Source organism: Luteolibacter flavescens (assembly GCF_025950085.1).
In the GTDB taxonomy this organism is placed as follows: Bacteria; Verrucomicrobiota; Verrucomicrobiia; order Verrucomicrobiales; family Akkermansiaceae; genus Haloferula; species Haloferula flavescens.
On the sequence record NZ_JAPDDS010000016.1, the window covers coordinates 1 to 57,671 of the forward strand.

41 protein-coding genes and 1 tRNA gene (1 of these 42 running past the window's edge) are annotated in these 57,671 nt (G+C 64.4%); 31 read left to right on the plus strand and 11 right to left on the minus strand.

Annotated elements, in window-relative coordinates; genetic code table 11:
* Positions 1-341 precede the first annotated feature (341 nt).
* From ygfZ to OKA04_RS21140, 3 genes are read right to left on the minus strand one after another with little or no spacing between them, the layout of a single operon-like run.
* Positions 342-1,208: a CAF17-like 4Fe-4S cluster assembly/insertion protein YgfZ gene (ygfZ, locus tag OKA04_RS21130; protein WP_264503208.1), complete on the minus strand. Its 867-nt coding sequence runs from the start codon at positions 1,206-1,208 to the stop codon at positions 342-344.
* The gene (locus OKA04_RS21135; protein ID WP_264503209.1) at positions 1,205-2,059 is read right to left on the minus strand and encodes an NAD(P)-dependent oxidoreductase; all 855 of its coding nucleotides are present in this window, start codon (positions 2,057-2,059) and stop codon (positions 1,205-1,207) included. Before OKA04_RS21135 ends, ygfZ begins: the two co-directional genes overlap by 4 nt.
* A 2-nt stretch (positions 2,060-2,061) precedes the next feature.
* Positions 2,062-2,892 carry a hypothetical protein gene (locus tag OKA04_RS21140; protein WP_264503210.1) on the minus strand — a complete coding sequence of 277 codons (831 nt, stop codon included), beginning with the start codon at positions 2,890-2,892 and terminating at the stop codon, positions 2,062-2,064.
* 181 nt (positions 2,893-3,073) lie between these two features.
* Here OKA04_RS21140 and OKA04_RS21145 point away from each other — a divergent pair, with 181 nt between their 5' ends.
* The 6 genes from OKA04_RS21145 to OKA04_RS21170 all read left to right on the plus strand — a co-directional run bounded on the left by OKA04_RS21145 (position 3,074) and on the right by OKA04_RS21170 (position 8,101).
* Positions 3,074-4,582, plus strand: a complete 1,509-nt coding sequence (locus tag OKA04_RS21145) for a cellulose synthase family protein (protein ID WP_264503211.1) — start codon at positions 3,074-3,076, stop codon at positions 4,580-4,582.
* A gap of 127 nt (positions 4,583-4,709) precedes the next feature.
* On the plus strand, positions 4,710-5,222 hold the full coding sequence (locus OKA04_RS21150; RefSeq protein WP_264503212.1) for a L,D-transpeptidase: 513 nt from the start codon (positions 4,710-4,712) through the stop codon (positions 5,220-5,222).
* Between the two features lie 101 nt (positions 5,223-5,323).
* On the plus strand, positions 5,324-5,587 hold the full coding sequence (gene rpsT, locus OKA04_RS21155; RefSeq protein ID WP_264503213.1) for a 30S ribosomal protein S20: 264 nt from the start codon (positions 5,324-5,326) through the stop codon (positions 5,585-5,587).
* 75 nt (positions 5,588-5,662) lie between these two features.
* Positions 5,663-5,899: a hypothetical protein gene (locus OKA04_RS21160; RefSeq protein ID WP_264503214.1), complete on the plus strand. Its 237-nt coding sequence runs from the start codon at positions 5,663-5,665 to the stop codon at positions 5,897-5,899.
* Between the two features lie 115 nt (positions 5,900-6,014).
* The gene (locus OKA04_RS21165; RefSeq protein WP_264503215.1) at positions 6,015-6,491 is read left to right on the plus strand and encodes a hypothetical protein; all 477 of its coding nucleotides are present in this window, start codon (positions 6,015-6,017) and stop codon (positions 6,489-6,491) included.
* Positions 6,492-6,616: 125 nt separating this feature from the next.
* Complete coding sequence (locus tag OKA04_RS21170; protein WP_264503216.1) at positions 6,617-8,101, plus strand: cryptochrome/photolyase family protein; 1,485 nt, start codon at positions 6,617-6,619, stop codon at positions 8,099-8,101.
* On the opposite strand, the gene OKA04_RS21175 is transcribed toward OKA04_RS21170, so the two are convergent.
* A complete protein-coding gene (locus OKA04_RS21175; RefSeq protein WP_264503217.1) occupies positions 8,098-8,982 on the minus strand; it encodes a tyrosine recombinase in 885 nt (294 codons plus the stop codon). The genes OKA04_RS21170 and OKA04_RS21175 overlap by 4 nt on opposite strands.
* 114 nt (positions 8,983-9,096) lie before the next feature.
* On the opposite strand from OKA04_RS21175, the gene OKA04_RS21180 reads away from it, so the two are divergent.
* From OKA04_RS21180 to OKA04_RS21190, 3 genes are all read left to right on the plus strand, one after another.
* Entirely contained in the window at positions 9,097-10,086 is a 990-nt protein-coding gene (locus OKA04_RS21180) for a TerC family protein (protein WP_264503218.1), read from the plus strand.
* 65 nt (positions 10,087-10,151) lie between these two features.
* A complete protein-coding gene (locus OKA04_RS21185; protein WP_264503219.1) occupies positions 10,152-11,480 on the plus strand; it encodes a hemolysin family protein in 1,329 nt (442 codons plus the stop codon).
* Between the two features lie 240 nt (positions 11,481-11,720).
* Positions 11,721-12,962 carry a Fic family protein gene (locus OKA04_RS21190; protein WP_264503220.1) on the plus strand — a complete coding sequence of 414 codons (1,242 nt, stop codon included), beginning with the start codon at positions 11,721-11,723 and terminating at the stop codon, positions 12,960-12,962.
* An 8-nt stretch (positions 12,963-12,970) separates the two neighbouring features.
* Here the strand turns inward: OKA04_RS21190 and OKA04_RS21195 are convergent, their stop codons facing one another.
* The gene (locus OKA04_RS21195; protein ID WP_264503221.1) at positions 12,971-13,777 is read right to left on the minus strand and encodes a TatD family hydrolase; all 807 of its coding nucleotides are present in this window, start codon (positions 13,775-13,777) and stop codon (positions 12,971-12,973) included.
* A gap of 28 nt (positions 13,778-13,805) precedes the next feature.
* The gene (locus tag OKA04_RS21200) at positions 13,806-14,078 is read right to left on the minus strand and encodes a hypothetical protein (RefSeq protein WP_264503222.1); all 273 of its coding nucleotides are present in this window, start codon (positions 14,076-14,078) and stop codon (positions 13,806-13,808) included.
* A gap of 159 nt (positions 14,079-14,237) precedes the next feature.
* On the opposite strand from OKA04_RS21200, the gene OKA04_RS21205 reads away from it, so the two are divergent.
* The 5 genes from OKA04_RS21205 (at position 14,238) to OKA04_RS21225 (ending at position 20,583) form a co-directional block, all read left to right on the plus strand.
* Positions 14,238-16,991, plus strand: a complete 2,754-nt coding sequence (locus OKA04_RS21205; RefSeq protein WP_264503223.1) for a DUF1549 and DUF1553 domain-containing protein — start codon at positions 14,238-14,240, stop codon at positions 16,989-16,991.
* Positions 16,992-17,141: 150 nt separating this feature from the next.
* A complete protein-coding gene (locus OKA04_RS21210; protein WP_264503224.1) occupies positions 17,142-18,545 on the plus strand; it encodes a DUF1501 domain-containing protein in 1,404 nt (467 codons plus the stop codon).
* A 50-nt stretch (positions 18,546-18,595) separates the two neighbouring features.
* A complete protein-coding gene (locus OKA04_RS21215; protein WP_264503225.1) occupies positions 18,596-19,081 on the plus strand; it encodes a rhodanese-like domain-containing protein in 486 nt (161 codons plus the stop codon).
* A 44-nt stretch (positions 19,082-19,125) separates the two neighbouring features.
* Positions 19,126-20,052 carry a ThuA domain-containing protein gene (locus OKA04_RS21220; protein WP_264503226.1) on the plus strand — a complete coding sequence of 309 codons (927 nt, stop codon included), beginning with the start codon at positions 19,126-19,128 and terminating at the stop codon, positions 20,050-20,052.
* A gap of 81 nt (positions 20,053-20,133) precedes the next feature.
* The gene (locus OKA04_RS21225; RefSeq protein WP_264503227.1) at positions 20,134-20,583 is read left to right on the plus strand and encodes a hypothetical protein; all 450 of its coding nucleotides are present in this window, start codon (positions 20,134-20,136) and stop codon (positions 20,581-20,583) included.
* Positions 20,584-20,784: 201 nt separating this feature from the next.
* On the opposite strand, the gene carB is transcribed toward OKA04_RS21225, so the two are convergent.
* The 3 genes from carB to OKA04_RS21240 all read right to left on the minus strand — a co-directional run bounded on the left by carB (position 20,785) and on the right by OKA04_RS21240 (position 25,733).
* Complete coding sequence (gene carB, locus OKA04_RS21230; protein ID WP_264503228.1) at positions 20,785-24,075, minus strand: carbamoyl-phosphate synthase large subunit; 3,291 nt, start codon at positions 24,073-24,075, stop codon at positions 20,785-20,787.
* A gap of 156 nt (positions 24,076-24,231) precedes the next feature.
* Positions 24,232-25,125 carry a helix-turn-helix transcriptional regulator gene (locus tag OKA04_RS21235; RefSeq protein ID WP_264503229.1) on the minus strand — a complete coding sequence of 298 codons (894 nt, stop codon included), beginning with the start codon at positions 25,123-25,125 and terminating at the stop codon, positions 24,232-24,234.
* A gap of 128 nt (positions 25,126-25,253) precedes the next feature.
* Entirely contained in the window at positions 25,254-25,733 is a 480-nt protein-coding gene (locus tag OKA04_RS21240) for a polysaccharide biosynthesis/export family protein (RefSeq protein ID WP_264503230.1), read from the minus strand.
* A gap of 113 nt (positions 25,734-25,846) precedes the next feature.
* Here OKA04_RS21240 and OKA04_RS21245 point away from each other — a divergent pair, with 113 nt between their 5' ends.
* Positions 25,847-27,229, plus strand: a complete 1,383-nt coding sequence (locus OKA04_RS21245) for a DUF58 domain-containing protein (RefSeq protein ID WP_264503231.1) — start codon at positions 25,847-25,849, stop codon at positions 27,227-27,229.
* 119 nt (positions 27,230-27,348) lie between these two features.
* Positions 27,349-29,547 (plus strand): transglutaminase-like domain-containing protein, encoded by a 2,199-nt coding sequence (locus tag OKA04_RS21250; RefSeq protein ID WP_264503232.1) that lies wholly within the window; start codon positions 27,349-27,351, stop codon positions 29,545-29,547.
* Here the strand turns inward: OKA04_RS21250 and OKA04_RS21255 are convergent.
* Complete coding sequence (locus OKA04_RS21255) at positions 29,537-30,202, minus strand: hypothetical protein (RefSeq protein WP_264503233.1); 666 nt, start codon at positions 30,200-30,202, stop codon at positions 29,537-29,539. The genes OKA04_RS21250 and OKA04_RS21255 overlap by 11 nt on opposite strands.
* A gap of 286 nt (positions 30,203-30,488) precedes the next feature.
* On the opposite strand from OKA04_RS21255, the gene OKA04_RS21260 reads away from it, so the two are divergent.
* The gene (locus OKA04_RS21260) at positions 30,489-34,847 is read left to right on the plus strand and encodes a DUF7133 domain-containing protein (protein WP_264503234.1); all 4,359 of its coding nucleotides are present in this window, start codon (positions 30,489-30,491) and stop codon (positions 34,845-34,847) included.
* A gap of 7 nt (positions 34,848-34,854) precedes the next feature.
* Here the strand turns inward: OKA04_RS21260 and OKA04_RS21265 are convergent, their stop codons facing one another.
* Complete coding sequence (locus tag OKA04_RS21265; protein WP_264503235.1) at positions 34,855-37,068, minus strand: hypothetical protein; 2,214 nt, start codon at positions 37,066-37,068, stop codon at positions 34,855-34,857.
* Between the two features lie 131 nt (positions 37,069-37,199).
* On the opposite strand from OKA04_RS21265, the gene OKA04_RS21270 reads away from it, so the two are divergent.
* The 14 genes from OKA04_RS21270 to OKA04_RS21335 form a co-directional block, all read left to right on the plus strand.
* Positions 37,200-37,274 (plus strand) — tRNA-Cys (locus OKA04_RS21270).
* 175 nt (positions 37,275-37,449) lie between these two features.
* Positions 37,450-37,644 (plus strand): hypothetical protein, encoded by a 195-nt coding sequence (locus tag OKA04_RS21275; protein WP_264503236.1) that lies wholly within the window; start codon positions 37,450-37,452, stop codon positions 37,642-37,644.
* Positions 37,645-37,762: 118 nt separating this feature from the next.
* Positions 37,763-39,010 (plus strand): PrsW family glutamic-type intramembrane protease, encoded by a 1,248-nt coding sequence (locus OKA04_RS21280; protein WP_264503237.1) that lies wholly within the window; start codon positions 37,763-37,765, stop codon positions 39,008-39,010.
* Positions 39,011-39,562: 552 nt separating this feature from the next.
* Positions 39,563-40,672, plus strand: a complete 1,110-nt coding sequence (locus tag OKA04_RS21285) for a thrombospondin type 3 repeat-containing protein (protein ID WP_264503238.1) — start codon at positions 39,563-39,565, stop codon at positions 40,670-40,672.
* A gap of 56 nt (positions 40,673-40,728) precedes the next feature.
* Positions 40,729-42,219, plus strand: a complete 1,491-nt coding sequence (locus tag OKA04_RS21290) for a type 2 periplasmic-binding domain-containing protein (protein WP_264503239.1) — start codon at positions 40,729-40,731, stop codon at positions 42,217-42,219.
* 251 nt (positions 42,220-42,470) lie between these two features.
* Positions 42,471-44,006, plus strand: a complete 1,536-nt coding sequence (locus OKA04_RS21295; RefSeq protein WP_264503240.1) for a ShlB/FhaC/HecB family hemolysin secretion/activation protein — start codon at positions 42,471-42,473, stop codon at positions 44,004-44,006.
* Positions 44,007-44,023: 17 nt separating this feature from the next.
* Positions 44,024-45,850, plus strand: a complete 1,827-nt coding sequence (locus OKA04_RS21300; protein ID WP_264503241.1) for a DUF2341 domain-containing protein — start codon at positions 44,024-44,026, stop codon at positions 45,848-45,850.
* A 4-nt stretch (positions 45,851-45,854) separates the two neighbouring features.
* Complete coding sequence (locus tag OKA04_RS21305) at positions 45,855-46,253, plus strand: ExbD/TolR family protein (protein WP_264503242.1); 399 nt, start codon at positions 45,855-45,857, stop codon at positions 46,251-46,253.
* A 7-nt stretch (positions 46,254-46,260) separates the two neighbouring features.
* Positions 46,261-46,671: an ExbD/TolR family protein gene (locus tag OKA04_RS21310; protein WP_264503243.1), complete on the plus strand. Its 411-nt coding sequence runs from the start codon at positions 46,261-46,263 to the stop codon at positions 46,669-46,671.
* Positions 46,668-47,357 carry a hypothetical protein gene (locus OKA04_RS21315; RefSeq protein ID WP_264503244.1) on the plus strand — a complete coding sequence of 230 codons (690 nt, stop codon included), beginning with the start codon at positions 46,668-46,670 and terminating at the stop codon, positions 47,355-47,357. Before OKA04_RS21310 ends, OKA04_RS21315 begins: the two co-directional genes overlap by 4 nt.
* Positions 47,358-47,389: 32 nt before the next feature.
* Positions 47,390-49,210: a putative porin gene (locus tag OKA04_RS21320; RefSeq protein WP_264503245.1), complete on the plus strand. Its 1,821-nt coding sequence runs from the start codon at positions 47,390-47,392 to the stop codon at positions 49,208-49,210.
* A 2-nt stretch (positions 49,211-49,212) separates the two neighbouring features.
* Entirely contained in the window at positions 49,213-49,848 is a 636-nt protein-coding gene (locus OKA04_RS21325) for a hypothetical protein (RefSeq protein ID WP_264503246.1), read from the plus strand.
* Between the two features lie 18 nt (positions 49,849-49,866).
* Positions 49,867-50,745 carry a peptidylprolyl isomerase gene (locus OKA04_RS21330; RefSeq protein ID WP_264503247.1) on the plus strand — a complete coding sequence of 293 codons (879 nt, stop codon included), beginning with the start codon at positions 49,867-49,869 and terminating at the stop codon, positions 50,743-50,745.
* Positions 50,746-50,790: 45 nt separating this feature from the next.
* Positions 50,791-57,671, plus strand: partial view of a filamentous hemagglutinin family protein gene (locus tag OKA04_RS21335; RefSeq protein ID WP_264503248.1) — the 5' portion only. It continues 4,276 nt past the right edge of the window; only the first 6,881 of its 11,157 coding nucleotides appear in the window; the start codon lies at positions 50,791-50,793; its stop codon lies beyond the right edge, outside the window.

The following is a 57,671-nucleotide window of genomic DNA, read 5'->3' on the forward strand; positions in this document are numbered from 1 at the left end:
CCCTCATCCACCTGTCGATGTCGAGGCGCATGCTGGCGAGAATTACAGCATGAGTTATTTTTCAGACGGCTTCTAAGGAAGGATCGATGCTTTTTCAGCATGAGGATCCGAGGATCGACCCACCGGGGCCAGCGGGAACCGCGGCCCTTTTCGTTGGTGGATGGCGAATGATGCCGGGGGAAATTGAGGATTTTGCTTCGTAGCGGATGCGCTGCGCGCTTCCGGGTGGGCGGGCTTTGTCTGGAGATCGCCACGTTGATTGTACGTGCGGTCCGCACCCCGCCGGAACGACGCAGTAGTCCCGCTACATTTGTGTCGACGGAATGTCGACACGCCGCAGGTCACACGAAGCCGAGGACGCGGGCGGTGCCGTGGCCGGGGATGGTGAGTTCCCCGGCTTCGTAGGCGGACTTGTGGAGGTAGCCGAGGGCGGTGTGGAGGCCGCTTTCATTCGGCCATGGGGCGATGCTGGTCAGCGTGCCGGCGGGCTTGCCGTCGAGTTCCATCTCGGTGCCGGGGGCGATCCCGGGCTCGACGAGGAGAGCGGCGAGGCGGCGGTTCACCTTTCCGACGGTCTTGAGCCGGGAAAGCACTTCCTGGCCGATGTAGCAGCCCTTGTGGTAGCAGACGGTCGTGCGGTCGAGACCGGCTTCCGGCGGGAGGATGCCGGGCATCAGGTCCGCGCCCCACTTCGGCAGGCGGGCCAGGATGCGACGGGTCTCGGACTCGGCTTCGGTGAGGATTTCCAGTTCCGGAAGCTCCGGATGATCCGGAAGGGGCTGGCTGCTGGAAGCCGCTGCCACGGGGAGCCAGAGATCGAAGCCATCCTCGCCGATACGCTTGGCACGCCGGACGAAGCCACCTTCAACGGCGGGCGGTTCGGTCGCATCGACGACGTGGACGAGTTGCCACTCGTCCGAGACATCGTGGATCTCCGCGTCATCGGCGATGAGGTAGCGGCCGAGACGGGCTTCGAGTTCCTCGCGCTGGTCGGCAGGGCCCTCGACCCATGGCGAGCCATCGGGCCCGCGGAGGACGTGGACATAGGCCTGCAGCTTGCCCTTAGCATCCGTGACGCAGGCGGGCAGGGCGGTCTCGCCCAGTTCGCGAACGTCCTGGGTGATCTGGCCATTCAGGTAGCGCACGGCATCCGGCCCGCGGAAGGCGAGCAGGCAGCGCGATTCCGGGGCGAGGGCGCGGAGCTTCACGGCTGGGGCTGGGTCTGGACGTAGGGGGCTGCGAGGGCCGAGTAGTCGCGGTCGGCCAGGCCTTGGTCGCAGAGTTCCTGCATGCGCTGGGAGACGGTGCGGATCGCCGGGGTCTCCAGCCCGGCCTCGGCGGCCAGGTCGAGCACGTAGCGGCTGTCCTTCAGCATGTTGGAGAGCGAGAAATGCGTGTCGAATTCCCCCTTCGCCATCGTCGGCAGCTTCATCGCCGCGAGCACGGACCCGCAGGCATTCAGCGAGACGGCATTCACCAGTTGCGCCGGGGCGATGCCGTGGCTCGTGGCGGTGGCCAGCGATTCGGCGAGCGCCTGCACGGTGCAGGCGGAGATCAGGTTCGTGACCAGCTTCATCACGGTGGCGGTGCCGGTCGCGCCGCAGCGCAGCACGGACTTCCCGCTCTGCAGCAGCACGGGCTCCACGCGGTCGATCAGCGCGTCATCGCCACCTGCGTAATAAACCAGCGCGCCACCCGCGGCGGCCTCGCGGCTGCCGGTGAAGGGGCAATCAAGGAAGCCGATCCCGCGCGCGGCGCATTCCTCCGCCAGCCAGCGGGTGGTCGGCAGGTCGATGGTCGCGTGATTCACCAGCACCCGCTCACGGGCAGGCGCGGCGAAAATCCGGGCGGCGATCTCGCGCACGGCCGGGGCGTCCTTCAGGTAAAGGAGCACCAGATCCGCGTCGGCGATGGCATCCTCCACGCTGGCAGCCTCGGTCGGCAGGCCTTTAGGGGTGCGATTCCAGGTTCTCACCCGGCGTCCGGCTTTCTCCAGATTCGAGGCCGCGCGGGAGCCGATGATGCCGAGCCCCAGGACGGCGATGGTGTCGAAACTCATGGTCATTCCTCGCGCTTCAGGGCGAGCTCGGCAAGCTTCGCAGCCTGCTTGGTGATCTCGGCGACCTTCTCCTTCGAGATTTTCTCGCCGTCTTCCAGCGTCATCTCCGTGCGCAGGCCGGCGAAAAGATCGCGCATTTCCAGATACGTCGGGCGCTCGGAAATCCGGGGATTCAGGCCGCCGACGATCGCCGAATAGTAGTCGGCGATGTCCTCGCGCATCACGTGCTTGGCGCGCTCCGGGCTGAATTGCGTCTCCACCGCGGACGAGGAGACCTGCAGCGCGCGGATCCAGCCGCCCATCGAGATCAGGTGGGCGAGGTCGGCGTCGCGCAGGGCCACCAGCTCCAGCTCCACGTCTTTCTGGGTGGCGGAGAGTTCCTTCTTGAGCTGCGCCACGTCCTGCTTGCGGGCGCTTTCCAGCAGGCTGGCGGCATGGCGGTTCACGCGCTCGCCGGCACCGAGGGCCTTGCCGTAGCGGGTCAGGTCGGCGGCGAGCTTCTCCACCTTGCCGAGTTCACCCGCCTGCACGACGAGAAAGCCGTCGGCGATCAGGAAACCCAGCTCCACGGCCAGATCCGCACGATCGAGCGGGGTGGTCGCCGGAGTTTCGCGCTGGAATTTCAGGATGGGCAGGGGAGCGAGGCTCTCCAGGGATTCGAAGATCTTGGCGATGGCCGGGGCGGTGAACTCGTTGATGGCGAGCTCCTCACGCACGTGGGCATCTTCGAGGAGGTCGGCCGGGATTTCCGGCTTTCCATCCTGGGCGGTCGCCGGGAGACAGGCCATGATGGCTCCGAGAGCGGCGGCAAACGTCGGGCGGGAAAGAATCACGGAAAGAATGCTGCCACCGGAGCGTATTTCCCGCAACTGACAATGCGGGGACCGAAGCCAAACACGGTTGGAGATATCCCGGCTTGACTTGGGTTTTGAAGAATGTTGGCCTCCGGCCCGCCCGGATTGCCTCTCTTCCAAGCGCTTGGCGGTGCCACGCTCCAATCTTTACCCGAGCCTCATGGACTTCTCATCACCCCTCTGGTACGCTTCGTACATCCTCGTGCTGACCGGTCTCGCCGGTTATGGCTTCCACCGCCTGTGCATCGTGTATCTCTACGCGAAGCACGCCCGGAAGAAGCCGGAGCCGAAGGAGATCTTCACGGACCTGCCGCTGGTGACCATCCAGCTCCCGGTTTTCAATGAGATGCACGTGGTGGACCGCCTGCTGGACTCCGTCGCCAAGCTCGACTACCCGCAGGACAAGCTCCAGATCCAGGTGCTGGACGACTCGACTGACGAGACGACGGAAATCTGCCGCCTCGGTGTGGAGCGCCTTCAGGCCCAAGGCTTTGACGCGGAGATGATCCACCGTACGGACCGCACCGGCTACAAGGCGGGCGCTCTGGAGAACGGCACCCAGTTCGCCAAGGGCGAGCTGCTTTTCATCCTGGATGCCGACTTCGTGCCAAATCCGGACGTGCTCCAGAAGACGGTGCACTACTTCTCCGATGAGAAGATCGGGATGATTCAGACCCGCTGGGGTCACCTGAACCGGACCTTCAACGTGCTGACCCGCATCCAGGCGATGTTCCTGGACGGTCACTTGGAGCTGGAGCAGACCGCGCGCAACCGCAGCGGCCGCTTTTTCACCTTCAATGGCACCGCCGGCATCTGGCGGAAGAGCTGCATCGCCGACGCCGGCGGCTGGGAGCACGACACGCTCACCGAGGACATGGACCTCAGCTACCGCGCCCAGCTCAAGGGCTGGCGCTTCATCTTCCTCAATGACGTGGAGACCCCGGCCGAGCTGCCGGTGGACATGGACGGCTTCAAGAGCCAGCAGCACCGCTGGACGAAGGGCTCCATCCAGGTCTGCAAGAAGGTCCTGCCCGCGATCTGGAAGGCCAAGGTGCCGCTCTACATCAAGATGGAAGCCACGGCGCACCTGACGTCGAACTTCGCCTACCTGATGCTGATCTGCCTGTGCTTCCTGATCTACCCGAACCAGGCCGCCGCGCCGAACTTCGGCGAGTGGACGAAGTACATCATCAATATCCCGATCTTCTTCTTCGCCTCCGTGTCGGTGATTGTATTCTACATCACCGCCCAGAAAGCCCTCCGCCCGAACTCCTGGTGGAAGGAGCTTCCCTACCTGCCGCTCCTGCTGGCGCTCGGCATCGGCATGTCGATCAACAATGCCAAGGCTGTGATCGAGGCCATCTTCAATCACCAGACCGCCTTCGTCCGCACGCCGAAGTATGGCATCGACCAGAAGCCGAAGGCTGACTGGAAGAAGAGCAGCTACAAGGCGATGAAGACCCTCACGCCGGTGGTCGAGCTGCTGTTCGGTTTCTTCTTCCTGTTCGTGGTGGTCGAGGCTGCCATGAAGGGGAATATCGCATCCGCAATTCTACTGCTTCCCTTCCCGATCGGTTTCTTCTACACTTCGCTATCGTCATTGGCACGCTTGCTGCCCTCCGGTCGCGTCGCCTTGGACTCCACTGTCGATAACTCCAAGGAAAACTAGAAGCACCCACATGATTCGGCGAATTCTCCGTTCCGCCTACGTACTCGCATTGGCCCTTCCCTCCACCCTCCTGCTGAACAGCTGCGGGAGCGCGAGCAAAGACACGAGCAGCCAGATGATTGTCAGCGTGACCGACCAGCGGATGCTGCTCGTGCGCGATGGCAAGCCCGTCAAGAGCTACCCGATTTCCACCTCCAAGTTCGGCATCGGCTCGGAGCGTAACAGCAACCGCACGCCGCTCGGCCGGATGGAAGTCGCCCGCAAGATCGGCGGCGGAGCTCCTACCGGCATGGTCTTCAAGAGCCGCCGCCCGACCGGCGAGGTCCTGAAGCCGAATGCGCCGGGCCGCGACCCGATCGTCAGCCGCATCATGTGGCTGAATGGCACCGAGGCGCACAATCAGAACACCTTTGGCCGTCTCGTGTATATCCACGGCACTCCGGAGGAGTCCCGTCTGGGCACCCCGGCATCCTACGGCTGCATCCGCATGGGCATGAAGGATGTGGTGGATCTCTACGACCGCGTGGGCGAGGGCGCCGAGGTCCGCGTGATGCGCGGATCGCTGCTCGATACCTGGGCCGGCCAGGAGTTTGCCCGCAAATATTCCTCACAGAAGCTGCTCGGTGTGGCACAAAGGTGAGGCCGCCCGACACTCAAGCTTGACAGGGGAGCTTTGATTCCTACATTGCCGCCCCCGCGCGACCCGGCTCGCGCCTGAACCGTCCGAAACTTTTTCCGAAAATGGCCAATCACAAGTCCGCCCTCAAGCGCGTCCGCCAGACGAAGGTCCGCACCGAGCGCAACCGCGCCCGCAAGATGACCATCAAGACGCTCCGCAAGAAGACCCTCGCCGCCGTCGCCGCTGCTGACAAGCCAGCCGCCGGCCAGTCCCTCTCGGAGTTCTCCTCCGCCGTGGACAAGGCTGCCAAGAAGGGCCTCATCCACAAGAACAAGGCCGCAAACCTGAAGAGCAAGGCTGCGAAGGCATTGGCCACGATTGGCTGAACTCCTTCCACCGGACGGTTTTGAAATCTTGAAGCGGCTCCGGGCTCCGGTGCCGCTTCTTTCTTTTGAAGACCCATGGCAACCCCGACCCCGGATCCCGACTCACGCGAGGCGAAAGCCGCCAAGATCGCTGCAAATCCTTCTGCCTACAAGGTTTGTGAAGGATGCGACTCGATCGTAGGCACTGGCGTCGTCCTCTGCCCGAATTGCCACAGCTATCGCTTCGACGCGACGCCGGAGAGCGTGCGGAGGCAGGCCCTGGCCCTCGGAGCGCGCGAGCAGACCTCGGTCACCGCGGGCGATCTGAGCTGAGGGTCGGAGTTTTTTCCAAAAATAACGTCAATTTCCGGGAACAAATTGGATCTTGCCGTGTTCTAAGACGAGGTTATTACGACCACCGATTCCACAACAACCCACCACAGCATCCATGAAACTGCTACTCAGCTCGTTCGTCGCACTCTTCTGCTGCGCCCCTCTCGCCTTCGCCGGTGACTGCGACAAGTGCAAGGAAGGCGACAAGAAGGAAGAGACCACCCTTGCCGGCAAGTGCAAGGACGGTGACTGCGACAAGGAGGAAGATCCCGCCCTCGCCGGCAAGTGCAAGGACGGCGACTGCGACAAGGAGGAAGAAGCTGCCTTCGCCGGTAAGTGCAAGGACGGCGACTGCGACAAGGAAGAAGAGCCCGCTCTCGCTGGCAAGTGCAAGGATGGCGATTGCGACAAGGAAGAGGACCCAGCCCTCGCCGGCAAGTGCAAGGACGGCGACTGCGACAAGGAAGAAGAGACTCTCCTCGCCGGTAAGTGCAAGGACGGCGACTGCGACAAGGAAGAAGAGACCCTCCTCGCCGGCAAGTGCAAGGATGGCGACTGCGACAAGGAAGAAGATCCGGCCCTCCTGGCCTGATCGCTTCTGTTGAAGCTATAGATTTTCCGAGCCGCCGGTGACCCCCGGCGGCTTTTTCGTGCCTGCGTCGCTCGACAGTGGATGGCATTCCCCGATGGTCCGGGACGGCCACGGCCTTCCTCCCCATGAGCACCCTCAGCCTCGTCTATCCCCACCAACTTTTCGCCCGTCATCCGGCGATGCGCGAGGGCCAGTCTTCGCTGCTCATCGAGGATCCGCTGTTCTTCGGCAATGACCCGCATTGGCCGATGTCGGTGCACAAGCAGCGGCTGGTGCTTCACCGGGCGTCGATGAAGGCATGGGCAGCGGGGCAGGAAGGGGTCAGCTACATCGGGGTGCCAGCGGGTGCGGATCTGGATTCCGCCGGTCTTTTAGAAAAGGAGGTTTCGAGAAAGGTGACTCGGCTGGAGTTGGTCGATCCGGTGGATGACGTCCTGATGCGGCGCATCCGTCGCTTCGCGGAGGGCCGGGGGATGGAGCTGGTGATTCATCCGTCGCCGAATTTCCTGACGCCGCCGGACCTGCTCATGGAGCACACCGGACCGGGCCGGAAGAAGCCCTTCATGGCGTCCTTTTATCAGGCGCAGCGCCAGCGCATGGGGATACTCGTGGAGGCCGATGGCTCGCCGACCGGCGGGAGGTGGTCCTTTGACGAGGAAAACCGGCAGCGCTTCCCCGAGGATCATCTGGCGCCGATGGTGCCTCGCATCACGCCAAACGAGCATGTGAAGGAGGCGGCCGAATGGGTGGAAGCGAGGTTCCCGGAGAATCCGGGGCGTGCGGATACCTTCGACTATCCGGTGACCCGCCGCGGGGCGTTGGCGTGGCTGGACCGGTTTCTGGAGCAGCGCCTTGCGGACTTCGGCGCGTATGAGGATGCGCTTTCGCGGAATCACCGGGTGCTTTTCCATTCCGTGCTCACACCGGTGCTGAATATCGGCCTGCTGGATCCCCGGGAAATCGTGGACCGGGCACTGGCCCATGCCGCGAAGCACCGCGTGCCGATGAATTCCCTCGAGGGCTTCATCCGTCAGGTCATCGGCTGGCGGGAGTTCATGGCGGGCATCTACCGGCACCGCGGTGTCGCGATCCGGAACGGCAACTTTTGGAAGCACGACCGCCCGATGCCCCGAGCGCTTTACGACGGGACGACCGGCATTCCTCCCGTGGACGATACGATCCGCCGCGTGCTCGACCATGGGTGGTGCCACCACATCGAGCGGCTGATGGTGATGGGGAATTTCATGCTGCTCTGCCGCATCCGCCCGGACGATGTCTACCGGTGGTTCATGGAGCTATTCGTCGATGCCTACGACTGGGTGATGGTGCCGAACGTTTATGGCATGTCGCAATTCGCCGACGGCGGCACCTTCACGACGAAGCCCTACCTGAGCGGGTCGAACTACCTGCGGAAGATGTCCTACTATCCGAAGGGCGAGTGGTGCGACACATGGGACGCGCTTTCCTGGAGCTTCATCAGCGATCACCTGGAGTTCTTCGGGGCAAATCCCAGGCTTTCGATGATGGCCCGCACTTGGGAAAAGCTGCCCGCGGCGAAGAAAGAGGCGCATCACGCCCGCGCCGCGTCCTTCCTCAAGGGGCTCCGCTAGCCGCGCGGGTGGAATTTCTTGTGCACCGCCTTCAGCCGCGAGGCATCCACGTGAGTGTAGATCTGGGTCGTGGAGATGTCGGCGTGGCCGAGCAACTCCTGAATCACCCGGAGATCGGCCCCACCCTCCAGCAGGTGAGTGGCGAAGGAGTGGCGGAGCAGGTGAGGATAGACGTTCTGGTCGATCCCCGCCATGGCCGCGCGTCTCTTCACCACCTGCCGCACGCGGTCGGGCGAGAGCTTCGTGCCGCGGACGCTGAGGAAGATCTCGGAGCCGGTGCGCTTCTTCACGAGGGCCGGACGCTCGTTCCGGAGGTAGTCTTCAAGCGCTTCCTCGGCCTGCTGGCCGACAGGGACGAGGCGGGTCTTCGAGCCCTTTCCCGTCACGCGGATGAAGTGCTCCACGGTATCGAGGAATTCCAGCTTCGCCGAGCAGATCTCCGCGAGCCGCAGCCCGGAAGCGTAGAAAAGCTCCAGGATCGCGAGGTCCCGCCGCCCGAGCAGCTTGGAGGTGTCGATGGATTCCAGGAGCTTGCGGATGTCCGAGGCGTGGAGCGTTTCCGGCAGGGATTTTTCCGGCCGGGGGGAAAGGAGCGGCTCGGCGGGGTCCATCGGGAGCTTCCCCCGCGACACCAGCCAGCGGAAAAAGATCTTCAGGTGAACGGTGGTGATCCGCAGGGATGAGGCGGCAAGCCCGGCGGTCTTCCGCTCCGCGAGAAAGGCGGCGAGCTCATCGGTCCCGACATCCCGGAGTTGCAAGTTGCATTTCCCGATATAGGCTGAAAGTGCATCGAGAGACTGCTGCACGGAGAGCTGGTAGGCGGTCGATAGTCCGCGCTCTGTCGCCAAATACAGAATGAATCCCTCCGCCTCTGCTTCCACGGCGGAAAGCTGCCAGATTCGTGAGGTTTTGGCTAGGGAGAGGGTGCCGCTTGGGAAACGCGGCCGGGTTTCCAATTGCTCCGGCACGCGCAACGCTCTTGGCTCCCCACCTTCATGCCTGAGATACCTATTTCCTGGTGGGTCGCGTTCAACGCGTTCGTAATCTTCATGCTGGCCCTCGATCTGGGGGTCTTCAACCGGAAGGCCCACGTGGTGAAGCTGAAGGAGGCGCTGGGCTGGACCGCGGTTTGGATCGTCATCGCGATGATCTTCAACGTGTGGGTATGGAACACGCTCGGCGCGGTGAAGGGCCAGCAGTTCCTGGCAGGCTACATCCTGGAGAAGTCGCTGTCCGTGGACAACGTCTTCGTGTTCGCGGTGATCTTCTCCTTCTTCAAGGTGCCACGGGAATACCAGCACAAGGTGCTGTTCTGGGGTATCTTCGGTGCGCTGGTCCTGCGGGCGGGCATGATCGCGGGCGGTGCCGCGCTGATCAACAATTTCACCTGGATCATCTTTGTCTTCGCCGCGCTACTGGTCTATACGGGCGCGAAGATGTTCTTCCACAATGAGGACTCCGTCGATCCGGGCAAGAGCATCGCGGTGCGTCTCCTGAAGAAGACGATGCCGATGACGAACGACTATGTCGGCTCGAAATTCCTCGTGAAGCAGGACGGCAAGTGGTTCGCCACGCCGCTGCTCGCCGTGCTGCTCTGTGTGGAGGTCACCGACGTGATCTTCGCCGTGGACTCGATCCCGGCGATCTTCGCCATCACGCAGGACACTTTCATCATCTACACGTCGAATGTCTTCGCGATCCTCGGCTTGCGTGCCCTGTACTTCGCCATTGCGGGTATCCTGCCTTACTTCCACTTCCTGAAGTATGGTCTCGGCGTGATCCTGATCTTCGTCGGTATCAAGATGTCGCTGGCCCACAGCGCGTGGAAAATCGACATCAATGTCTCGCTGAGCGTCATCGCCGGCGTGCTGGCGACCTCGGTGATCGCTTCGATCATTCATCGCAAATTGCACCCTTTGCCCGTCACACCAGAGTCCCCCGAGGATGCGGTGAAGCTCGAACAGGCCGAAAACGAGAAGGAATGAGGCTTGCGCACTTGAGAAACAGGGATGAAATCCTCCCCTGCCTCTCTCAGGTAACTACCTAAATAATGTCCGCACCCCTTGAGATCGCGTTAGTCCTGTTATTGCTCATTTTTAACGGGGTCTTCGCGATGACCGAAATCGCCATCGTCTCATCCCGCCGCGCACTCCTCCAAGCCCGAGCCGATGCCGGGAACAAGGGGGCTGCACGGGCCCTGAGACTGGCGGAATCGCCGAACCGATTCCTTTCCACCGTCCAGATTGGCATCACGCTTGTCGGCATCTTCGCGGGTGCCTTCGGTGGTGCCAGCCTTTCGGCCAAGCTTTCGGCCTGGCTCCAGCCCATGGGCTTCCTCGGCAATTTCGTCGAGGAAGTCTCCTTCGCGATCGTGATCGGATCGATCACCTTCGCGTCGCTGATCGTGGGCGAGTTGGTCCCGAAGCGTCTGGCAATGCAGTTCCCGGAAGGGATCGCGAGCATGATGTCCGGGCCGATGTCGGCTCTTTCGAAGATCGCATCTCCCTTCGTGTGGGTCCTCTCCTGGTCCACGAGCACGCTCCTCCGCCTCGTCGGGGTGAAGGAGTCCGATGATCAGAAGATTTCCCGTGAGGAAATGACGGTCCTGATCCGCGAGGGCATGGTGGCCGGTGGCGTGCAGCACACCGAGTCGCAGATGATGGAAGGTGTTCTGGAATTCGAGCAACTGGACGTCTACGACCTCATGATTCCGCGCCCGAAGATGGTGTGGATCGAGCGTGACGAGCCCCACTCGGAAGCTTGGCCGCGGATCGTGAAGAGCACGCAGTCCATCTTCCCGGTTTACCAAGGCCAGCGGGACAATCTTGTCGGCGTGGTTTCCGTGAAGGACTGCTACGCGCAGATGGCGGCGGGCATTGAGGTGAAGTTCCAGAACCTCATGCAGGCGCCGCTGCTGGTGCCGGAAGTCCAGAAGGCGAGCCTGCTGTTGGAGGAATTCCGCCGCACCGGTCACCACACCGCTTTCGTGGTGGATGAATTCGGCGGCGTGATAGGCATGGTCACCCTGATCGACCTGATGGAAGCGATCATCGGCGACGTGCCTTCGAAGGAGGAGCGCCTGACGATGCCCTTCAAGCAACGCAAGGACGGCTCGTGGCTGATCGACGGCATGTTCGAGATCGAAAAGCTCGAGACCTTCCTCACCGACTTCGACGCGCCCGAAGGTGCCGGCGATGAATACCAGACGCTTGCCGGTTGGTTCTCGCAGCGCCTCGCCCGTGTCCCGACCGAGGGCGACCTCATTGAGGAACACGGCTGGAGATTCGAGATCGTTGATATGGACGGCATCCGCGTGGACAAGGTGCTGGCCATGCAAATCCCGCCCGTGCCTCAAGAAGAGATAATCGCGCCACTTTGATGTGGCGCGAATAAGGAAATTGTGCCACATTGGCGGTGGAGAGGGTGATTCTCATCCATCTTTCCGCTGCCGATCATGCCACACCAAGTTCCACCGCAAGAGCTCGACGCTCTGCTTCAGATCATCCGCAAACGCTATAATGGGGCGTCCGTCGGCGAACTGCTGAAGGATGCCTCGCTTGGGCTTGCCAGGCGGACGCTCCAGCGGAGGTTGGACAACTTGGTTGAGCAGCGTGCTATCGTGCCTGAAGGGGAAGGGCGCTCCCGGCGGTATCGTGCCACGTGGCACGTTTCTGATTATGGCGAGTATGTGCCTGATCGGGGCGAGCCACAGCCGCTGACGAGTATCATCCGCGAGGATTCGCCGGAGCTGAACGACGCCGTGTGGCAAATCCGTGGGCTCGTTCGCAAGCCCCTTACGGAACGTCGCCCCGTGGGCTATCGCAGTGAATTCCTCGATGCCTACGAGCCGAACCGGACTTTCTACCTCCCGGAGCGTCTTCGTGAAGAGCTTGGCCGGATCGGTCAGGTCGGCATGGAGAACCTGCCCGCAGGGACGCATATCCGGCAGGTGGTGGACCGCCTGCTCATCGACCTCTCGTGGAATTCCAGCCGCCTGGAGGGGAATACCTACACGCTGCTGGAGACCCAGCGCCTGCTGGAACTGGGGGAAGACGCGGACGGCCGGGCGACCGAGGAGGCGCAGATGATCCTGAACCACAAGGCCGCCATCGAAATGCTCATCGAGGATGCGGGGGAGATCGGCTTCAACCGATACACCATCTGCAACCTCCACGCCGTGCTCGCGGACAATCTCATCCGCGACGGCGCGCTCGGGAGGGTGCGCTCCTGTCCGGTTGGCATCAGCGGGACCGTGTTTCATCCCCTCGGCGTGCCGCAGCAGATCGAGCAGCGCTTTGACGACATCCTGATGAAAGCGGACGCCATCCGGAATCCGCTGGAGCAGGCATTCTTCGTCATGGTCCACCTGCCCTACCTGCAGCCCTTCGAGGACGTGAACAAGCGGGTGTCCCGCCTGGCGGCAAACATCCCGCTCATCCGCAGCAACCTGTGCCCGCTCTCCTTCGTCGAGGTAAAGCGCGAGGACTACATCAGCGCCACCCTCGGCGTCTATGAGCTGAACCGCGTGGAATACCTGTGCGACGTCTTCGCGGAAGCCTACCGCCAGTCATGCCTGCGCTATGCGCGGGTGCGGCAGGAGGTGGGCGAGCCGGATCCATTCCGCATGCGCCACCGCGCTGCGATCGCCCGCGTCGTGCGGGAGGTGGTGCAAGCCGCCATGGACCAGAAGCAGGCGCTGAAGTGGATCGCTGTGGAAGCGGAGAAGGAAATGCCCGAGGCCGAGCGCGCGCAATTCATCGGAGAGATCGAGCAAGGCCTGCTCAATCTCCACGAAGGAAACATCGCGCGCTACCGGCTGCGCCCCGCGGAGTTCGCGGGGTGGCAGGAAAACTGGCGCTGAATTCCCGGTCAGTCGCCGAGCTTGAAGTTCGGCGACTGGCTGAGGAAGCGCTTCGGATTCTCGAAAAGGATCCGGTCCACGTCCTTGGCCGAGTGCTTGCGCCGCTTCATCTCAAAGCCGCATTTCACCACGGCCAGCGGATCGGAGACGCCCCAATCGCACGCGGAATTCAGCCACAGCCGCTCGCTGTCGCTGGTCTCCAGGATGTCGATCGCGCGGTTCGGCGTGCACTTGCTCTCGGGATAGAGGGTCAGGCCGGCCCAGTATCCCTGCTCAAGTACTAGGTTCACCGTATGTTCTTCCACGTGGTCGATGATCACCTTGCCGCGGTCGAGCTTGGAGAAAGAGGCGAGCGCATCGAGGATCAGCCGCGTGCCCTTCAGCTTGTCCTCCAGGTGCGGCGTGTGGATCAGCACGGGCAGGTCGTGATCGAGCGCGAGCTGCACGTGCTCCTCGAAGATCGCGAGCTCGCTCTTCGTGTTCTTGTTCAGGCCGATCTCGCCGATGCCGAGCACGGTCGGCTTGTCGAGGAAGTCGGGGATGATCGTCATCACCTCGCGGGCGAATCCGGCGTCTTCGGCTTCCTTCGGATTGATGCACAGCCAGCAGAAGTGCGGGATGCCATATTTCGCGGCTCGCTTCGGCTCATACTCGGTGAGCTGGCGGTAGTAGTCGTGGAATCCCTGCGGCGACGAGCGGTCGAATCCCGCCCAGAAGGCAGGCTCACAGATCGCGGCGCAACCGGCCAGGGCGAGCTTCTCATAGTCATCCGTCGTGCGGCTGACCATGTGTGCGTGGGGCTCGATGTATTTCATGAAGCGCGAGACTGGGGGGGCGGTAGGCTCAGGACTGGAGGCTCTGTGGAGCGCCGAATGCACCTTGGAAGGTGGCTTTTTCCGCCGGTTCCGTGGAGTGGTCGGAGAGCGCCTCGAGCACGGCCTTTGCCCGGCCGGGCTGATCGGACAGGAGGATGGGCAGTGCCTTCTTCAATCCATCGAATCGGAAATCCGTCTCTCCCTGGTGCCTCTCGATGCGGTCGAGGAAGGCGGCGATGTCGAGCAGCTTGTACCGCGCGTCCATGAAATGGAGGTCGAGGATGTCCTTCTTCGTCGGCATGCGGGGACTCTACGGCGGCTGTTCCCGATTCCCAGCGGGAAAGCGTGGGAGGCGGGAATCCGGGCATGCACCGTTTGAAATGCACGGCCCGATTCGGACTGGCGAATCTTCCCGGTGGTGAAAGATTTCACCGGGGCATCCCGTCCCGCTTATCGCACCATGCGCTTTTCCCTCGTCCTGCTCGCCCTGCTTTCCTGCGCCACCGCGGAGGAGAAGCACTGGGCCTATGTGCCGCCGGTGAAGGCGGACGTGGCGGGGCACCCGGTGGATGCCCTGCTCGCGAAGGCATGGGAGCGCTCGAAGCTCCAGCCCGCAAAGCCCGCGGCCCCGCGCCAGTGGCTGGAGCGCGCGGCATTCACGCTCACCGGCCTGGCGCCCACGGACGAGCAACTGCGGCGGATCGAGGCCAGTCCGGACGATGCGACGTGGAGAGCGCTGATCGACGAGTTGCTTGCGAGCCCGGCCTACGGCGAGCGCTGGGCGCGGCACTGGATGGACGTGGCACGCTATGCGGATACCCGCGGCTACAATTTCGACCAGGACAACCGCTACCCCTTTGCCTACACGTATCGGAATTGGCTGATCAAGGCCTTCAACGACGACCTGCCGTACGACCGCTTCGTGAAGTTGCAGATCGCAGCGGACCTGCTGGTGGACCGGCCGGATCATCCGGACCTCGCGGCGCTCGGATTCCTCACCGTGGGATTGCGAGGCGGACCGGTGGAAACGATCGACGACCGCGTGGACGTGGTCACCCGCGGCTTCCTCTCCAGCACGGTCTCGTGCGCGCGCTGCCACGATCACAAGACGGACCCGATCACGATGCGGGACTACTACTCGCTCTACTCGATCTTTGACCACACGGAGGAGCCGGAGGACAAGCCGGTCATCGGCGCGGCGGAGGACGAGGCGGCGTTCCAGGCATACCAAGCGGAGTCCGCGAAGCTCGACGAGCAGGACCGCGCGGTGCGGCAGCAAATCGTCGATCACGTGCGCTCGAAGGAAGCGCTGCCGAACTACCTGGAACTGGCCTGGCTCGCGCGCAAGGAAGACTGGAACCACGGCAAGGCGACCAGCGAGGGCTTCAAGCGGAACCGGCTGCGACCGAACGCTCTGATGCGCTGGAAGGATTTCCTCGGCGAGAATGCGGAGGGCGAGCGGCTGAAGCGCTGGCTCGGCGAGATGGACGCCGCGGCGGATGACAACGCGCGCAAGGCGCTCTGCGAGGCGCTGGCCGGAGAATGGCTCGCCGCAGGCGAGGGGAGCGAACTCGCCGGGCTCACCGCGAAGGAGGGATGCCCGCTGAACTACGATGTGGATCGTATTTCGAACTTCATGGACGTGGAGGACGGGAACCAGCGCCGCGCCCGCATCGGAGCGAAGAGCAAGCTGATGATGGAGCATCCCGGCTCCCCTCCGCGGGCGATGACTCTTTCGGACAAGGGACAGTGGGGGCAGGCGGTGATCTTCGAGCGCGGGAATCCTGCGGCCCGCGGTGAGAGCTTCGACCGCCAGTGGATGTCCTTCCTCGGGGGTGGCAAGTATGCCGATGGGATGAGCCCGCGCCTGTCGCTGGCGGAGAAAATCACCGACCCTGCGAACCCTCTGACCGCGCGGGTCATCGTCAATCGCACGTGGGCGTGGCACTTCGGCGCGCCATTGGCGGAACCGGGGGACTTCGGCCCGCAGACGCTGAGGCCGGAGCTTCTGGAGCTGCTTGATACGCTGGCGGTGAGCTTTTTGGAAAAGGGTCAGTCGATGAAGGAGCTGCACCGGCTCTTGCTCACGTCGCAGGCATTCCGGCTCGGAGCCGAGGGCGCTGCGGAGAATGATGCGATCGACCAAGCGAACACGAAGTTCTGGAAGTGGAACCGCCGTCGCCTCGACTTCGAAACGATGCGGGACCGGGTGCTGGCCTCCAGCGGGGCTCTCCAGACGGATCGCACCGGAGGTCGCTCGATCAATCTCGACGATCCGCCGGCTGACACTCGCCGCAGCCTGTATGCCTTCGTCGATCGCTATGCGCTGCCTGGCACCTTCGTCTCATTCGACCTGCCGCATCCCGACCATCACAGTCCGAAGCGGGTGGAGACCACCGTGCCGCAGCAGGCACTGTATTTCCTCAATGGCCCCATGGTGATCCGCCAGGCGGAGAAGCTGGCAAGTGATGAACGCTTCAAGGCGCTGCCCGATGATCGCGCGAGGCTGGAGTGGGTCTATCGCACGCTATTCCGCCGCGCTCCGGCAGAGGAGGAGATGCAGGCGGCGCTCGATTGGATCGGCGGCGTGGACCCCGCGGACTACGCGCCCAAGCTCGGCGGATACTGGGAAGTCCGCCACGCTCCGGACGCCGCTGCGCCGACGAACGAGCTGGCCACCTTTCCGATCTTCGCCGACGGGGTCTGGAAGACCGGCCCCGATCCCGCGACGGCTCCGATCCGCTGGCTGAATGTGGCGGCGAATGGCGGCCATGCCTCCGCACATCACGCGATGGTGCTGCGCTGGCGTGCGACGGGATCCGGCCAGGTGAAGATGAGCGGGCACCTGAAGCGCACGCAGGAGGGTGGCTCCGTGCTCGCGTGGCGCATCGATGGGAAGGGTCATCCGCTTGCCGAGGCAGAGCTGGCTCCCGACTCGTCTGCCGACATCGAGAGCACGTGGACGGAGGTGAAGCCGGGAGATACTATGGACTTCGTACTTCGCGCGCCGAATGGCGATAGCTGCGGGAATGTCGCCTGGACGCTCCGCATCGAGGGTCGCGAAAGCGAGTCGAAGCCGGCGGAGGAGATCGGTAATTTCACCCGGCAGTTTCCCAAGTCGAACGATCCCGCGCCGGGCGCACAGCCGGCGAATCCGTGGGCGGACCTGGTGCAGATGCTCTGGGCATCGAATGAATTTCACTTTGTCGACTGAATGGCTGAAGGGGCTTCACATCTCCCTCGCGTGGCTGGAGCGTCTCGCTCCAGTCCGTTGGGACGGCGTGCCGCCTCTTCCAGAAGCACGAGGGGCGAGACGCCCCTCCAACGGACTGGGGCAAGATGCCCCAGCTACAGTTAGATTCCCATGTCCCATCACCGCCTCACCGCCGCCGATGTAGTGCTCGACCGCCGCGATTTCCTGCAGCGGTGCGGGATGGGTTTCGGCGCGATGGCTCTTGCCGGATTGGCGAGGGCGGACGAGGTCCCCGTGCCGCACTTCGCGCCAAAGGCGAAGCGGGTGATCCACCTCTTCATGAATGGCGGGCCGTCGCAGGTGGATACCTTCGACCCGAAGCCGAAGCTCCAGGAATTCCACGGCAAGTCGATGCCGCTCGATGGCCTGAAGACCGAGCGCCCGACCGGAGCAGCCCTGCGGTCGCCCTTCTCCTTCAAAAAATACGGGCAGAGCGGGCTGGAGGTCAGCGAGCTCTTCGAGCACACGGCGAAGCACGCCGATGACTTGTGCGTGATCCGCTCGATGACGGCGGACGTGCCGAATCACGAGCCCTCGCTGATGCTGATGAACTGTGGCGATGGCCGCTTGTCCCGCCCCTCGATGGGATCGTGGATCAGCTACGGCCTCGGCAGTGAGAATGAGAACCTGCCGTCCTACGTCGCGCTGTGTCCCGGTGGCATGCCGATCAAGCGCGCGGAGAACTGGCGCTCGTCATTCCTGCCCGGGAATTTCCAGGGCACCTATCTCGACAGCTCGATCGAGGACGTGAACCGGATGATCGAGAACCTGCGGAATCCCTCCGCGCGCGACAGCCGCCAGGCGCGGCAGCTCGATTTCCTGCGGAAGCTGAATGACCGCCACCTAGTCTCGCACGGTCATGACCCGCAGCTCGAGGCACGCATCCGCAGCTTCGAGCTGGCGTATCGCATGCAGAGCGAGGCGACGGACGCCTTTGACGTGACGAAGGAGCCGCAGCACGTGCGGGACATGTACGGGCCCGGGGCCTTTGCCCGGCAGTGCATGATGGCGCGCCGTCTGGTCGAGCGTGGCGTGCGCTTCATCCAGCTCTGGCATGGCAATGGCCAGCCATGGGACAGCCACGATGACATTGAGGACCATCGCCGTCTGGCTAAGGAATGCGACCAGGGCATCGGCGCGCTGCTTGCGGACCTGAAGATGCGCGGCCTGCTGGACGAGACGCTGGTGCTGTGGGGTGGAGAATTCGGCCGCACGCCCGCGGTGGAGCTACCACAGGCGGGGTCGAATGCGGGCGTGATGAAGGGGCGGGATCACAATCACTACGGCTTCACCGTGTGGATGGCGGGCGGCGGGGTGAAGGTCGGCCATGTCCACGGCGCGACCGATGAATTCGGCTACAAGGCCGTGGACAAGCCGATGCACGTGCATGACCTCCACGCGACGATGCTGCATCTGCTGGGCTTCGACCACGAGAGCCTCACCTACCGCTACTCCGGGCGGGATTTCCGGCTGACCGACGTGCACGGGAAGGTGATCCAGGATCTCTTCGCGTGATCCACCGACATTGAATTGCGTGGCGGGCGGTGAAGCGCTGGAATCGCGCCATGAAATCGCTCGCTGCCGCCGGCGTCGTCCTCCTAGCCGCATGTCAGGACCAGGCTACTCCGCCGGTGACCACGGCAGCGCCGACCGCTGTCGCACCAAAGCCAGCGGCAGTCGCGAAACCAGCGGCCCCGCCGGTGATGAAGGCTGGCAAACTGACGGTGATGGATGTCACCACGCTCTTCCCGAGGCAGCAGGCGGGCACGGTGCTGCTGTATGATGCGCGGCCCGGCTTCGTGGCCGGATTTGGCAAGATCCCCGGGGCGATCTCGTGGCCGAAGAATGATTTCGATGCCCGCATTTCGCAAAGCGAGGCCGAGATCCGTGCGGCGAAGTCCGCTGGGAAGCCGGTGGTGATCTATTGCACCGATGCTGCCTGCCCGGATGCCCGCGCGGTGGCGGAGAAGCTGGCGGCGCGTGGTCATGACATCTCGATCCTCGACGGTGGCTTCGCGACGTGGAAGGAAGCGGGATTGCCGACGGAGTGAGATCTTGAAATGCGCGGGGCGATTCCGGTGTATGGTCATCTTCCATGGCCAAGACCTCGCGTTCCCTGCTCATCGCCCTCGGTTGCGTGGCGGCGACCACCGCTGCCTTCATGACCTCGAGCCCGGCTCAGACGGCCAAGGCCGGGGCCGATGGAAAGAAGAAGATCGTCTTCGTGGCGGGGCGTCCGAGCCATGCGCCGGGCGAGCACGAGCATCGCGCGGGAAGCATGCTGCTGGCGGAGGACCTGAATGAAAGCGGCCTGCCCGTGGAGGCCGTGGTGGTCACGGATGGCTGGCCAAAGGACGAGTCGGTCTTCGACGGTGCAGCGGCGGTGATTTTCTACGCGGACGGCGGTGGCGGGCATCCGGCGATCCAGCATCTGCCAAAGCTCCGCGAGATCGCGGACTCAGGCGCGGGCATCGGCTGCATCCACTATGCCGTGGAGATCACGAAGGGAGAGCCGGGCAATGCCTTCCTCGATCTGATCGGCGGGTACTTTGAGAGCGATTGGTCGGTGAACCCGCACTGGGATGCGTCCTTCAAGCCCGCGAAGCATGAGATCAGCCGGGGCATCGATGACTTCAAGATCCGCGACGAGTGGTACTATCACATGCGCTTCCGCGGAAAGATGGAGGGCGTCACGCCGATCCTGACCGATCTGCCCGGGCCGGAGACCCTGTCGCGGCCGGACGGGCCGCACTCGGGGAATCCCGCGGTGCGTGCGGCGGTGCTGGAGAGGAAGGAGCCGCAGCACGTGATGTGGGCCTTCGAGCGCGAGGCGGCAGGTGGCAAGGGCCGCGCCTTCGGCTTCACCGGCGGGCACTTCCACAAGAACTGGCAGCACGATGACCACCGCGGGATCGTGCTCAACGCCATCGCGTGGATCGCCCAAGTGGAAGTGCCGGAGAACGGCGTGCCAAGCAAGACCCCGACGGACGAGGAAATGCGGGAGAACCTAGATGAGAAATGAGCTGTGTGGACCTTCGGTCCACACAGGCGCAGGCCGGGCGCTGACTTTACAAGTCATGCCTGAAAGGATAGGCATGCTGCCATGACCCTGCGGAAAAACGCGCACATCGCTTTCTTCAGCACGTCCACGAAGGCGGAGAAGGCCTTGTGGATGGCTCATTGGAGCGGCGCCCTGTTTCTCGCCGCGGGGCATTTTATCAATGCTCCGGGATTCCTCATCACGGGCTTCGCCGTGCTCGCGATGGTTTACGGGATCTCGGCTGCCGGGTTGAAGGGACGGGCGGGATCGGTCAATCGCGTGGCTGTCGGCTTGTTCCAAGGCCTGGTGGTTGCCTTGCCCATGTTCGCGCTGCTCATGGTTCTCGGCTTGCTGGCCTTTGTGTTCGCGGGCTTCGGAGGAGGCTTCACCGTGGATGGCGCATTCCGGATGCTCCAGTTCTGCGGGGTGATAGTGGCGATCATGACCAGCGCACAGGTCCCGTGGATCGTGACGCGATGGAGTCCGGAAGGTGGCGCGCGGCAGGCAGCTTGAGTTGTTAGAAAGCCATTGGGGAGTTTGCTTCGTAGCGGATGCGCTGCGCGCTTCCGGCTGGGCGGGGCCGCGAGATGGATCGCCGCTTTGATTTTCAATTCGGCCCGCCCCCAGCCGGAGCGACGCAGTCGCTCCGCTACATTTGTGTCGACGGAACGTTGCCACGCCTTGCTCAGGGACGCCTGCGGCGTCGCGTGTCGATCAATGGTACTCCTGGATGCTCTTCACCGTCATGTCCTGCTCCTTCAGCGAGCGGATCGCCTTCACGGACGCGCGGGCGGCGGCCATGTTGGTGCAGTAGGAGATCTTGTTCGCCACGGCACCGCTACGGATCTTCACCTCGTCCTCGCGGGCGGAGTGTCCGCTCGGGGTGTTGATGATGAAGTGGATGTCCCGGTTCTTCATCATGTCGATGACGTGCGGGCGACGTCCTTCGCTCAGCTTGAAGAGGCGGTGGCAGGGGATGCCCTCGGTCTGCAGGCGGTCGCAGGTGCCGCCGGTGGCGTAGATCTCGAAGCCCAGGTCCACGAGCTCGCGGGCGACTTCCATCGCGGCGGTCTTGTCGCGGTCGGAGACGGAGAGGAAGACATTGCCCTTTGTCGGCAGCGGGTTGAAGGAGCTGGTCTGCGCCTTCGCGTAGGCCATGCCCCAGTCGGCGTCGATGCCCATGACCTCTCCGGTCGAGCGCATCTCGGGGCCGAGCACGATGTCGATGCCGGGGAAGCGGTTCCACGGGAAGACGGCCTCCTTCACGGAGAAGTGCGTGGGCACCACGGTCTCGGTGAAGCCGAGCTCGGCGAGCGTCTTGCCGACCATGATCTGGGCGGCGTACTTCGCCAGCGGCACGCCGGTCGCCTTCGAGACGAAGGGCACGGTGCGCGAGGCACGGGGGTTCACCTCGATGACGTAGAGCTGCTCGTCCTTCACGGCGAACTGGATGTTCATCAGGCCCTTCACGTCCAGCTCGCGGGCGAGCTCCTTCGCGGCGCGGGTGATCTCGGCCTTGATCGCGTCGGAGAGCGAGTGGGCAGGGATGCAGCAGGCGGAGTCGCCGGAGTGGATGCCGGCCTGCTCGATGTGCTCCATGATGGCACCTACGACGGATGTAGTACCATCCGAGATGCAGTCCACGTCCACCTCGGTCGCGGCTTCCAGGAAGCGGTCCACGAGCACGGGGCGATCCGGCGAGACGTCCACGGCCTCGCGCATGTATTTCCGCAGCTCGTTTTCCTCATAGACGATCATCATCGCACGGCCGCCGAGCACGAAGGACGGGCGGACGAGCACCGGGTAGCCGATGCGCTCGGCGATGACGGCGGCCTCGTCCTCGGAGACGGCGGTGCCGGCCTCGGCCTGCTTCAGGCCGATCTTGTCGAGCAGCGCGGAGAAGTGCTTGCGGTCCTCGGCGAGCTCGATGCTCTCCGGCGAGGTGCCGATGATCGGCACGCCGTGGCGCTTGAGATCCGCGGCGAGATTGAGCGGCGTCTGGCCGCCGAACTGGACGATCACGCCGTCCGGCTTCTCCTGGTCGCAGATGTTGAGGACGTCCTCAAGGGTGAGCGGTTCGAAGAACAGCTTGTCCGAGGTGTCGTAGTCGGTGGAGACCGTCTCGGGGTTCGAGTTCACCATGATGGTCTCGTAGCCGAGTTCCTTCAGCGCGAAGGCGGCGTGGACGCAGCAGTAGTCGAATTCGATGCCTTGGCCGATGCGGTTCGGGCCGCCACCGAGGATGATGATCTTCTTCTTGTCGCTGTCGCGGGCCTCATTCTCGTCACCGTAGGTCGAGTAGAAGTAAGGCGTGTAGGCCTCGAACTCCGCCGCGCAGGTATCGACGAGGCGGTAGGTCGGGATGATGCCGCGGGCCTTCCGCTCGGCGCGGATGGTGTCCTCCGTCGGTACATCGACCACGGCCCCCTCGGGCTCTGCGCGTGGCGGTGCGCCGGCAGGCTGGTCCTTTTCGCCGTGGATGGAGGCATCGTGGATCTCCGGCGCGTGGGCGCGGGCCATAGCGATCTGGCGGTCGGAGAAGCCGAGGCGCTTCGCGTCCTTCAGGTCGAGCGTGGCGAGGTTCTTGCCCTCGTCGGCGATCTCCTTGAGGTGGTGGAGGAACCACGGATCGATGGCGGTCGTTTCGAAGACCTCGTCGATGGTCCAGCCATTCAGGAAAGCGGTCTGCAGCCAGAAGATGCGCTCGGCATTCGGCACGGCCAGCTTCGTCTCGATCTCCTCGCGGGTCGCGCCGTGGATGTCCTTCTTGTCGAAGCCGAAGCCCCAGCGGCCGGTCTCCAGCGAGCGCAGCGCCTTCTGCATGGACTCCTTGAAGGTGCGGCCGATGGACATGGCCTCGCCGACCGACTTCATCGAGGTGGTGAGCACCTGGTTCGCGGTCGGGAATTTCTCGAAGGTGAAGCGCGGGATCTTCGTGACCACGTAGTCGATGGTCGGCTCGAAGGAAGCCGGGGTCTCGCGGGTGATGTCGTTCGGCAGTTCGCCGAGCGTGTAGCCCACGGCGAGCTTCGCGGCGATCTTGGCGATCGGGAAGCCGGTGGCCTTCGATGCGAGGGCGGATGAGCGAGAGACGCGCGGGTTCATCTCGATCACGATCATGCGGCCGGTCTTCGGGTCGATGGCGAACTGGATATTGGACCCGCCCGTTTCCACGCCGATCTCGCGGATGACCGCGAAGGACGCGTCGCGCATGATCTGGTACTCGCGGTCGGTCAGCGTCTGGATCGGCGCCACGGTGATGGAGTCGCCGGTGTGGACGCCCATCGGGTCGATGTTCTCGATCGAGCAGATGACCACGCAGTTGTCGGCCTTGTCGCGCATCACCTCCATTTCGAATTCCTTCCAGCCGAGGAGGGATTCATCGATGAGGACTTCGGAGACGGGGGACAGGTCGAGGCCGCGGTGGATGATTTCCTCGTACTCCTCGCGATTGTAGGCGATGCCTCCGCCCTGTCCGCCGAGGGTGAAGGCGGGACGGATGATGAGGGGGAAGGTGCCGATTTCCTCGGCCACCTTGCGCGCTTCCTCCATCGTGTGGGCGATGCCGGAGCGCGGCATGTCGAGGCCGATCTTGATCATGGCCTCCTTGAAAAGCTGGCGGTCCTCGCCCTTGTCGATCGCCTCGGGCTTCGCGCCGATCATCCGGACATTGTGCTTCTCCAGCACGCCGGACTTGTGGAGCGACATCGAGGTATTCAGCGCGGTCTGGCCGCCGAGGGTGGGCAGCAGGGCATCCGGTTGCTCGCGGATGATGATCTTCTCCACCACCTCCGGCGTGATCGGCTCGATGTAGGTCCGGTGCGCGAACTCCGGATCGGTCATGATGGTGGCCGGATTCGAGTTCACGAGGACGACCTCGTAGCCCTCCTCACGCAGTGCCTTGCAGGCCTGAACCCCGGAATAGTCGAATTCGCATCCTTGGCCGATGACGATGGGACCGGAACCGATGACGAGAATTTTGCGGATCGAGGTATCTTTGGGCATGGCGGGACGGGACGAGGGATGGCTGGCGCGCGCGGGGTAAATTTCGGGGTGTTTCGCAGGCCCCGCCCCGGATGTAAAGGGCTGGATTGACGGGATTTTAGCAGCAGGGGTTTCGCGCCCCGGAGGCATCCCGCCAGTGCGGCACCGCGTGCGGGCTCAGCGCGACTGGGGCAGCTTGTCGAGCATCGCGTCCCGGTAGCGCGAGGGCGGCATCCGGTGGACGGACTTGAAGACGCGGGAAAAGTGGAAGGGATCCGGGAAGCCGCAGGCGGCGGCCACTTCCTTCACCGAGCTGCTGCCCTCCAGGAGCAGGGTGGCGGCGTGCTGCATCTTCAGCCGGGTGAGGAATTGGTAGGGGCTCTCGTCGTGGAAGCGGGAGAAAAGGCGGCACAGGTAGGGCGCGTCCAGGTCGCAGGCATTTGCCACCGCCTCCAGGGTGCCGAGCGAGAGGTAGTTCTGCTCGATGCAGTGCTTCACCCGGCTGAAGGTGGCGAAAGCGCGGGTCTCCGTGCTGCCGGCATCCACGGCGTCCTCGTGGCACATCAGCAGGAGCTGCTGGACGATGGCAGTGCAGATCGGCCGGGAAAACTTCGAATTCCGCGACCCCCGGTCGATCAGAGTGTCAAAGGCGCGCCGGATGGGCTCGGACCTCAGGCAGTGGGAGAGCACGCCGAGCCTCAGATCGTAGCGCAGGAGGAAATTCGCGGTCTCCGATCCCCGGAAGCCGACGAAGTATTTCAGCAGCGGCTTCTGCGGGTCGGTCTTGATGTGGTGCTCGATGTCCGGACCGTAGAGGAAGAAGTCCCCGGCCTTCAGCGGCGACTCGACCCCATTCAGCGAGACGATCCCTTGGCCGCCATGGACGAACTCGAGGACATACCAGGGGAAGCCCATGCGATCGATCCGGTAGTCCGGCCGGCAGCGCTCGAAGCCGCCGCATTTCACCTCGAAGTCCGCGGGGCCCGGCTGGTCGAAGAAGAAGATCTGGGAGGACTCGACCTGTCGCGACATGAAGGTCGCCGGGCTCACATTGGGATCGGTGGAGGGCACGAACTAATTCGTGTGACAGGATCGGCAGGTGGGGAAGGTAGAATCGTCCATCCTAGGTAAAATATATCCATTGATGGCGCGGGTTTTGGTTGCGTGGCGACCGGAGTGATCTGGCCGGGCTGTGGGGATCAGAAGATCCTTTCCGGCACAGTCACGATATCCCCGTCCTCGACCTTGAAGGATTGGCCTTCGGGGACGGTCAAATTCAGGTTGATGACCTCGCCGCGACGGTTCACGCGGATCTTCTTCGGAAAGCCAAAATCGGTCATGTCCCCGGCCTTTGAAATCACTGACCGGAGAGTGTCGGAGCCGCGCAGGGCGACCGGTCCTGGTCGGTTCACCTGACCGATGACAGTGGCCGTGCCCGTGGAGGCTTCTTTCATGCGGGTGGCATAGGACTCGTCTTCGCGGAGGCCGCGGGATTTCGAGGGAAGACGGGGGCCGGTGGAGGTGCTTTCAAAAGAGGACCCGCCGGTCGGGCCGGAAGTCGAGCCAGTTCCCGCAGTGACGCCGGACAGGCTGGCGTCGCCCGCCTGCCGCTGCGCCACATCCGAGGCGGCGGTGAGCAGGCACCCGACGGCCATTGCCTGGAGCATCCACGGTTTCATCCACAGGCATGATGGGGTGAGGCGGGGCGGATGCGAAGCAAATAGCGGCGGAACGCTTTGGCGGCTGCGGATTCCACTTGGCGGAGGCCGGGGGCGTGGTGAAATTCGTGCTGATGCCCGGAACGCCATCTGAGAAAAATCCCGCCACGAAGGGGCGGCGTTTTTTCCAGAAGCTCTCCTACAAATTCTATGCCCGCGGCGCGGAGCTCAACCACTGGTTCCGCCGCCGGGTGAGGCCGCCTGGCATCGCGCTGATGATCCTCATCGTGGTGGCCGCCGGGGCCGCGGCGGGGAATGCGGAGGCCCCCGTCTTCCAGGCATTCTCGCTGGTGTGCGGGCTGCTGATGACGGGGCTCTTCATGCTGCTTTTCCGGCGGGCGTCGTTGGAGGCGACCCGAGAGCTGCCCGCCCACGCGACGGCTGGTCAGCCGGTCACGTATCACATCACGCTGCACAATCGCTCCCGCCGTCCGCTGAAGCGCTTCCAGCTCCAGGAGACGCCGCCGGATCCACGACCGGACGAGGCGACCTTCCGCCTGAGTGTGGAGCCGGGGGAAAAGCAGCGGAATTTCTTCGACCGCACCTTTGCCTACTACCGCTGGCAGTGGCTGTGCGACACCCGCCTGCTCTTCGATGGAGGGCGCAGCCAGGTCATCGAGCGCCTCGGCACCACCGCCCACATCCCGGTCACGCAGACCCCGCGGCGTCGCGGCCTGGTGCGGATGAATGACCTGCGGGTGCTGCTGCCGGATCCGCTGGGCATCTTCCAGCGCTGCGTGAAGGTATCCGCCCCGCCCTCGCTGCTGGCGGTGCTGCCGCGGCGCTATCCGCTGCCGCGCTTCGAGCTGCCCGGCAGCGCGCGCTTCCAGCCCGGCGGCGAGGCTACCGCGCGACACGCCGGGTCCACGGGGGAATTCACCGGGCTGCGCGACTACCAGTCGGGCGACCCGCTGCGGCTGATCCACTGGAAGACCTGGGCGCGCACGGGCAAGCCGGTGGTGATCGAGCTGGAAGACACGTTTTTCCCGCGCCACGGGCTGATCCTCGATACCTTCCCGGCTCCGGGCGATGAGGACCTCTTCGAGGATGCTGTGTCCGTCGCCGCGTCCTTCGTGGTGGCGGTGGACTCGCGCGAATCGCTCATCGACCTGATGTTCATCGCGGGGCAGGAGCGGGTCGTCACCGCGGGGCAAGGGATCGCCCGGGCGGAGACGCTGCTGGAGGTGCTGGCCGGTGTGGAAAGCACGCCGGACGAGGACTTCGATTCGCTTGCGAAGCTGGTCCGCCGTCATGCCGACGATCTCGCCGGGTGCCTGTGCGTTTTCGCCGGGTGGTCGGAGAGCCGGGCGAAGCTGCTCCAGCAGCTCAATCGCCAGGGCATCGAGACCTCGGCCATGGTCATCGTGAGGGAAAAGCCCGATGCCGCTCCCCGCTGTCATTTCCTGCGCTCCGCCGACCTCGCGGGCGATCTGATGAAATTGCCAAGGAGGCTGTGAGGGTGGAAGTTCCAAGTCAGAAGTTCGAAGTGCCAGGAAAGGCAGGACGAGCCATGGCCTCTTCGGGCTTCAACTTCTTCATTGGCACTTCAAACTTATAACTTGGAACTTCCACCCCGATGACCCCACCCCGTTTCCTGCTCGGTGCCGCGCTCCTCTTCTGGGGCGTGATGACGGAGCGCGTGGTGCCGGGGCTCGCGTGCGCGATGCTGGTGGAGGGCGCGCATTGGACGCGGGTGCGGTGGAATTTCGGCGAGCGGGCCTTCCTGAATGCCTGGCGGCTCTCGGTGCTCTTCCTGCTGGTGGCCATGGTGCTGGTGGTGATGGACGGGGCGCGGCTGAATGCTATGTCGATCGTCTTCACCTGGCTGCCGGTGGTGATGATGCCGCTGCAATTCGTGCAGGCCTACGGGATGTCCTCCACGACGACGCTGGCGACCTTCTCCATGATGGTCAGGCGCCGGCGGGATCACGCGCGGAAGCACGGGCTGCCATTCCGCGAGATCCGCTTCGGCTTCGGGAGTGTCTTCTTCTGCTCCACACTGCTGGCCTCGTGTCTCGGCTCGCAGGCGAAGCTACCGTATTTTTATCCGCTGCTGATCTTCCTCGTGGCGTGGGGGCTGATTGCCGCGAGCGCGCGACGGTGGCGGCAGATCGGTTTTGCCATGTCCTTCGCGCTGCTGAGCGCGGCGCTGCTGGGGCGCGGCGGGGAGATGGGGCTGGTGAAGCTGTATCGCTTCATGGCGGAGCGGGGTGGCTCCGGCGACAGCGGGGCGGGCTCCGAGTATGCACGCGAGCGGCGCACTTCGATCGGTGCCATGGGTAGGCTGAAGCAATCGCCGGAGATTGTCTGGCGGCTCATCCCGGAGCAGGGCCCGCTGCCGAAACTGCTGCGGCTCTCCTCCTACAATACCTATCTCGACCAAGGATGGCAGGCGGACCTCCTGCCGGAGGACTATCCAGTGGAAAGCGACGGCTTCAACGGCGTGGCGGAAATCAACAACCCGGAGCGCCCCGACGATCTGGATGACACCTTTTACATCGCCGATCCGGATTTGCAGGACCAGAAGGTGGCCGTCGCCCGCGACCTGCCGAGATTCCGCATCCGGGGCGCGACCATTTCGCGGGACTTCAGCCTGCTGCCGCTGCCGGGGAATGCCGCCAGCCTGCATGAATTCAACCCGGAGGAATTCGAGCGGAATCCCTTCGGCACCTTCCGCCTGAAGCCGGCCCAGCCGGTCGCGGACGCGCGGGTGCTGTGGCATCCTGAGTTCTCGCCGGAGCTGCCGCCGTGGAAATCCATGGCGAGCATCTTCGAGCGCAGACGCTTCGACTTCCCCCACGGGCCGCTGCCGGAGGATGCGAAGAAGCGAGTGGTGGTGGAGCCGGAACTCCAGATCCCACCGGGTGAGGCTCCGGCGATCTCGCAGGTGACCGCGGAGATCGGGCTGCGCGACCTTTCATTCGAAGACAAGATCGCGCGGGTGAGGGAGTTCTTCGCGAAGGAATTCAGCTATACCCGCTACAACCGGACACGCGAAAACTTCGATCCGGCGAAGCACGGTACCCTGATCGGGAAGTTCCTGACGGACACCCGCGCGGGCCACTGCGAGTTCTTCGCCACCAGCGCCGCGCTGATGCTGCGCGACGTCGGTGTGCCGACGCGTTACGTGACCGGCTTCGTCGCCGCGGAGATCGACCCGAAGACGAAGCAGGCGCTCCTCCGTGGCACCCATGCCCACGCGTGGTGCCGGGCCTGGGACGCAGAGCTGGAGCGCTGGGTGGATGTGGATGTGACGCCGCCCGACTGGCTGGGGCTGGAGGGCCCGCCGCGGATGACCCGTTTCCAAGGGCTCACGGATTGGTTCCAGCAAGTGCGCGAGGATCTGCTGGTCTGGCGTGACAAGCCGGGTCGGATGATGTGGCTCACGCTCGGACTGCTCACCCCCATCGTGCTCGGCATCGCCTACATCGGGCGGAACCTGTGGAAATCCCGCAGCAGGCTGGAGGCGGAGAAGGCCCGCGCGCGTGGTGCCACGGTGGTTTCCACGCCGCTCACCGCCTTGGAAAAGCCTGCGCGGAAGCTGCTTGGCGAGCGCCCCACCGGCACGCCGCTCGGCCCGTGGCTGCGGCGGCTGTCACCGCTGCTGGCGAGTCCGGACGATCTGGAGCGCGCGCTGGGCCTGCACCAGCAGATGCGCTTCGACGTGGGAAATGCCGATGCGGGGTTGGCCGCGGAATTGCAAAAGCTGGTCGAGCGTCTGAAGCGTGAACTCGGCACAGCGAAGAAAGGCGGGCTACCCGCTCCTACTTCTTGAGCTCGATCTTTTCCCCGGCCCCTGGGACATCAAGCTTCGCTGCGGAGGTCGGCGGCTTCACCGGGCCTTGCACCGGTTCTTCCTCCTTCTTCGCCTCGTCTTGCTTGGGCGCGAGGTCGTTCGTGCTGCGGATGGCTTGGTAGATCAGGTTGTAATTGTGCCGCACTGCCGCGGGGAAATTCACGCGGCCGGGCTCGACGATCTTCTCGCGGAGCAGCTTCGAGGAAAGGTCCGCGGTCAGGTCGGCTCCCACCTTCACGGCGGCACCGACGCCGGGGACGCCTTGGCCGACATTGCCGCCGGTGCGGATCACGTCGCTGGAGATCGTTTTCCCCTGGAGGGCGAGATTCGACTGCGCGGAGACGATCGAGCCGTTCTTGTCGATGGTCACCTCCAGCACCGCGTGGTCGTCGCTGGCCAGCCAGCCGCGGCGGTGGTCGATGCGGACGGAGGCGAAGATCCCGCCGTCCGGGGTGGGGGTGATCTCCGGCTTGTAGGTCCGGTATTCGGAGCCGGAGAGATCGTAGTCGCAGGCATTCTTCGACTTGGCCTTCCAGCCTCCGAGGCTTTTGCCGTAGGCCTCGATGTCCAGCGTCACGCCGGCGTGCAGCGTGGAGACGAGGAAAGAGAGGATCAGTGCGGTGCGGATCATCATGGTGAAGGGCGGTCGGTGGCGCGGGGGAAAATACCACCGCGCAGACGGATTCCTTCAGTGAAAAATTCGCAGAATCCGGTGACCCGGCATCTTTTGCTCCTCCTCGCTTGGGGCCTCCCGATCCCGAAAATGCGCAGGTTCGTCCCTGAAATGCGCAAGATTCTCGCCACCGGGAGCAGCTTCCGAAAGATTCCAGATCCTGCCTTCCGTAGCTCGCCAACCCGCTGCATCCAAACTCAAGCATGGATAATCTTGCTGCGGCTGGTAACGTTTTCCCTTCGCTCACATGACCCAGAATCCCTCGTTCCTCCGCCTCGGTGTCGCCGCGATTGTCCTGCCGGTCGCCGGTGTTTCCCATGCCGCGGAGCCATTGGTGGCCCTGCAAAAGGGCGACCACGTCGCGATCGTCGGCGGTGGTCTGGCGGATCGCCAGCAGCACCATGGATGGTTGGAGGCGCTGATCCATCGGGCCTACCCGGAGCTGGACCTCACCGTGCGGAATCTTGGCTTCGCCGCGGACGAGGTAAGCGTGCGCCCGCGATCCGCGGACGTGCCGACCACGGAGTGGTTCCTCTCGATGAAGAAGGGCGACACGAGCCCGCGGCCGGGGGTGGTCTACAAGGCGGGCACGGACTTCGGGGCGGACGTCATTTTCGCCTACTGGGGCTTCAATGAATCGTTCCACGGACTGGAGGGACTGGAGAAATTCAAGGGCGACCTCGGCAGCTATCTCGATGCCCAGCTCTCGGCGAAGTACAACGGCAAGGCTGCGCCGCGCGTGGTGCTCTTCTCGCCGATCGCCCATGAAAACCTGAAGAGCCCGGACTTCCCCGACGGCGAGGCGAACAACGTGAACCTCGCGCTCTACACGAAGGCGATGGCCGAGGTGGCGAATGCGAAGGGCGTGCCTTTCGTGGATCTCTACACGCCGTCGAAGGAGCTTTTCGCGAAGGCGGGATCGCCGCTCACCATCAATGGCATCCATCTCACGGAGGAGGGCGACCGGCAGCTCGCGCCGGTCCAGTTCGCGGCGCTCTTCGGCAAGCAGCCGCCGTCGCTGGATGACGCACAGGTGGAAAAGATCCGCGCCGCGGTGATCGACAAGAACCAGCAGTGGCACCACCGCTACCGCACCGTCGATCAGTACAATATCTTCGGCGACCGCTCGCGCATCTCCTACGCAGGCGTGACGAATGCGACCACGCTCGGCGAGGAGCTGGCGCAGCGCGACGTGAAGACCGCGAACCGCGACCTGCGCGTGTGGGCCGTGGCCAAGGGCGGCGACCTGAAGGTGACCGACGACAACCTGCCGAAGGTGAACCTGGTCCCGCCGAACCGCGAGGATAACACTCCCTACCTCGACCCGGAAGAAGCCATCCAGCACCTGAAGCTGGCACCGGGTTGCAAGGTGGAGCTGGTCGCTAGCGAGATCAGCTTCCCCGATCTGGTGAATCCGGTGCAGATGGCCTTCGACACGAAGGGCAAGCTGTGGATCGCCGCGTGGCCGAACTATCCGGAGACCTCGCCGACCACGACGAACTTCGACAAGCTGCTCGTCTTCGACCTCGATCCGAAGACGGGCAAGGCCGTGAAGTGCACCACCTTCATGGACGGGCTGAATTGCCCGACCGGCTTCCAATTCTACAAGGACGGCGTGCTGCTGATGCAGTCGCCGGACCTGTGGTACATCCGCGACACCGATGGCGATGGCAAGGCGGATACGAAGGAGCGCGTGCTGCACGGTCTGGATGCCGCGGACTCGCACCACGAGACGAACAGCATGTGCCTGGAGCCGGGCGGCGCGGTCTATCTCAGCGACGGTGTCTTCCACCGCTCGAGCGTGGAGACCTACGACGGACCCGTGCGAAATACGGACGGCGCGATCTACCGCTACGAGGCGAACACCGGGAAATTCACGCGCCATGCTCCCTATGGCTTCGCGAATCCGCACGGCCGCGTCTTCGACTACTGGGGCAATGACCTGATCACCGACGCGACGGGGAACGACAACTACTTCGGCCCCGCGATGAGCGGCCACCTCGACTCGGGCAAGCACCCGGGCATGCGGCAGTTCTGGAATCGCCCGTCGCGCCCGACGCCCGGCACCGCCATCCTGACCAGCCGCCATTTCCCGGATGACTGGCAGGGCCTCTTCCTGAATACGAACGTGATCAGCGTGCAGGGAATCTTCCGCGCGAAGCTCAGCGAGGAGGGCTCCGGCATCAAGGGCGAGACGATCTCGAACCTCATCGAGACGGACATCGCGAAGAATCCGAATTTCCGCCCGTCCGGTATCACGGTCGCGCCGGATGGCTCGCTGTATTTCATGGACTGGTCGCAGATGCTGATCGGTCACCTGCAGCATCACCTGCGCGATCCGAAGCGCGACCACCAGCACGGCCGACTTTACCGCATCACCTACGAGGGACGCCCGCTGCTGGAGCCGAAGAAGATCGACGGTGAGCCAGTGGCGAAGCTGCTGGAACTGCTGAAGGAGCCGGAGAACGACGTGCGCATGCGTGCGAAGATCGAGCTCGGCAAGCGCGACCCGAAGGAGGTCATCCGCGGGGTGCAATCATGGCTGAGCGTGCTGGATGAGAAGGACGCGAAATTCGAGCACAACGTGCTGGAGGCGCTGTGGGTCCACCAGTGGCACAACGTGGTGGATCTGGACCTGCTGAAGCGCGTGCTGAAGTCGCCCGATCCGCGCGCCCGTGCGCAGGCCGTGCGCGTGATGGGCTACTGGCGGGACCGCGTGCCGGACGCGCTGGCACTTCTGAGAGTGGCGGCGGATGACGGGGCACCGCGCGTGCGGCTGGAAGCGGTCCGCGTGGCCAGCTTCTTCCGCGAGTGGGAGGCGGCCGATGTCGCGCTCACCGCGCTGAAGCACCCGACCGACTACTACATCGACTACTGCCTGAAGGAGACGATGCGACAGCTCCAGCCATGGTGGAAGGCGGCCATCAGCGAGGGCAAGGCGATCGCGGCGGACAATCCCGCGGGGATCAATTACGTGCTCGGCTCGGTGAGCACCGGCGATCTCGCGAAGCTGCCGAAGACCCCGGTGACGCTGACGGCGATCCTTACGCGCCCCGGCGTCCCGCTGCCCCAGCGCCAGCAGGCCCTCACGGATCTCGCGACCATCCAGAAGGCGAAGACTCTCGACGTGCTGATCACGACGTTGGCCGCCGGTGGTGATGGCAGTGATGACCTTGCGCGCCTCCTGCTCCAGCAGCCCGTCGCCGATCTGAAGGCGTCGCGCGCCGGGGTGGAAAAGCTGCTGGCAGTGAAGCTCGCCTCCGTGCGGCAGGCCGCGCTCGCCGCGATGATCGCTGCGGATGGCAGCGTGGACACGGTGTGGGCCGCGGCTTCCAAGTCGCCGGGGCTGCTCGTGGATTTCCTGAATGCGGTTCCAAAGGTCGCGGACGCTTCCGTGCGCGACGGTGCCTTCGACAAGATCCTGCCGCTGCTGTCGTCCTTCCCCCCGGCGCTGGAGGCCGCGCTTTCCGGCAAGAAGGGCGAGGCTCGCTACGTGCGGGTCGAGCTCCCGCGCACGGGCACGCTCACGCTGGCGGAGGTGCAGGTCTTTGCGAATGGCGAGAATGTCGCGCTGAAGGGTAGTGCGAAGCAATCGAGCACCGCCTTCGACGGCGGGGCGCAGCGGGCCATTGATGGCAAGACGAACGCGCTCTACGAATCCGGCACCCAGACGCACACGAACGAAGGCGAGGACAGCCCGTGGTGGGAGCTGGACCTGAAGTCGGACCAGCCGGTCTCCGAGATCGCCGTGTGGAATCGCCAGGGCTTCGAGGATCGCCTCGATGGCTTCACGCTCACGGTGCTGGATGCCGATCGCCAGGAGATCTTCAAGAAGACGGGCAATCCCGCACCGCGCCTGAGCGCGAAGGTCGAGGTGCCGCATGACCCGGCAGCGGGCGTGCGCGCCGCGGCCATCCGCGCGCTGGTCACGATGAAGAAGGAGCCCGCGAAGGTCTTCACCGCACTCGCGAAGCTGGTCCAGTCCGGCGAGCAGGTGCCCGCAGCGGCAAAGGGGATCTCGCAACTCCCGCGCGACGCGTGGGCGAAGGATCTCGCCGATCCGGTGGCGGCCGCGCTGGTGACTTGGGCGAAGCAGGTGCCCGCCGACAGCCGCACCACGCAGGACTTCAGCGAGGTGGTGCAGGTGGCGAATGAACTCGCCGGCATGCTTTCCCCGGATCGCGCCGCCACCGCGCGCAAGGTGCTGGCGGACCTGAAGGTGAATGTCTTCGTCATCAAGGCGGTGCCCGAGCAACTCCGCTATGACACCACGGAGATCACCGTGGAGCCGGGCAAGCCCTTCGAGGTGATCTTCGAGAATCCGGACCTCATGCCGCACAATATCGTCTTCGTGCAGCCCGGCACGGTGCAGGCGGTCGCCACCGCCGTGCAAGCGCAGGCACCGGACAAGCTCGACAGCAAGGGCCGCTCCTACGTCCCGGAAAACGACCCGCGCATCCTAGGCGCGACGAAGATGATCGAGGCCGGCCAGAAGGAGACGCTGCACCTGACCGCCCCGGAGAAGGAAGGCGTCTATGAATTCGTCTGCACCTTCCCCGGCCACTGGTCCGTGATGCAGGGGAAGCTGGTGGTGAAGGCGAAGTAATAGCCGGTCATTTCACGGCCTCCAGACGTTCCAGCATGTCCCGGGCAAGCCAGCTTGCGTGCTCCCGCTCCAGGCGGGGCTCGAAGACGGTATTGCCCGGGCCGAATGCCTCGTAGCGGATCTGTTTTGTCCACGCTTTCTCCGTGGCGTAGGCCCACGGGATGGCCGCCGTGACGACGACCAAGGCGATGCTCGCGAAGGGGGCGGCGGCGTGCAGCAGCACGGATCGGTGGAGAATCCGCGACGATGGGCCGTTGAAACAACCCACCGCTTGCCACAAGAGCCATAGCAGCGGGAATCCGACGAGACCTGCAATCGTCGCGTAGCTCGCGATCTCGGCGGCATCGTGCCACCTCATGGCCTCTTTCGGGAGGAGAGATCCCAAAGGAATAGCGAGGAGAGCTGCCGGGAAACAGATGCGACCCGGGTCCGGGCCGATCCATCCGAGGGAGAGCATGCCTCCGCGTTGCCCGAGCTGGCGTCGTGCGGTCTGGAGGATTCCCAAGATTACGGCGACCACCAATGCCGCCGATTGCGCGAGCCAGAGGATGAAGCCGTGCTCGGTGATGGAGTGTTGCCGGTTGATGAGGCCGGGAGGATGGGTGGAGAGCAGATAGAGGCCCACGGGAAGTACGATGCCCATGGTAGCAATGCGCAGGCGATCCCTGCGGTCCAGCAACCCAGCCAGCCTCGCCGGAAGCAGGCCGAGTGACCTTCGATCGCGGAGAGGGGCGAGAAGCAGGAATCCCAGGGCGATGATGAGCAACAAAGCGATGGCGTGCAGCATCAGGCGCTCATACATGGCATACTCGGCGAGTCGTCCTCCTCGGACTTCCGGCTCGGTGATCGGGGCAGAAGCAGGATCGCGGCGATCATAGCTGTAGGCGTTGCGGGTGACGAGGCTGCTTGCTTGACGCTGAGTCAAGGCATCCGCGGGGGAAGGATGCGGGACAGCGAGTTTCGGGTCGGTTGACTTTGCGAAATCCTCCCATGGCTTCGCACGGTCGGCCTCTCCGATGCGGTTCCATGCATTCCCCAGGAAAATGGCGCAGTCTCTGGTCATCCTGCGCATGACGAGGCTGCGGATGGTGTGGTCACTGCCTGCTCCCATCCGGAAGGAGACTGCTTTCAACCGTGCTTCGAGAAGTTCCATGTCTTCCTTGCCTGCATGATCCGCCGTCTTCCCGAATGCCTCGGTGATGAACCTGGCGTCCAGCCACCCGGAGGTGACATCTTCCGGCTGCGCGAAGGCCAGGAACTGCTCCTTGTAATATTCACAGTAGTCGACCGGTGCAGGCCAGACGCTGGCGCGGATCGCATCCTGCCGACGGCGGAGGTCATCGAAGCGGGGCATGGCCAGCGCGATGTCCAGCTCCTGCCAGCCACGGGCCAGGCCTGCCGGATCGAGCACGACTCTCTCCGGCTTGGTCACGGTCTTTTGCCTCGGTGGCGGCTCGCCTCTCCCACGGGCGGCGAGGCGCTCCTCCCTCGTGGGCGCCGGAGGTGGCGGGGCATCTCCCATGGAGGACTTGATCGCCTCCACCGCGTCCAGAAAGCGGAACCAACCGTTGCCGGGGTCGAGTCGCTCTCCCGTCTCCACCAGATCGGCCGGCCACTTCTGATGCTTTTGCCGATAGGCCAGCGCGTAGGCCATGTAGTGGGCTGCGTCATTGGGATGGCTCTCCCAAACCCGTCGCCACTTGAGCACGGGATCGGTTTCTTCAGGAGCGCCGACGATCAGCAATGCCTCCGACGCTGGCAGCTTCTCCAGCGCATGCGCGGTTTCCCAGCCATCGGCAAGCCTTCCCGGGATGCTTGGGAAAGACGGCACGCCTGCCTCGGTGCAACACATGGAGCCTAGATAACCATGGAGCTGGTTTGTATCCCAGATCCGCAGAATGGACTTCCACGCGGGTGGCCCGGCGATGACGAACCAAGCGGTGACCGCTCCAACTAGGACAAGCAGTGCTTGGGAGATGCGATGACGCCGCAGGAAGCCCGGCGCGCCTCGTCTCATCCGCTCCGATGCCGCATGTACGTCGTCACTGGAGGTCTGGCAGGGGAGGGTGGAGGAGAGCGCGATGGCTTCCTCGAGGAGTTCGCGTCGCTGTGGGTCGTCGCCCAGCGGCTGCATCACCGCATCCACGAATGCACGCTGCCCGGGCTCCAATTCCATCGCCATCGTCTCCCATGTTGAGACAGGTCCGGGCGGGAGAAGCAATTCCGGGATGAAGGGACGTTGTGGCCCCGAAGCTGTCCTGATCCCGGATCGGGTGACACGAAGGCAAAATCCCGGCATTGACAGGGTCCTCCGCGGCACGTAGGGAATCTGCCCCGCGCCGCGAGCGTCACGGCGGAGTAGCCAAGTGGTAAGGCATCGGTTTGCAAAATCGCTATTCGTGGGTTCGATTCCCACCTCCGCCTCCATGTTCAAAACCAATGGTTTGCGTTTGGATTTGGCGTGGTTTGACAACGTCGGTACCAACACGGGATTGGTCCGAAGAATCCCGGCGGGCAGAGGCTGTCCTGCTCAGCTCCGACAGGCTTGGATGACAAGGAGGTCGGGGCCAAGGGGCGGATTTTCCAATGCCACGGTCGGCAAGTGGCGCAAGCGCTACGCCACATCGAGCGCTCCACGCCCCGGAACCTGTCGATCCATGCCGTGGTGGACAACCACGCCACGCACAAGACCAAGGCGCTGCGCGAGTGGCTGATGCGCCACCGGCGCTTCAGCCCAACGCATTCGATCTGTCTCTACCAGGTGGAGCGCTTCTTCGCGAAAATCGAGAGCTATTGAAGCAAACTTGTCTAACGGGACACCAGGCCGGCTTGTAACGCGAAACAGCTTTGAGGAAACGGCTTCCCTAGCCAAGTTGCGGACATCGTTTATTGTCCGAGGCTCATTTTCCGGCCCTATGTCCAATCTACCGCCTCCGATCCCGAAAGCGTACTGGTATTACTCGAAGGATGGACAGACCTTTGGCCCCTATACCGGAGAGGTTCTCCAACAGAAGCTGCAAGCCGGGGAGCTGACCACCCGGACCCTGGTAGCAGCCGCGGGCGACAGCGGTTGGCGCAGCCTGGCTGAGGCCATGGGCACGGTGCCGACCCCGCCGCCGCTCGCAGGAGGGGAGAAGCCAACGCTGCTCGCCGGCCTGGCGGGGAAGGTGAGCGAGGCGTCCGGGCTGGAGAAGCTGGAGGGCTTCAGCCTGAAGCACCTCTTCTCCGAGGTGACCCGCAAGCACTCGCCCGAGCAGATCGAGGAGCACTTCAGCGTGGGCACGGCCACCACCACCCCGCCGCTGCAGAGCGTGAATGCGGCATGGCCGACGCCCTGGGCATTCGTCCATCTGTTAGGCCTGAGCCTCGCCTCCTCGCTGGTGCTCTACTGGGCGCTGATGCGCTTCCAGAATCCGAACCTGATTCCCGGTTGGATCTTCGTGGGCTGCTTCGGCATCCCCTTCTCGGTGCTCGTGTTCTTCATCGAGTCGAACCAGTTGCGGAACGTGTCCTTCTACCGGGTGATGGCGCTGCTCATTCCCGGCGGGATCCTCTCGCTGGTGACCAGCCTGCTGATCTTTGAATACACGAAGCTGCATAGCTACATCGGCGCGATGTCCGCGGGCATCGTGGAGGAAGTGGGCAAGCTGATCGCGGTGATCTTCTTCACGCGGAAATGGGTGAAATTCGGCTGGACCCTCAATGGCATGCTCTTCGGCGCGGCGGTGGGCACGGGCTTCTCCGCCTTCGAGAGCGCGGGCTATGTCTTCGTCTCGATGGCGCGGAATAGCGAGCCCGAGACGATCATGATGATGCGCGCCTTCCTGTCCCCCTTCACGCACACCATCTGGACCGCCGCCGCGGCAGCAGCGCTATGGCGGGTGAAGGGCGACCGGCCCTTCGAGATGGCCATGGTGGGCGATCCGCGTTTCGTGCGGATCTTCGTGATCGTGGCGGGCCTGCACATGCTCTGGAATAGCCCGCTCGCGATCCCCATCGTGGGTGGTGACATGGGCTTCATCGCCTTCCGCATCCTGCTCGGCCTGGTTGGCTGGATCGTGGTGCTGCTGCTGCTCCAGGCGGGGCTCAAGGAGGTGCGAGCGGCACAGGCCGGCCTGGCAAGTGCCGGGCCCGATTCAGGGAAGCTTTCCTCTCCCTCCTGAAGGGACGCGGAGCCGCTGATTTGCCGGCTTGGTGGCAGTGATGACACGGCTCGGCAGAATCCTCTTGCAAATCCCTCCCGAGTGGTATGAATTCCGCCCGCGGTCGTCAGGCCGCCCCGTTTACCCGCACATCGGGCGATGGGAATCGATGGTGACCCCTTTCCCGGGGAGCCAGCACTTCCGGAGCAGAGGATGACCGCAAGACGCGGAGTCCGGCGACCTCCGGAGCCCGGCCGGTATCCACCGGCCACTTCCATCCGGCGACGTTGATCCAACGCCCCCGGACGGCGTCCCCGAACGCCTTGGAAATCCCGCTGAACCAACGATTCCAAGTATGAACGATCCGAAGCCCTCCTCCTTCTCCTTCCTGCTATCCCCGCAAGCCCGTGTCGTGACGGTCGCGGCGACGTGTTGTCGCTGCTGATTGCCCGCGCGTTTGTCAGGTGCTGCCCGCTGCTGCCGTGTTCCGGCCTGCGGTGGCCCTCCAGCCAGCCCCGATGGGGCCGTGGCTACTCCCCTCATGGGGCTTTTCCTCCGCTTTAATACTATACCATGAAATTCACTTTTAGAATTCCTCTCCATTTGGCGATTCCGTCGCTGGTCATCGGGCTCCTCGCGCCGGTGGTGAATGCGGCTCCCGTCGTCCAGGCGACCGAGGGCCATGTGCTGTTGGCCTTCCGTGATTCCTCGAACTCTGCCGCCGGTTCTTACCTCGTGAATCTGGGCCCCGTTTCCCAATTCGAATCCGCGGCTGCAAACTCGACCACTGCGGTGGCGACGATCGGCGCGCTGGGTGCCGACCTCGATGCCTTCGACAAATTCGACGAGGGCACCCAGACCCTGCTGCCGTGGCACACCCGCAGCCAGGTGCTGTGGGCCGCCTTCGCTCGGAACTCGAATGACAATGACGCGGTGTACATCACCCGCGCCCGTCCGTCTGTGGCCGCACAGAGCGCGCCGTGGGGTGCCCGCACCGGCTCGCAGCAAAATGCGGCCTCGTCCGAGATCGGCTCGGTGGTCATCGGCGGCTACAATGTGCTGTCCTCGACGGTGGGTGAGCCGGACTCCGCGAACAACTCGCGCGGTGGCTTCCAGCCCGTGTCCGTGGATGGCAGCGTGAGCTACCGCTGGCAGGTGGCTTCCGAGGGTCGCTCGGATTTCGGCCTGTGGTCGTCGGTCGAGCGGAGCTTCGTGAACGGAGCCGCCGGCTCGCCGCTCGACCTCTACGTCTATCGGAAGAATCCGAATGCCGCGCTCTATGAAAACGGGACGGTCGGCTACCTCGGCTACTTCTCCATCACCACGACCGGCGTGGTGAGCTTCACCCGCGCGGGGACGAATCCCTTCCTCATCGATACCGACGGTGACGGCTTCAGCGATGGTGACGAGGCGCTGGCGGGAACGAATCCCAACAACCCATCTTCCTTCTTCCGCATCCCGGCTCCGGTCGTGGTGCCCGGCACTTCGCAGACCTTCAATTTCCCGACGATCGCCCTGCGGAAATACATCATCGAATACAATGACGACCTGGCCGGTGCGTGGATCCAGGTGCACGAGCACCTCTCCGGCAGTGGTGCCGCACCCGTGAACTGGACGGATACCGACCCGGCCCGGGTCAGCCTGCCGCGGGGCTTCTACCGCGCCCGTGTGGCCAATCCATGAGCCGCACCGATTCCGTCCGAACGATCCGATTCATCTAACAAAAATTTTCCATCGATATGAAACTCTCTCACTCCGCCGTCCTCGGCTTCGCCACCCTGGCCTCCATCCTCGCGGCTAGCGCCGATACCGTCACCGTCTATTTCTCCGCGTCGAATGGCGACCGGAATGCGACGCAGGTCGCGCTCTCCCGCCTGCTGCGGAACTGGAGCTACCAGGGCACCTCCGGTCGCTTCCCGGCCAGCGGCACGCTGAATCCCGACGGCAACTACACCGGCACGGACAACACTTTCCGCCAGTCGAACTTCGGCACCTGGAATGGCACCTGGAACGGCCACACGGTGATCGTGAAGACGAACTACGCGGGTGCCCTCTCCGGCATCGCCGCGGTGGCGAACCAGACGGTGCAGGTACGCTTTGACGTAACCAATGGCCAGGGCACCACGAACGTGCCGTCGAACCTGCTGACGATCTCCGACAACACGCAGTACACGCAGCATGTGGTGGACTTCGGCCTCTCGACGAATTTCCAGCTCACCTCGCCCTTCAATGGCGACTACAACGGCCTGCAGTATTCGGAGATCCAGGAAATCCCGGTGGGTATCTCCCAGCTCGGCTTCTACGGCAGCCCGGGCATCCCGATCGACAACATCACCACGCAGCAGGCACGCCAGCTCTATGACACCGGCTCGCTGCCGCTGTCCTTCTTCACCGGCAACTGGACGAATGGCGACCAGCACAAGTGGATCTACGCGCTCGGTCGTAATACGGATGCAGGCCAGCGCTTCGCCGCGCAGCTCGAGATCGGCCGCAGCGGCCTCGGCGAGCAATACGTCTATCAGGCCACGGATGGCACCAACCCGACCGAGCCTCTCGCCGCCGGTGGTGCCGCGAATGCGCCGCTGGTCGAGACGCCCGCTGGCTCCGGCAATTGGCAGGCGAATCCCTCGTATGACGCGTCCAAGAGCTACACCATCGGCACGTCGGTCATCGGTGGCACCGTCTCCCGCCAGCGGAAATGGCCGACCGAGACGTGGTCCGGCATCACCGCATCCGGCGGCCACACCAGCGGTGCGAACCTTGCCACGGCACTGACGCGCAAGCTCGGCCAGGATGCCTATCGTGCCTCGGACCCGGCTGCCACCGCGGGCTGGTACATCGGCTACGTGACCCCGGGCGATGCGGATGCAACCGTGCTTGGCAATGGCCAGGGTGCCGCGCGTCCTGCCGACAGCAAGGGCGTCGCGCTGAAGTACAACGGCGTGGAGAACACCCCGGACAACGTGAAGAGCGGCCGCTACACGCTGTGGCTCTACAACCGCATCGTGGTGCCGAAGCCGCTCGATGGCCAGGGCATCTACTCCGGTGTGGCAGGCGTGACGGGTGATCCGACGACGACCTTCCGCGGTGAATTCGTGGAAGCCCTCGCGAACGGCATCCGCCAGGTGGTCTCCACCCAGCAGGGCATCTCGCTCAGCGATGCCGCGCTGAAGGTCCACCGTCTCGCCGATGGCGGCACGGTCTATGCCGGTCAATTGCCGCAGGACTGATCCACTCAAGACGCCCGGGACCGGGCCGCGCTGCACCTCATCATCGTGCGGACGGCCCCGGGCTTCTCCCCTCCCAGACATTTTCCGCGGCCCGTCCGGGCCATCCCTCTTGTCCCATCTTACCCGCGAGCAGGAAGATCTCCGAGCTTGGGGCAGCATCGAGACAGCTTGTCGTGAAAGCATTCCCGTCATCCCTTTTCCCGCGTCCTTCCCGCCCGGTCCGCATGGCCGTGCTGGGACTTTCGTTTGTCATGGCGGGGCTGCTTCCGGCCTTCGCGCAGCAGCCGCAGCCGGAGATGACCTTGCTGGTCCGCGAGTATCGCGTGCAGGGCTCGAAGCTGCTCTCGTCGCTGGAGATCGAGGAGGCGGTGTATCCTTTCCTCGGCCCGGGCCGTACGGCGGCGGATGTGGAAGGCGCACGCGCCGCGCTGGAGAAGTCGTATCGCGACAAGGGCTACCAGACCGTGACGGTGCAGATCCCGCCGCAAGATCCCCGCACGGGCATCATCCGCCTGGAGGTGACGGAGGGGGCCATCGGCAGGCTGCGCGTCACGGGATCCCGCTACTATCTTCCTAGTAGGATCAAGCGGGAGATCCCGTCCTTGGCCGAGGGGAATGTGCCGGACTTCGACCAGGTGAAGGCGGAGATCATCGCGCTGAACCGCCTGCCGGATCGCACGGTGAAGCCGCAGCTCCGCCCCGGCGTGGAGCCCGGGACCTTCGACGTCGATCTGGAAGTCGAGGACAGGTCCCCGCTGCACGGATCGCTGGAGCTGAACAACTGCTATAGCCCGAATACCACGCAGACCCGGCTGAATGCCTCGCTCAGCTATGCCAATCTCTTCCAGCTCGGCCACACGCTCGGGCTGGACTTCCAGGTCGCTCCGGAGAATCCGGACGATGCGCTGGTTTACTCCGGCTACTATCTCGCCCGTGTCTCGGACGGCGTGAGCCTGATGCTCCAGGCCACGAAGCAGGACAGCGACATCTCCACGCTGGGCGGCGCGGCGGTGGCGGGTCGCGGCGAGATCCTCGGCCTGCGCGCGCTCTTCGACCTGCCGGGCACGGACACCTTTTACCAGACCTTTGCCCTCGGCATGGATTGGAAGACCTTCGAGGAAGACCTGACCGTGGCCGGTGTCACGGGGAACACGCCGATCGAGTACTATCCGATCAGTGCGAACTACGGCGCGAACTGGGTGCGCAAGGACTCCTTCACACAGGCGAACCTCTCGCTGAATTTCCACCTGCGAGGCATGGGCGGAGACGGTCGCGAGTTTGACAACAAGCGCTACCAATCCGACGGCAGCTACATCTACCTGCGCGGGGATGTCTCGCACACGCGCGACTTGAAGGATGGCGCACAGCTCTTTGGCAAGGTGCAGGGCCAGCTCTCCAGCCAGCCGCTGGTGAATAGCGAGCAACTCAGTGGCGGCGGCCTCGGCAATGCCCGCGGCTACCTGGAAGCGACCGCGCTGGGCGACAACGGCGTCTTCGGCTCAGCCGAGTATCGCACGCGCTCCTTCATCGGAAAGAAGGACGAGCGCGGCAAGCAGGCGGACGAGTGGCGGCTGCACGCCTTCGTCGATGGCGGCACGCTCACGGTGCTGAAGCCGCTGCCTTCGCAGAAGTCCTTCTACAATTTCCTCAGCGCCGGCGTGGGCACGCGCTTCCGCCTGCGCGACCACTACAACGGCTCGCTCGATGTCGCGGTGCCCTTCACCACCCAGACCGACGCCGAGTCCGGCGAGGTCCGCGTCACCTTCCGCGGCTGGGCCGAATTCTAACAGTCCCCTTCCTGACCATGATCGCACGTCACGTCATCGCCTCCCTCGCGCTTCTCGCCCCGCTCCACGCCGCCGAAGGCTGGTGGAACAAGGAGTGGACCCAGCGCCAGAAGATCAACATCAACACCGGCTCCGATGCCGCGAATCTCTCCGGCGCGGTGGAAAATGCGGCGGTGCTGGTACGCCTGCACGACGGGAATTTCCAATTTGCCAATGCCGCCCCCGATGGCAGCGACCTGCGCTTCGTCACGGACGATGGCACGGTGCTGCCGCACGAGATCGAGAAGTACGATGGCCTCGTGGATGGCGGCTTCATCTGGGTGAAGGTGCCATCGCTGGCGGCGGGTGGTGCCACCACGGTGAATCTCTACTACGGATCTGCGAATCCCGCCGGAGTGCCGGTGGCGAAGCCGGGCGATGTCCATGACGCGGCGCTGGTGTGGCACTTCGCGGATCGCGGTGGTGCTCCTGCGGATGCGACGGCGAATGGAAACGATGGCAGCATTCCACTCACGTCATCGGAGGGCGCGATCATCGGCAGCGGTGCCCGCCTGCTCGGTGCGGAGCCGGTGACGGTGGCCGCATCGCCTTCGCTCGACTTCAGCAATGGCTTCACATGGTCGGCCTGGGTGAAGCCGACCGCGCTGCAAGCGGGCGCGGAGATTTTCCGCCGCGGTGACTTCCGTATCGTGCTGGACAATGGCGTGCCGGTGGTGGCCGCGGGCGGCGAGCGCAGCACTCCCGGCCAGCCGGTGACGGCGGGGAGCTGGACGCACCTCGCGGCGACGGCGGAGGCGGGGAAGGTCTCGCTCTTCGTGAATGGCGAGCCGGTGAGCCAGCTTGCGGCGACCTTGCCGGTGCTGGATGGTGCACTGACCATCGGTGGCACGGAGGCGGGTTCGCGCTTCGTCGGGGAGATCGATGAACTGCAAATCTCCAGCGCCCCGCGCTCCGCGGACTGGGTGAAATTCACCGCGATCAGCCAGGGAGGCACGGATGCCGGACAGCGCACGGTTTCGCTCGGTGAAGTGGAGGGCGGCGAAGGTGGCGGCGGTCACAGCGAGGCGCTGGAGCACGTGATGCTCTTCGGAGACATCGCGAAGAACATGATGTTCGACGGCTGGATCGCCATCGGTGTCTGCGTGGTCATGATCGTGATCGGGTGGACGGTGGCGTTCAAGAAATTCACCTATCTCAACAAGGTCCAGAAAGGCACGCGCGCCTTCCTCCAGCAGTGGGAGGAGCTTTCTTCCGACCTCACGGCGCTCGATCACAATGACCCCGCGGGCATCAGCTCGCTGGAGCAGACGGCGGACGATCGCACGCGCGGGCTGATCCGGCAGTCGCCGCTCTATCAGATCTATCACATCGGCTCGAAGGAGATCCGCCACCGGCTTGATCGCGACAAGGATCGCACGAAGGGTCTCTCCGGCCGCTCGATCCAGGCGGTGCGCGCGGCGCTGGACCGCGGCCTGGTGCGCGAGACACATCGTCTTACGAAGGGCCTCGTTTACCTCACCATCAGCATCGCCGGCGGCCCGTATGTCGGCCTGCTCGGCACCGTGGTAGGCGTGATGATCACCTTTGCGATCATCTCGAAGAGCGGTGAGGTGGACGTGAACTCGATCGCGCCAGGCATCGCCTCCGCGCTGCTGGCGACTGTCGCCGGTCTGGTCGTCGCGATCCCGGCACTCTTCATCTACAGCTACCTGAATAGCCGTATCAAGGAGACCACGAGCGACATGCACGTCTTCATCGACGAGTTCGTCGCGAAGATGGCCGAGTTCTACCCGCCCGCCGGGGAGTCTTCTCCCTACGCGCCTAACAACGACAAGGTCGCCTGACGCCATGGCCTCCGCCGACGACAAGTCCTACGACGACATCAACGTCACGCCGATGGTGGATCTCTACCTGGTACTGCTGCTGATCTTCATCATCATGACCACGGCGGGCGTGCAGGGAATGAAGGTGCAGCTCCCGAAGTCGTCCGCGGCGGTGGACCTGTCGCAGCGGAAGATGCAGGCCATCACGGTGAACAACGAGGGCAAGATCGCCCTCAATACCATCCCCGTGACGCTCGCCGAACTGGAGAGCAAGCTCGGCACGCTGAAGTCCACGACGAAGGACCTGCCGGTGGTGGTGCGCGGCGACCGCAAGAGCCAGTACCAGGGAATCATGGACGTGCTCGAGGTGCTCGGGCGCGTGGGCATCGATGACATCGGCCTGGCTGCCGAAACCTCACGCTGAAGCAACCATGCAAGCCGACGACGGGAAAGACTACGACGACATCAATGTCACGCCGATGGTGGACCTCTACCTCGTGCTGCTGCTGATCTTCATCATCATGACCACGGCAGCGGTGCAGGGGATGAAGGTGCAGCTCCCGAGCGCGAGCAAGAGCTCCGCCGCGGCGAATCCGAACGCGCCGAAGGTCCAGGCCATCATCATCGGCGACAATGGCCAGATCGAGCTGAACCGCGAGCCGGTCACGCTCGGCGAACTGGAGCGCCGTCTTGGTGCCTTGAAGGCCACCACTCCGGATCTGCCTGCCGTGGTCCGCGGGAATCGCGCCACGCAATACGAAGCCATCATGGATGTACTCGATGTCCTGGCTCGGCTGAAGATCACGAAGATCGGCCTCGCCACCCAACCTGCGAAATCATGAGCGCACGTCATTCCGAAAACTTCGGCTGGCTGGTCCATCGCATCATCGGTGGCGCGGTGGTCGTTGCCCTGTTCGCGGCTGCTTCTTCGTGCAATCGCTCGGAGACGGCGAAGAAGAAGCCGAAGCCTGTGGAGATCGTGGCGATCACTCCTCTTCCACCACCTCCGCCATTGCTTCCTCCTCCCACCCCGGAGCCCGAGAAGGCACCGGAGCCGGAAGATCCCGAGGAACTTGTCGAAGAGGAGCAGGTCGAGGAAGCCGAGCCGGAAGTCCCCGGTCCGGAAGAGCCGCCGGACGAAGGACTGGGCACCAGCATCACCGGGAACGGGGCTGATGGCTTCGGCCTGTCCACTCGCGGCGATGGCCGCCCCGGTGGCAGCGGACCGGGAGGCCCGGGAACCTCCGGTGCCCGCGCCGCTTTCCTCCGCGGTGTCAGCACCACCTTGCAGGCCGAGCTGAAGCGACACCCGGTGCTCGGCAAGGCAACGTATGACGTGACGCTGAACGTCCGCGTGAGTGCGGAGGGTCGCGTTCTCTCGATCACTCCCGAGCCCTCCACCGGCGATCCCGCGATCGACCGCATCCTTTCCCATGACTTCACCGGCGTGCTGCTTCCCCAGCCGCCGCCCAGCGGCAAGCCCGGTGTGGTGAAGACCCGCGCGAAGAGCGCGAAGCCGCGCGCATGACTCCTCCTTCCTCTCCTTTCCCAAGAACCGCCATGCCCACCAAGCACGCCCATCACCCCATCCTGGCCACGATCGCCGCAGCCCTCGCGGGAGCAGCGATCACCCGTGCCGAAGAACCACCGGATCTCCCGCCGGTGACGACGCCGACCACGCAGGAGCAGTACGACGAGGTCTTCAAGACGAACATCGCGGCGCCCGAGCTTCCGCCCGAGCCAGCACCGCAGGCACTGCCCGCGCCTTCGCCAAACATGGCGGTGAATCTCGTGGTGCTCATGGTCAAGAAGGGCGTGCTCACCCAGGAGGAAGGGCTTGCCCTCATCGAGCAGGCGGAGGCCGAGGCAAAGACCGCGCAGGCTGCCGCCGTCGCCGCAGTTCCTCCGGCACCGCCGCGCCAGGAGGGCGAGGTGAGCGTGAGCTACGTGCCGCAGACGGTCCGCAATGGCATCCGCGACGAGATCAAGCAGGAGCTGATGGCCGAGGCCCGCGAGGAGGGCTGGGGCAAATCGAGTGCTCCCGAGTGGACCTCGCGCATCCGTCCCTTTGGCGATATCCGCGGCCGCTATGAGGGCATCTTCTTCGGCGATGGGAATGACAACACGGGTGCATTCCCGAATTTCAACGCGATCAATACCGGCGCTCCCTTCGATACGTCCGGCACGCTTTTCTCGCCGCAATACAACGTCGATCAGGACCGTGATCGTGCCCGTCTCCGCGTGAGGCTCGGTGCGGACATACTGCTCGGCGATGGCTTCACCGGTGGCCTCCGCGTTGCCACGGGCGACAGCAATTCGCCGGTCTCGCCAAACCAGTCGCTCGGCGGATCGGGTGGGAATTTCTCGAAGTACCAGATCTGGCTCGACCGCGCCTTCATCGCCTACGAGGCGGTGAAGAACGAGGACTACGAGCTGTCCGCGGTCATCGGTCGCTTCGACAATCCCTTCTTCAGCACCGAGGTGATGTGGGATGACGACATCGGCTTCGACGGTCTCGCGTTGCGCGGACGTGCAAGCGTGAACGACCGCGTGACCGCCTTCGGCGCGGCGGGCCTGTTCCCGGTTTATAATACGGACCTGAACTTCGCGTCGAACCAGCCATCGAAATTCGAAAGCCAGGACAAGTGGCTCTACGGTGCGCAGGCGGGCATCGACTGGACGATCAACGAGGACCTCAAGGCGAAGTTCGGCGTGGCGTGGTATGAGTTCTCGAACATTGAGGGCGAACTCTCCACTCCGTATGTCCCACTGGGGCCGAATGACGCGGGGAATACCGATGCGACCCGTCCGTCCTTCGCCCAGCGCGGCAATACCTACATGGCGCTGCGGAACATCATCCCGACGGCGGCCAATGGCTTCGGCACCACGAACCAGTGGCAATACTACGGTCTCGCCTCGTCATTCCAAGTGCTCGCGCTCACCGGCAAGCTGGAGTATTCGGCGTATGATCCGGTGAAGTTCGCGCTGACAGGTGAATTCCTGAAGAACCTCGCCTTCGATGCGAACGACATCGGGGCGATCGCCGTGAACAACCGCATCGGTGCGGGCACCGGCACCTTCGACGGCGGCGACACGGCTTGGAACATGATGTTCCAGTTCGGCAAGACGGCGATGGACAAGAGGGGCGATTGGGTCGCGGGACTCGGCTATCGCTATGTGGAGTCGGATGCGGTCGTGGACGGCTTCACGGATTCCGACTTCGGCGGGGGCGGGACGAACGTGCACGGCTTCACCCTCGGCGGTGCGGTCGCGGTTTCCCCGAACGTGCGCCTCGGCCTCAAGTGGATGAGCTCCGACGAGGTCTCCGGTCCGCCGCTTAGCACGGACACCCTGCAATTCGACATCAACGCCAAGTTCTGATCATGAAAGCCCTCCTTCTAACAGCCCTGCTCTTGCCCCTCGCCGGGATCGCGCAGGAAGACGAGAGCGCACGGCTGCGCGAGGCGTTGAAGAACACGACGCTCCAGCTCCGCACGGCACAGGGTGAGACCGCGACTGCGCAGGCGGCATTCATCGCCGCCGAGCAAAGGGCGAAGTCGCTTGAGGCGAAGGTCGCCGATCTGGAGAAGCGCAACGCCGCGCTGGCCAAGCAGGCGAACGACGACAAGGCCGACTCCGAGAAAAGCATCGCCACGCTCAGCAACCGCCTGGCGGAGCGCGAGAAGCGCCTCGCCGACTTCATCGTGGCGCTCGACAAGTGGAAGGCCGCCTACCAGACGGCGGTTTCTTCCGCGAAGAAGAACGAGGGAGAGCGCGAGAAGCTTGCGGGCGAGGTGGTGTCCTTGAAGCACACCGTGGCTGACCGCGAGCGGAAGAACATCGCGCTCTTCAATGTCTCGAACGAGATCCTCGACCGCTACCAGAACTACGCGCTCGGGAAGTCCCTCGCCGCGAAGGAACCCTTCATCGGCAACGCCCGCGTCGAGATCGAGAACCACGTCCAAGGCTACAAGGACCGGATCATCGACCAACGCCTCGCCGCTCCCAAGAAACCGTAACTCGACCACGAGAACACCATGAAACTCCGATTGCTCACACTCATCGCCGCCACCACCACTGCGGCCCTCCACGCTGACACGGCCACGCTTGGCAAGATCGGCGAACTTGAACTCAAGACCGACGAGATCCGCGAAGCCATCGCGGGCCTCGAAGCCGGGCAGGACGCCGCCTTGGCAAAGGATCCGGCGGCGCTCAGCCAGTATGTGCGCGCCCTGCTCATCCAGCGCCTGGTGCTGAAGGAAGCGCTCGCGCAGAAGTGGGATCAGCAGCCGGAGGTGGTGGCGAAGCTCGTGCGTGCGCGCGAGTCCGCCTTGACCGAGAGCTTCCTGGAGAATGCGGCAAAGGTGCCCGCGGACTTCCCGTCGGAGAGCGATTTGCTGGCAGCCTACGAGGCGGCGAAGCCATCGCTGCAGGTGCCGAAGACCTACAGGCTCGCGCAGGTTTTCGTCGCGCTGCCGAAGGACGCGGACAAGGCCGCGACCGACAAGGCGAAGGCGAAGCTGGATGCGGTGGGCAAGAAGCTGAAGGAGAAGAATGCCGACTTCGCAGCCATCGCCGCCGCCGAAAGCGACGAGGCCGCGAGCAAGGCGAAGGGCGGGGAGATTGGCTGGATCTCCGAGGCACAGGTGCAGCCGGAGATCCGCGAGAAGCTCCCGAAGCTCGCCACCGGCACGGTGTCCGAGCCGGTGAAGCTGGACGATGGCTGGCATATCCTGAAGATGCTGGATTCGAAGGAAGCCCACACCGCGGCGCTCGATCAGGTGCGTGACCAACTGGCCGTCCAGCTCCGCGCCGAGCGCGCACGCCTGAATCGCCAAGAATACCTCGCCAAGCTGCTGAAGGATCATCCGCTCGCGATCAACGAGATCGAACTCGGGAAATTGTTAGAAAAGTAAACCGGCAGGACCGCACGCCGGCACCGCCACGAAGAACCAAGCGCCATGAACATCGAAGCCACCATGCGACACTCGCTCCTGACCACGGCGCTCCACATGACGTGGGGCATGTCCGTGCTCATGATGCAGGCGAATGCGGACATCCTGCGTGGTGGTGGAGGCAGCGGCGGTGCGGCACCACCGGCGGCGAGCGCGACCCCATCCGGCGGCACCACTCCCTCGGTGACGAATCAGGCGCGGACGAATGCGCAGGATTCGCTGGCGCGGACGACCCAGGCGATCGCCGCGGTTCGCGCGATGCAGCTCGCCGCCCGCAACAACGCGGTGAACGGGCCGAACAACCTCGGCAACCACCCGGGAACCGGAGCGCCGCTGCCCAATGTGCCAAACGGCCTCGGCCAAGGCGGCCTCCAGGTGCATGGCAATGTCGCCACCGATGCCTCGTGGTGGCAGGGTGCAGAGCTGCCAACCCAGACCACCGACAGCAGTGGGACGAAGGTGACCATCAAGCAGACCGCGCAGCAGGCGCTGCTGAATTGGGAGACCTTCAACGTCGGCAAGGACACCACGCTCACCTTTGACCAATCCGCGGCTGGATCGGGAGCGAACCAATGGATCGCCTTCAACAAGGTCAACGATCCCCTCGGCAATCCCACGCAGATCCTCGGCACCATCAAGGCGCAGGGACAGGTCTATGTGATCAACCGCAACGGCGTGATCTTCGGTGGCTCGAGCCAGGTGAATACCGGGGCGCTGACCGTGTCCGCGCTGCCGATCAATGACGAGCTTGTCGCGAACGGCCTGCTCAACAATCCGACCCAGGCATTCCTCTTCAATGGTCTCGGCCAGGGCGACATCGGCGACGTCACGGTCCAGGCCGGAGCGCAGATTAAGACATCCGTCTCCGCGGATGGGAATGGTGGCCGCATCTTCCTCGCGGGGGCGAACGTGACGAACGATGGCACGCTCTCGTCTCCTTCCGGGCAGGTCATCCTTGCCGCGGGATTGCAGGTCGGCGTGGTGGCTCACAATACGGCGGACCCTTCGCTGCGCGGACTCGATGTCTTCGTGGGCGCGGTTGTGGATCCTGCGTCCGCGCTTTCGCCGTATGCTGGCACGGTCACGAACAATGGCCTGATCGAGATCGCGCGTGGCAGCACCTTGCTCACGGGGAAAACCATCGCGCAGAATGGCGCGATCGACAGCACCACCTCGGTCTCGCTGAACGGACGCGTGGACCTGCTGGCGAACTACGATGCCGTTAGTAATCCCGGCTTCGTCGCGTCGAATCCGAATACCGGCAGCGCCTTCGCATGGCGATCGACCGGGAACATCACGCTCGGTGAGAATAGCGTGATCCGCATCCTCCCGGAGCTGACGAGCACCGCCACCTCCATCGGCACGGAGCTTGCGCTGCGCTCGCAGATCAATCTCCAGGGGAAGAACATCCACCACGCGCAGGGCTCCATCCTGCTCGCGCCGAATGCGAAGGCCTCGATCCAGGCGGGCACGTGGGCATTCCTCAATTCCACCACGCTGCCGACTTCGAATTTCGTCTCCACCGGCGGCCAGGTCTTCCTCGACCATGGCTCGGTGATCAATCTGGCGGGCACGACCGATGCCCTCGCCTCGGTGCTCCAGAATATCATCGAGCTCGAGTTGCGAGGCTCGGAGCTATCGGTGGCACCGGTCCAGCGCGAGGGCGAGCTTCGCGGGGAGACTATCGTCGTCGATCTCGGGAAGACCGGCACCTATGATGGCCGGCAGTGGGTGGGCACGCCGCTGGCGGACCTTATCGGCTACCTCGGTCTCGTGCAGCGGGACGTCGCGCAGCTCACGACGGCAGGCGGCACGCTCACGATTTCCGCGGGCGATGCGGCGGTGGTGCGCGACGGCTCGGTCATCGATGTGTCCGGCGGCTGGACGAATTTCAAGGGCGGCACCGTTGCGACGACGCGAGTGGTCAGCAATGGCCAGATCGTCGATATTTCCCAGGCGACGCCGGATCAGGTTTACTCCGGGATCTACACCGGGAATTCATCGGTCGCGCACTCGAAGTGGGGAGTGGTGGAGAAGTTTAGCCGTGCCCTCGCCCCGGCAGGCACGCGCTATCAGGAAGGCTACACGCAGGGTGCGAATGCGGGCTCCGTCACGATCACGGCCCCGGCCATCGTGCTGGATGGCTCGCTGCGCGGAAACACCGTCGCGGGTGAAAACCAGATCCGCAACCAGCCCGGATCGAGCGCCTTGCCAAAGGCCGCCACCCTCGCGCTGCATTTCCGCGGCCGGGAAAATCTCGCGCCGAATTACTTCGTCACTTACCCGGACGGGCTCGACATCGTCTTCAAGGAAGGCGTGGAGCAGGATGACGTGCCGGACTTCGCGCTGGATGCGAATGGCAACGCGGTGGCGCTGCCCGACGCGCGGAAGAACGAGGTCTTCCTCTCTCCCGGTCTGCTGACGTCGAGCGGCTTCGGCCATCTCGCGGTCACGAATGAGAACGGCACCATCACCGTGGCCGAGGGCCAGCACCTGACGGCATCGCCGGGTGGCTCGATTTCTCTAACAGCATCGAACATCGACATCCTCGGCAACGTCACCGCCGCGGGAGGATCGCTGTTCTTCACCGCGCTGAATGCCTCGCCCTACGATGTCGCCGTTGGCCTGTCGCAGAATCCACCGGTGGCCCCGCCGATCAGGCCGGGCCGAGGGATCTTCACGCTGGCCGAGGGTGCCACGCTGAGCACGGCGGGGCTCGTCACGGACGACCGCTTCGCTTCCTCCTATGCGACGCCTGCGATCGCCGACGGAGGCAGCATCCGCATCGAGGCCTACTCGGCGGATCTCGGCAGCGGCAGCCTCGTGGATGTGTCCGGCGGCTACGCGATGAATTCGGATGGCAGAGGCCGCTACGGCAATGCCGGCTCGATTTCCATCCTCACCGGCAAGGACCCCGGCGTGAGCTCAAATCTCGGCGGCACCCTTCACCTCGGTGGTGCCCTGCGCGGGATCTCAGGCGGGAAGGGTGGCACGCTCACCCTGCAAGCCGGTGCCATCCAGGTGGGCGGTGCTACCGCGCCTGCGGGCGTATATCATCTCGATCCGTCATTCTTCAGCGAGGGCGGCTTCACGAAGTTCAATATCCAGGGGCTCGGCGGTCCCGGTCTCACGGCGGTGAAGGTAGCGGAAAACACGCTGCTCACCCCGGTCGCGAAGCGCCTCGCGGCGGTGGCAAATTCGTCCGGTGGTGGATTGCGCCTCGGCGAGTATGCGGACGTGCATGGCCGCGATCCCGAGGTCTCCGAGCGCCAGGCGGTGAGCCTGAGCTTCACCTCGGACGGCGTGCGGGATGCGGCCACAGGCTTCCTGCTTCATCGTGGCGATGTCGTCATCGGCGAAGGCTCGGTGATCCGCACCGACCCGGGTGCCGCGGTCGAGGTGCGCGGCAGCACGGCCACGGTGCTCGGGTCCATCCTCGCGCCCGCAGGATCGATCCGCGTCTCGGGAAGTTCTAACTCCGGCAATGTCTTCGGCGATCCGAACCAAGCCGTCGCCACCACCTTCCTCGGTTCGCACAGCGTCCTCTCCACCGCGGGCACCGTGGTGCTGAGGCCGGATGCCTACGGTCGTCGCATCGGCAGCGTGCTGGGCGGAGGAAGCATCAGCGTCTCCGGGAATCTCGTTGCAAGCGCGGGTGCGGTGCTCGATGTCTCGGGCACCAGCGGCGTCCTCGACGTGGACCCCGCGTACACCACGACCCCGTCTAATCCGGTCCCGACGACCGGCCTGACGAATCGCCCGCGGATTCGCCAGACCGTGCCGGTGCAGGTGGATAGCAATGCCGGCTCGATCACGCTGACTGGCGGCCAATTTCTCTTCTCCGATGCCACCCTGCGGGGCAATGCCGGTGGGGCATCGGCTTCCGGTGGATCGCTGTCCATTTCGTCGGGGCGCTTTTACACCAGTGCGGACGTGCCTTCCCCGGCGGATGTCACGCTGACCATCACCCAGTCGGGGCCGGTCATCGGAAGCTCGCTTTCTAACAATTCAATCGGCCAAACCATCACCGGCACTCTCGGCTCCGGTCATGGATTCTTCGCGGTGGATTCGTTCCAGAGCGGCGGCTTCGATTCGCTCGCGCTCGGCGGCGTGGTCAGGACGAGCGGCGCGGTGACCATCGATGCCCGCGGTCAGGTCAGCCTCGGCAACCAGGGGATTCTCTTCAATGACTCCGCCCTTACCGTGAGGGCGGGTGCTGTCTCCATCGGCATGCCATTCCGCCCGCCGCAATTGCCGACGGAAGAAGTCAGCCCGATCATCGTCAATGGCTCGCCCTTCATCATCCCGGCGACTTACGGCAGCGGCACGCTGGACATCGAGGCCCGCCACATCGACGTGGGCAGCCTGAGCCTCCAGGGCACCGGTCGTGCGAATCTGGTGGCGGAAGGCGGCGACGTGCGGGGCAATGGCACCTTCGTGATGGCGGGGGATCTCTCGATCCGTGCGGGCCAGATCTATCCGACCACGGCGAGCGAGTTCAATCTCATCGCCTACGATTACCAGAATGTCTCGGGCGCGCAGAAGGGCTCGATCACCATCACATCCTCGGGTTCGCGCAGCCTGCCATACTCGGCGGGCGGGAAGCTGGGCATCTATGCCTCCACGATTCATCAGGGCGGCGTGCTCAGGGCTCCCTTTGGCACCATCACGCTCGGATGGGATGGCTCCGGGACTGCGCCGCGCGATTGGTTCACCGGCACCGCGAGGCCGTTCCCGGTTACGTCGGATCTCACGCTGGAGTCCGGCAGCATCACGTCGGTCTCCAGCGTCGATCCGGTCACTGGCAAGGGCCTCGTGCTGCCCTATGGCTACAGCCCGGACGGCACGGTGTGGATCGATCCCCGCGGTGTGGACATCACGGCGGGTGGCCTGCCGGAGAAGTCGATCACGCTTTCCGGCGGGAACATCACCCAGGAGGCGGGCTCGTCCATCGACCTGCGCGGGGGAGGGGATCTCTACGCGGATCGCTGGGTGTCCGGCCTCGGCGGGCCGGTGGACATCCTCGCGAACACGGGGAGCTTTGCGATCATCCCGTCCTACGGGGCGGACTACGCGCCGTATGCCGCCTACAACGACTCCGCCGCGACCACGAATCTCATCGGCGGTGCATCGGGTTACACGAATTCCACGCTCGCGGTGGGTGATCGCGTCTACCTGCAGGGCAGCAAGACGCTCGCGGCAGGGTGGTACACGCTCCTGCCCGCCCGCTATGCGCTGCTGCCGGATGCCGTGCTCGTCAGCGCCAGCGATGCCGGTGGCTACGGCACGCTGGAGGTGCCCGGCGGTGCGAGCATCGTGAACGGCTATCGCTACAACTCGCTCAATGACGAGCGCGCTATGCCTGCGATCACGACGCGCTTCGAAGTCGCCTCGTCAAAAGTGGTCCGCCAACGCGCGCAGTATTTCGATTTCCTAGCGAATACCTTCCTCAAGCAAAGCGCGGCGACGCTGAATGCCCCGGCGCCGGTCTTGCCAACGGATTCCGGATACCTGCGCTTCCAGGCCACGCAGTCGATGGACCTCGCCGGTGCGGTCGCCTCTCAATCGATCAGCGGCGGACGCGGGGCATCCATCGACATCAGCACGCAGCTCGATACCTTCATCTCGAATGGGACGACCAGCGGCGGGCCCGGTGTCATCACCTTGGACTCTGCCGCGCTGAATGCCTTCGGCGCGGAAAGCCTGCTCATCGGCGGCACGCGCAGCCGCAATGCCGATGGCACCTCCACCGTCACGGTCTCCAGCGGGAAGATCACGGTGGACAATGCGGGCGCTCCGCTGGGTGCGGAGGACCTGATCCTCGCGGCGAAGAACCAGCTCGTCCTCGCCGCAGGCGCGAAGCTGGTCTCGACCGGCGACCGCACGTCCGGCGCGGATACGCTGCGGATCACCGGAGATGGCGCGCTGGTCCGCGTCTCGGGAAATCCTACGGCCACCGTACTTCGCAGTGGTACCACTTCCTCCGCCACGCCGCTGCTCTCCATCGGTGCCGGTGCGGGCATCACGGGTGGTGGGATCATCCTTGACTCAACTGCTGGCCTTTCGCTGGACGGGACCGCTTCGCTTTCCGCGGAGAGCTATACCTTTGGCGCGGGCCGTATCAGCGTGATGCTCGATCCTTCGCTTGCTGTCCCAGCCGGTGGCAGCCTGGTGCTGGACAATGATTTCCTCGCCACCTTTGGCACGGCTGCATCGCTGGGCCTGGTCAGCTATTCGTCCATCGACCTGCACGGTGCGGGTCAGTTCGGCTCGCCAGCATTGAAGAGTCTCACGCTCGGCGCTTCGGAGATCCGGGGTGTCGGCCAAGGGGCGGGCACTGCCCGCATCGTCGCGAATGACGTGCTGCTGCACAATCCGAACGCCGCCACCGCAGGAACGCCAGGCACGGCATCGGGCTCGCTGGAGATCTCCGCCGCGACGATCCGCCTCGGCAGCAACCAAGTCGCGCTGAACCATTACTCCAATGTCCGCCTCACCGCGACGCGCGGCATTCTCGGCGAAGGCACCGGCGGGCTCAGCGCACAGGCCGGGCTCACGCTCGATACGCCGCGCCTGACCGGTGCCGCGGGTGCCGTGCGCACCATCACCGCGGGCGGAAATCTGGCACTCGTGTCCACCACCGGCAGCAATCCTGCAGGCGGATTGCTCGCGGGCGGCGCGGGGTCCACGCTCACGCTCACGGGTTCATCCATCGCGGCAGGGAGCGAGGTGCTGTTAGAGAGTGGCAATCTCTCGCTGCGTGCGACGACCGGCGATCTCGCCGTGACCGGCAGGCTCGATGTTTCCGGTGGTCGCAAGGTCTTCGGCGATGCCGTGCGCTACTCGTCAGCCGGGAATATCCGCCTGACCGCTTACGCGGGCAATGT

Excerpts from the sequence above, each read along its gene's own strand:
- OKA04_RS21135 (WP_264503209.1), bottom strand. The coding sequence starts at position 2,059 with ATGAGTTTCGACACCATCGCCGTCCTGGGGCTCGGCATCATCGGCTCC.
- OKA04_RS21145 (WP_264503211.1), top strand. The coding sequence starts at position 3,074 with ATGGACTTCTCATCACCCCTCTGGTACGCTTCGTACATCCTCGTGCTG.
- rpsT (WP_264503213.1), top strand. The coding sequence starts at position 5,324 with ATGGCCAATCACAAGTCCGCCCTCAAGCGCGTCCGCCAGACGAAGGTC.
- OKA04_RS21160 (WP_264503214.1), top strand. The coding sequence starts at position 5,663 with ATGGCAACCCCGACCCCGGATCCCGACTCACGCGAGGCGAAAGCCGCC.
- OKA04_RS21165 (WP_264503215.1), top strand. The coding sequence starts at position 6,015 with ATGAAACTGCTACTCAGCTCGTTCGTCGCACTCTTCTGCTGCGCCCCT.
- OKA04_RS21170 (WP_264503216.1), top strand. The coding sequence starts at position 6,617 with ATGAGCACCCTCAGCCTCGTCTATCCCCACCAACTTTTCGCCCGTCAT.
- OKA04_RS21180 (WP_264503218.1), top strand. The coding sequence starts at position 9,097 with ATGCCTGAGATACCTATTTCCTGGTGGGTCGCGTTCAACGCGTTCGTA.
- OKA04_RS21185 (WP_264503219.1), top strand. The coding sequence starts at position 10,152 with ATGTCCGCACCCCTTGAGATCGCGTTAGTCCTGTTATTGCTCATTTTT.
- OKA04_RS21195 (WP_264503221.1), bottom strand. The coding sequence starts at position 13,777 with ATGAAATACATCGAGCCCCACGCACACATGGTCAGCCGCACGACGGAT.
- OKA04_RS21200 (WP_264503222.1), bottom strand. The coding sequence starts at position 14,078 with ATGCCGACGAAGAAGGACATCCTCGACCTCCATTTCATGGACGCGCGG.
- OKA04_RS21205 (WP_264503223.1), top strand. The coding sequence starts at position 14,238 with ATGCGCTTTTCCCTCGTCCTGCTCGCCCTGCTTTCCTGCGCCACCGCG.
- OKA04_RS21210 (WP_264503224.1), top strand. The coding sequence starts at position 17,142 with ATGTCCCATCACCGCCTCACCGCCGCCGATGTAGTGCTCGACCGCCGC.
- OKA04_RS21215 (WP_264503225.1), top strand. The coding sequence starts at position 18,596 with ATGAAATCGCTCGCTGCCGCCGGCGTCGTCCTCCTAGCCGCATGTCAG.
- OKA04_RS21220 (WP_264503226.1), top strand. The coding sequence starts at position 19,126 with ATGGCCAAGACCTCGCGTTCCCTGCTCATCGCCCTCGGTTGCGTGGCG.
- OKA04_RS21225 (WP_264503227.1), top strand. The coding sequence starts at position 20,134 with ATGACCCTGCGGAAAAACGCGCACATCGCTTTCTTCAGCACGTCCACG.
- carB (WP_264503228.1), bottom strand. The coding sequence starts at position 24,075 with ATGCCCAAAGATACCTCGATCCGCAAAATTCTCGTCATCGGTTCCGGT.
- OKA04_RS21240 (WP_264503230.1), bottom strand. The coding sequence starts at position 25,733 with ATGAAACCGTGGATGCTCCAGGCAATGGCCGTCGGGTGCCTGCTCACC.
- OKA04_RS21245 (WP_264503231.1), top strand. The coding sequence starts at position 25,847 with ATGCCCGGAACGCCATCTGAGAAAAATCCCGCCACGAAGGGGCGGCGT.
- OKA04_RS21250 (WP_264503232.1), top strand. The coding sequence starts at position 27,349 with ATGACCCCACCCCGTTTCCTGCTCGGTGCCGCGCTCCTCTTCTGGGGC.
- OKA04_RS21255 (WP_264503233.1), bottom strand. The coding sequence starts at position 30,202 with ATGATGATCCGCACCGCACTGATCCTCTCTTTCCTCGTCTCCACGCTG.
- OKA04_RS21260 (WP_264503234.1), top strand. The coding sequence starts at position 30,489 with ATGACCCAGAATCCCTCGTTCCTCCGCCTCGGTGTCGCCGCGATTGTC.
- OKA04_RS21280 (WP_264503237.1), top strand. The coding sequence starts at position 37,763 with ATGTCCAATCTACCGCCTCCGATCCCGAAAGCGTACTGGTATTACTCG.
- OKA04_RS21285 (WP_264503238.1), top strand. The coding sequence starts at position 39,563 with ATGAAATTCACTTTTAGAATTCCTCTCCATTTGGCGATTCCGTCGCTG.
- OKA04_RS21290 (WP_264503239.1), top strand. The coding sequence starts at position 40,729 with ATGAAACTCTCTCACTCCGCCGTCCTCGGCTTCGCCACCCTGGCCTCC.
- OKA04_RS21295 (WP_264503240.1), top strand. The coding sequence starts at position 42,471 with ATGGCGGGGCTGCTTCCGGCCTTCGCGCAGCAGCCGCAGCCGGAGATG.
- OKA04_RS21300 (WP_264503241.1), top strand. The coding sequence starts at position 44,024 with ATGATCGCACGTCACGTCATCGCCTCCCTCGCGCTTCTCGCCCCGCTC.
- OKA04_RS21305 (WP_264503242.1), top strand. The coding sequence starts at position 45,855 with ATGGCCTCCGCCGACGACAAGTCCTACGACGACATCAACGTCACGCCG.
- OKA04_RS21310 (WP_264503243.1), top strand. The coding sequence starts at position 46,261 with ATGCAAGCCGACGACGGGAAAGACTACGACGACATCAATGTCACGCCG.
- OKA04_RS21315 (WP_264503244.1), top strand. The coding sequence starts at position 46,668 with ATGAGCGCACGTCATTCCGAAAACTTCGGCTGGCTGGTCCATCGCATC.
- OKA04_RS21320 (WP_264503245.1), top strand. The coding sequence starts at position 47,390 with ATGCCCACCAAGCACGCCCATCACCCCATCCTGGCCACGATCGCCGCA.
- OKA04_RS21325 (WP_264503246.1), top strand. The coding sequence starts at position 49,213 with ATGAAAGCCCTCCTTCTAACAGCCCTGCTCTTGCCCCTCGCCGGGATC.
- OKA04_RS21330 (WP_264503247.1), top strand. The coding sequence starts at position 49,867 with ATGAAACTCCGATTGCTCACACTCATCGCCGCCACCACCACTGCGGCC.